Origin of the sequence: Sphingobium limneticum (assembly GCF_008710155.1) — a bacterium.
Classification (GTDB): domain Bacteria; phylum Pseudomonadota; class Alphaproteobacteria; order Sphingomonadales; family Sphingomonadaceae; genus Sphingobium; species Sphingobium limneticum.
The window spans coordinates 170,555-226,245 of sequence record NZ_VYPZ01000007.1; the positions used below are offsets into that span (position 1 = coordinate 170,555).

58 protein-coding genes (2 of these 58 running past the window's edge) are annotated in these 55,691 nt (G+C 64.7%); 26 read left to right on the plus strand and 32 right to left on the minus strand.

What is annotated here, in order from left to right; all coding sequences use genetic code 11:
- Positions 1-718 carry the start of an efflux transporter outer membrane subunit gene (locus F4U94_RS11145; RefSeq protein ID WP_150411907.1) on the minus strand. It extends 797 nt beyond the left edge of the window, so 718 of the gene's 1,515 nt are visible here — the first part of the coding sequence; the start codon lies at positions 716-718; the stop codon falls past the left edge of the window.
- 89 nt (positions 719-807) lie between these two features.
- Between F4U94_RS11145 and F4U94_RS11150 the strand changes: the two genes are divergently transcribed.
- Together F4U94_RS11150 and F4U94_RS11155 are read left to right on the plus strand one after the other, a co-directional pair.
- On the plus strand, positions 808-1,452 hold the full coding sequence (locus tag F4U94_RS11150; protein ID WP_150411908.1) for a TetR/AcrR family transcriptional regulator: 645 nt from the start codon (positions 808-810) through the stop codon (positions 1,450-1,452).
- Between the two features lie 88 nt (positions 1,453-1,540).
- Entirely contained in the window at positions 1,541-2,161 is a 621-nt protein-coding gene (locus F4U94_RS11155) for a response regulator transcription factor (RefSeq protein ID WP_120250845.1), read from the plus strand.
- Here F4U94_RS11155 and F4U94_RS11160 read toward each other — a convergent pair.
- From F4U94_RS11160 to argH, 4 genes are read right to left on the minus strand one after another with little or no spacing between them, the layout of a single operon-like run.
- The gene (locus F4U94_RS11160; RefSeq protein ID WP_120250846.1) at positions 2,158-2,907 is read right to left on the minus strand and encodes a precorrin-2 dehydrogenase/sirohydrochlorin ferrochelatase family protein; all 750 of its coding nucleotides are present in this window, start codon (positions 2,905-2,907) and stop codon (positions 2,158-2,160) included. The two genes, F4U94_RS11155 and F4U94_RS11160, sit on opposite strands and share 4 nt — an antisense overlap.
- Complete coding sequence (gene lysA / locus F4U94_RS11165; RefSeq protein ID WP_120250847.1) at positions 2,907-4,172, minus strand: diaminopimelate decarboxylase; 1,266 nt, start codon at positions 4,170-4,172, stop codon at positions 2,907-2,909. The genes F4U94_RS11160 and lysA overlap by 1 nt, the downstream gene beginning before the upstream one ends.
- 16 nt (positions 4,173-4,188) lie before the next feature.
- Positions 4,189-4,446, minus strand: coding sequence for a hypothetical protein (locus tag F4U94_RS11170; protein ID WP_120250848.1), 258 nt, complete (start codon positions 4,444-4,446; stop codon positions 4,189-4,191).
- On the minus strand, positions 4,443-5,813 hold the full coding sequence (argH, locus tag F4U94_RS11175) for an argininosuccinate lyase (protein ID WP_120250849.1): 1,371 nt from the start codon (positions 5,811-5,813) through the stop codon (positions 4,443-4,445). The genes F4U94_RS11170 and argH overlap by 4 nt, the downstream gene beginning before the upstream one ends.
- Before the next feature lie 43 nt (positions 5,814-5,856).
- Between argH and F4U94_RS11180 the strand changes: the two genes are divergently transcribed.
- The 8 genes from F4U94_RS11180 (at position 5,857) to F4U94_RS11215 (ending at position 14,836) form a co-directional block, all read left to right on the plus strand.
- A complete protein-coding gene (locus tag F4U94_RS11180) occupies positions 5,857-6,450 on the plus strand; it encodes a TlpA family protein disulfide reductase (RefSeq protein WP_150411909.1) in 594 nt (197 codons plus the stop codon).
- 251 nt (positions 6,451-6,701) lie between these two features.
- A complete protein-coding gene (locus F4U94_RS11185; RefSeq protein ID WP_120250850.1) occupies positions 6,702-9,338 on the plus strand; it encodes a TonB-dependent receptor plug domain-containing protein in 2,637 nt (878 codons plus the stop codon).
- A gap of 65 nt (positions 9,339-9,403) precedes the next feature.
- A complete protein-coding gene (locus tag F4U94_RS11190; protein ID WP_120250851.1) occupies positions 9,404-9,901 on the plus strand; it encodes a RidA family protein in 498 nt (165 codons plus the stop codon).
- 117 nt (positions 9,902-10,018) lie between these two features.
- A complete protein-coding gene (locus F4U94_RS11195) occupies positions 10,019-11,605 on the plus strand; it encodes a flavin monoamine oxidase family protein (RefSeq protein ID WP_120250852.1) in 1,587 nt (528 codons plus the stop codon).
- On the plus strand, positions 11,605-12,003 hold the full coding sequence (locus F4U94_RS11200) for a c-type cytochrome (RefSeq protein WP_120250853.1): 399 nt from the start codon (positions 11,605-11,607) through the stop codon (positions 12,001-12,003). The genes F4U94_RS11195 and F4U94_RS11200 overlap by 1 nt, the downstream gene beginning before the upstream one ends.
- The gene (locus F4U94_RS11205; protein ID WP_120250854.1) at positions 12,000-13,130 is read left to right on the plus strand and encodes an aminotransferase class I/II-fold pyridoxal phosphate-dependent enzyme; all 1,131 of its coding nucleotides are present in this window, start codon (positions 12,000-12,002) and stop codon (positions 13,128-13,130) included. The genes F4U94_RS11200 and F4U94_RS11205 overlap by 4 nt, the downstream gene beginning before the upstream one ends.
- On the plus strand, positions 13,127-14,386 hold the full coding sequence (locus tag F4U94_RS11210; RefSeq protein WP_120250855.1) for an aminotransferase class V-fold PLP-dependent enzyme: 1,260 nt from the start codon (positions 13,127-13,129) through the stop codon (positions 14,384-14,386). The genes F4U94_RS11205 and F4U94_RS11210 overlap by 4 nt, the downstream gene beginning before the upstream one ends.
- An 18-nt stretch (positions 14,387-14,404) precedes the next feature.
- Positions 14,405-14,836, plus strand: a complete 432-nt coding sequence (locus tag F4U94_RS11215; RefSeq protein ID WP_120250856.1) for a RidA family protein — start codon at positions 14,405-14,407, stop codon at positions 14,834-14,836.
- Positions 14,837-14,994: 158 nt separating this feature from the next.
- Here the strand turns inward: F4U94_RS11215 and F4U94_RS11220 are convergent, their stop codons facing one another.
- The 8 genes from F4U94_RS11220 to F4U94_RS11255 form a co-directional block, all read right to left on the minus strand.
- Positions 14,995-15,441 carry a hypothetical protein gene (locus F4U94_RS11220; protein ID WP_145986230.1) on the minus strand — a complete coding sequence of 149 codons (447 nt, stop codon included), beginning with the start codon at positions 15,439-15,441 and terminating at the stop codon, positions 14,995-14,997.
- 42 nt (positions 15,442-15,483) lie between these two features.
- Positions 15,484-15,678: a Trm112 family protein gene (locus tag F4U94_RS11225; protein ID WP_120250858.1), complete on the minus strand. Its 195-nt coding sequence runs from the start codon at positions 15,676-15,678 to the stop codon at positions 15,484-15,486.
- Positions 15,675-16,289: an LON peptidase substrate-binding domain-containing protein gene (locus tag F4U94_RS11230; protein WP_120250859.1), complete on the minus strand. Its 615-nt coding sequence runs from the start codon at positions 16,287-16,289 to the stop codon at positions 15,675-15,677. The genes F4U94_RS11225 and F4U94_RS11230 overlap by 4 nt, the downstream gene beginning before the upstream one ends.
- A 5-nt stretch (positions 16,290-16,294) precedes the next feature.
- Positions 16,295-17,206, minus strand: coding sequence for a tetratricopeptide repeat protein (locus F4U94_RS11235; RefSeq protein ID WP_120250860.1), 912 nt, complete (start codon positions 17,204-17,206; stop codon positions 16,295-16,297).
- Between the two features lie 98 nt (positions 17,207-17,304).
- Positions 17,305-18,150, minus strand: coding sequence for a MipA/OmpV family protein (locus tag F4U94_RS11240; protein ID WP_120250861.1), 846 nt, complete (start codon positions 18,148-18,150; stop codon positions 17,305-17,307).
- An 86-nt stretch (positions 18,151-18,236) separates the two neighbouring features.
- On the minus strand, positions 18,237-18,590 hold the full coding sequence (locus F4U94_RS11245; RefSeq protein WP_120252168.1) for a DUF2141 domain-containing protein: 354 nt from the start codon (positions 18,588-18,590) through the stop codon (positions 18,237-18,239).
- Positions 18,591-18,670: 80 nt separating this feature from the next.
- The gene (locus F4U94_RS11250) at positions 18,671-19,399 is read right to left on the minus strand and encodes a sterol desaturase family protein (protein WP_120250862.1); all 729 of its coding nucleotides are present in this window, start codon (positions 19,397-19,399) and stop codon (positions 18,671-18,673) included.
- A gap of 94 nt (positions 19,400-19,493) precedes the next feature.
- The gene (locus tag F4U94_RS11255) at positions 19,494-20,384 is read right to left on the minus strand and encodes a prephenate dehydratase (protein WP_120250863.1); all 891 of its coding nucleotides are present in this window, start codon (positions 20,382-20,384) and stop codon (positions 19,494-19,496) included.
- Positions 20,385-20,557: 173 nt separating this feature from the next.
- Here F4U94_RS11255 and F4U94_RS11260 point away from each other — a divergent pair, with 173 nt between their 5' ends.
- Together F4U94_RS11260 and F4U94_RS11265 are read left to right on the plus strand one after the other, a co-directional pair.
- Entirely contained in the window at positions 20,558-21,184 is a 627-nt protein-coding gene (locus tag F4U94_RS11260; protein WP_120250864.1) for a c-type cytochrome, read from the plus strand.
- 33 nt (positions 21,185-21,217) lie between these two features.
- Positions 21,218-21,796 (plus strand): GNAT family N-acetyltransferase, encoded by a 579-nt coding sequence (locus F4U94_RS11265; RefSeq protein WP_120250865.1) that lies wholly within the window; start codon positions 21,218-21,220, stop codon positions 21,794-21,796.
- A 139-nt stretch (positions 21,797-21,935) separates the two neighbouring features.
- On the opposite strand, the gene F4U94_RS11270 is transcribed toward F4U94_RS11265, so the two are convergent.
- The gene (locus F4U94_RS11270; protein ID WP_120252169.1) at positions 21,936-23,252 is read right to left on the minus strand and encodes a hemolysin family protein; all 1,317 of its coding nucleotides are present in this window, start codon (positions 23,250-23,252) and stop codon (positions 21,936-21,938) included.
- Positions 23,253-23,404: 152 nt separating this feature from the next.
- Here F4U94_RS11270 and F4U94_RS11275 point away from each other — a divergent pair, with 152 nt between their 5' ends.
- Complete coding sequence (locus F4U94_RS11275; RefSeq protein ID WP_120250866.1) at positions 23,405-24,085, plus strand: YiaD family glycine zipper/OmpA-like lipoprotein; 681 nt, start codon at positions 23,405-23,407, stop codon at positions 24,083-24,085.
- 198 nt (positions 24,086-24,283) lie between these two features.
- On the opposite strand, the gene F4U94_RS11280 is transcribed toward F4U94_RS11275, so the two are convergent.
- From F4U94_RS11280 to F4U94_RS11315, 8 genes are all read right to left on the minus strand, one after another.
- Positions 24,284-24,901 carry a MarC family protein gene (locus tag F4U94_RS11280; RefSeq protein ID WP_120250867.1) on the minus strand — a complete coding sequence of 206 codons (618 nt, stop codon included), beginning with the start codon at positions 24,899-24,901 and terminating at the stop codon, positions 24,284-24,286.
- Positions 24,898-25,572 carry a YybH family protein gene (locus F4U94_RS11285; protein ID WP_170271928.1) on the minus strand — a complete coding sequence of 225 codons (675 nt, stop codon included), beginning with the start codon at positions 25,570-25,572 and terminating at the stop codon, positions 24,898-24,900. The genes F4U94_RS11280 and F4U94_RS11285 overlap by 4 nt, the downstream gene beginning before the upstream one ends.
- On the minus strand, positions 25,569-26,462 hold the full coding sequence (gene folD / locus F4U94_RS11290) for a bifunctional methylenetetrahydrofolate dehydrogenase/methenyltetrahydrofolate cyclohydrolase FolD (RefSeq protein WP_120250868.1): 894 nt from the start codon (positions 26,460-26,462) through the stop codon (positions 25,569-25,571). Before folD ends, F4U94_RS11285 begins: the two co-directional genes overlap by 4 nt.
- Complete coding sequence (locus tag F4U94_RS11295) at positions 26,459-26,785, minus strand: DUF167 domain-containing protein (protein WP_120250869.1); 327 nt, start codon at positions 26,783-26,785, stop codon at positions 26,459-26,461. The genes folD and F4U94_RS11295 overlap by 4 nt, the downstream gene beginning before the upstream one ends.
- A 12-nt stretch (positions 26,786-26,797) precedes the next feature.
- Positions 26,798-27,112 (minus strand): YggT family protein, encoded by a 315-nt coding sequence (locus F4U94_RS11300; protein ID WP_120250870.1) that lies wholly within the window; start codon positions 27,110-27,112, stop codon positions 26,798-26,800.
- A 105-nt stretch (positions 27,113-27,217) separates the two neighbouring features.
- Positions 27,218-27,784, minus strand: coding sequence for a DUF1993 domain-containing protein (locus F4U94_RS11305; protein WP_120250871.1), 567 nt, complete (start codon positions 27,782-27,784; stop codon positions 27,218-27,220).
- A 9-nt stretch (positions 27,785-27,793) separates the two neighbouring features.
- Complete coding sequence (gene argB / locus F4U94_RS11310) at positions 27,794-28,711, minus strand: acetylglutamate kinase (protein ID WP_120250872.1); 918 nt, start codon at positions 28,709-28,711, stop codon at positions 27,794-27,796.
- Positions 28,712-28,736: 25 nt separating this feature from the next.
- Entirely contained in the window at positions 28,737-29,369 is a 633-nt protein-coding gene (locus F4U94_RS11315) for a queuosine precursor transporter (protein ID WP_120250873.1), read from the minus strand.
- Between the two features lie 114 nt (positions 29,370-29,483).
- Here F4U94_RS11315 and F4U94_RS11320 point away from each other — a divergent pair, with 114 nt between their 5' ends.
- On the plus strand, positions 29,484-31,613 hold the full coding sequence (locus F4U94_RS11320) for a prolyl oligopeptidase family serine peptidase (RefSeq protein ID WP_120252171.1): 2,130 nt from the start codon (positions 29,484-29,486) through the stop codon (positions 31,611-31,613).
- Between the two features lie 36 nt (positions 31,614-31,649).
- On the opposite strand, the gene F4U94_RS11325 is transcribed toward F4U94_RS11320, so the two are convergent.
- The 4 genes from F4U94_RS11325 to F4U94_RS11340 are packed head-to-tail and all read right to left on the minus strand — an operon-like array spanning position 31,650 to position 37,215.
- Entirely contained in the window at positions 31,650-33,173 is a 1,524-nt protein-coding gene (locus tag F4U94_RS11325) for a Ppx/GppA family phosphatase (RefSeq protein ID WP_120250874.1), read from the minus strand.
- Entirely contained in the window at positions 33,170-35,311 is a 2,142-nt protein-coding gene (locus F4U94_RS11330) for an RNA degradosome polyphosphate kinase (protein WP_120250875.1), read from the minus strand. The genes F4U94_RS11325 and F4U94_RS11330 overlap by 4 nt, the downstream gene beginning before the upstream one ends.
- Before the next feature lie 3 nt (positions 35,312-35,314).
- Entirely contained in the window at positions 35,315-35,953 is a 639-nt protein-coding gene (locus tag F4U94_RS11335) for an HdaA/DnaA family protein (RefSeq protein WP_120250876.1), read from the minus strand.
- A complete protein-coding gene (locus F4U94_RS11340) occupies positions 35,950-37,215 on the minus strand; it encodes a heavy-metal-associated domain-containing protein (RefSeq protein ID WP_120252172.1) in 1,266 nt (421 codons plus the stop codon). Before F4U94_RS11340 ends, F4U94_RS11335 begins: the two co-directional genes overlap by 4 nt.
- A gap of 193 nt (positions 37,216-37,408) precedes the next feature.
- Here F4U94_RS11340 and purM point away from each other — a divergent pair, with 193 nt between their 5' ends.
- Together purM and purN are read left to right on the plus strand one after the other, a co-directional pair.
- The gene (gene purM / locus F4U94_RS11345) at positions 37,409-38,503 is read left to right on the plus strand and encodes a phosphoribosylformylglycinamidine cyclo-ligase (protein ID WP_120250877.1); all 1,095 of its coding nucleotides are present in this window, start codon (positions 37,409-37,411) and stop codon (positions 38,501-38,503) included.
- A gap of 102 nt (positions 38,504-38,605) precedes the next feature.
- Positions 38,606-39,556 (plus strand): phosphoribosylglycinamide formyltransferase, encoded by a 951-nt coding sequence (gene purN, locus F4U94_RS11350; RefSeq protein ID WP_120250878.1) that lies wholly within the window; start codon positions 38,606-38,608, stop codon positions 39,554-39,556.
- A 29-nt stretch (positions 39,557-39,585) separates the two neighbouring features.
- Here the strand turns inward: purN and F4U94_RS11355 are convergent, their stop codons facing one another.
- Entirely contained in the window at positions 39,586-39,789 is a 204-nt protein-coding gene (locus tag F4U94_RS11355; protein WP_145986231.1) for a hypothetical protein, read from the minus strand.
- Between the two features lie 134 nt (positions 39,790-39,923).
- Between F4U94_RS11355 and F4U94_RS11360 the strand changes: the two genes are divergently transcribed.
- The 3 genes from F4U94_RS11360 (at position 39,924) to nadB (ending at position 43,086) form a co-directional block, all read left to right on the plus strand.
- On the plus strand, positions 39,924-40,214 hold the full coding sequence (locus F4U94_RS11360) for a terminase small subunit (RefSeq protein WP_120250879.1): 291 nt from the start codon (positions 39,924-39,926) through the stop codon (positions 40,212-40,214).
- Positions 40,215-40,448: 234 nt separating this feature from the next.
- On the plus strand, positions 40,449-41,378 hold the full coding sequence (locus tag F4U94_RS11365) for an ABC transporter ATP-binding protein (protein ID WP_120250880.1): 930 nt from the start codon (positions 40,449-40,451) through the stop codon (positions 41,376-41,378).
- A 103-nt stretch (positions 41,379-41,481) separates the two neighbouring features.
- Positions 41,482-43,086 carry an L-aspartate oxidase gene (gene nadB / locus F4U94_RS11370; protein WP_120250881.1) on the plus strand — a complete coding sequence of 535 codons (1,605 nt, stop codon included), beginning with the start codon at positions 41,482-41,484 and terminating at the stop codon, positions 43,084-43,086.
- 116 nt (positions 43,087-43,202) lie between these two features.
- On the opposite strand, the gene F4U94_RS11375 is transcribed toward nadB, so the two are convergent.
- Positions 43,203-44,045 (minus strand): alpha/beta fold hydrolase, encoded by an 843-nt coding sequence (locus tag F4U94_RS11375; RefSeq protein WP_120252173.1) that lies wholly within the window; start codon positions 44,043-44,045, stop codon positions 43,203-43,205.
- A gap of 191 nt (positions 44,046-44,236) precedes the next feature.
- Between F4U94_RS11375 and F4U94_RS11380 the strand changes: the two genes are divergently transcribed.
- Positions 44,237-45,388 carry a serine hydrolase gene (locus F4U94_RS11380; protein WP_120250882.1) on the plus strand — a complete coding sequence of 384 codons (1,152 nt, stop codon included), beginning with the start codon at positions 44,237-44,239 and terminating at the stop codon, positions 45,386-45,388.
- Between the two features lies 1 nt (position 45,389).
- On the opposite strand, the gene F4U94_RS11385 is transcribed toward F4U94_RS11380, so the two are convergent.
- The gene (locus F4U94_RS11385; RefSeq protein WP_150411910.1) at positions 45,390-46,190 is read right to left on the minus strand and encodes a transporter; all 801 of its coding nucleotides are present in this window, start codon (positions 46,188-46,190) and stop codon (positions 45,390-45,392) included.
- A gap of 137 nt (positions 46,191-46,327) precedes the next feature.
- On the opposite strand from F4U94_RS11385, the gene F4U94_RS11390 reads away from it, so the two are divergent.
- The 4 genes from F4U94_RS11390 to polA are packed head-to-tail and all read left to right on the plus strand — an operon-like array spanning position 46,328 to position 51,662.
- Positions 46,328-47,593 (plus strand): glycosyltransferase family 4 protein, encoded by a 1,266-nt coding sequence (locus F4U94_RS11390; protein WP_232015730.1) that lies wholly within the window; start codon positions 46,328-46,330, stop codon positions 47,591-47,593.
- 7 nt (positions 47,594-47,600) lie between these two features.
- The gene (locus tag F4U94_RS11395) at positions 47,601-48,122 is read left to right on the plus strand and encodes a sigma-70 family RNA polymerase sigma factor (RefSeq protein WP_120250884.1); all 522 of its coding nucleotides are present in this window, start codon (positions 47,601-47,603) and stop codon (positions 48,120-48,122) included.
- Positions 48,109-48,837, plus strand: a complete 729-nt coding sequence (locus tag F4U94_RS11400) for an anti-sigma factor family protein (protein WP_232015731.1) — start codon at positions 48,109-48,111, stop codon at positions 48,835-48,837. The genes F4U94_RS11395 and F4U94_RS11400 overlap by 14 nt, the downstream gene beginning before the upstream one ends.
- Positions 48,838-48,878: 41 nt before the next feature.
- Positions 48,879-51,662: a DNA polymerase I gene (polA, locus tag F4U94_RS11405; protein WP_120250885.1), complete on the plus strand. Its 2,784-nt coding sequence runs from the start codon at positions 48,879-48,881 to the stop codon at positions 51,660-51,662.
- Between the two features lie 144 nt (positions 51,663-51,806).
- On the opposite strand, the gene F4U94_RS11410 is transcribed toward polA, so the two are convergent.
- From F4U94_RS11410 to F4U94_RS11420, 3 genes are all read right to left on the minus strand, one after another.
- Positions 51,807-52,100 carry a TFIIB-type zinc ribbon-containing protein gene (locus tag F4U94_RS11410; RefSeq protein ID WP_120250886.1) on the minus strand — a complete coding sequence of 98 codons (294 nt, stop codon included), beginning with the start codon at positions 52,098-52,100 and terminating at the stop codon, positions 51,807-51,809.
- Positions 52,100-52,810: a Bax inhibitor-1/YccA family protein gene (locus F4U94_RS11415; protein WP_150411911.1), complete on the minus strand. Its 711-nt coding sequence runs from the start codon at positions 52,808-52,810 to the stop codon at positions 52,100-52,102. Before F4U94_RS11415 ends, F4U94_RS11410 begins: the two co-directional genes overlap by 1 nt.
- 255 nt (positions 52,811-53,065) lie before the next feature.
- On the minus strand, positions 53,066-53,830 hold the full coding sequence (locus F4U94_RS11420) for a MerR family transcriptional regulator (RefSeq protein ID WP_120250888.1): 765 nt from the start codon (positions 53,828-53,830) through the stop codon (positions 53,066-53,068).
- A 99-nt stretch (positions 53,831-53,929) separates the two neighbouring features.
- Between F4U94_RS11420 and cysS the strand changes: the two genes are divergently transcribed.
- Entirely contained in the window at positions 53,930-55,432 is a 1,503-nt protein-coding gene (gene cysS, locus F4U94_RS11425; protein WP_120250889.1) for a cysteine--tRNA ligase, read from the plus strand.
- Positions 55,433-55,452: 20 nt separating this feature from the next.
- A protein-coding gene (locus F4U94_RS11430) for a CHAT domain-containing protein (RefSeq protein ID WP_150411912.1) crosses the window boundary here: on the plus strand, positions 55,453-55,691 show its beginning. It continues 2,491 nt past the right edge of the window; the window shows 239 of its 2,730 coding nt (coding positions 1-239); it begins with the start codon at positions 55,453-55,455; its stop codon lies off the right edge, out of view.

The window sequence follows — 55,691 nt, forward strand, 5'->3', positions numbered from 1 at the left end:
GGGCCGACGACACGGTGGCGTCTGCCTGGCGCACGCTGCCGCGCGTATCCAGCCCGTTGCGCTGCCGGTCGGCGGCCAGCTTCTGGCTCGCCATGCGGATGTCCAGCGTCTGCTGCGCGATATCCGCCTCGTCATGCAGCCGCGCCAGATCGGCATAGGCGTCGGCAATGCCGGTGGTCAGCGCCAGCCGCGCCTGCTGCGCATCGATCTGCGCCGCGCGCGTTTCCGACGTGGCGGCGGCCAGTGCCGCCTTGTTCCTGCCCCACAGATCGAGGTCGAAGCCCAGGTCCAGCGCGGCGCGCCCGGTGCCCAGCCAACCTTGCGGCACGAACGCCTTGGGCATGCCCATATTATAGCTTTGCTTGGTCGCGGCGCCACTCGCCTCCAGATCGACCGACGGCAACAGCGCGGCGCCCGCCTGCTGCGCCATGCCGGCCGCCTTGCGGAACCGCGCGCTGGCCGCCGCGACGTCCGGCGACGATCGCAATCCTTCTGCCATCAGCTGATCCAGCTGCGGATCGCCATAGGCCGTCCACCAGCCATCGCCCGGCCAGGCGACCGGCGCGGCCGCCAGGCTGCGCTCCGCCGCCACGCTGGCGGGTGCGCGCAGTTCGGGCTTGGCACCCAGATCGGGGACTGCGGCGCAGGCGGCCAGCAGCATAAGGGAAGAGGCCATACCGCCGACGCGGGCGACTTTGGCAATGCGACTCACGGGCATATCTAACCGTACCATCCAGTATGAATATCGCCATTGCGCCTCGCGCTTGGCCTTGTCAACATAAATAGCGTACTCTATGGTACGATTTGATGACACAGCCTGCCTGCCCTCTTACACCCAGCAAAAGGGAAATCCGCCGCATGGATCGCCGCGACGCGATCCTGACCGTGGCGCAGGGCTATTTCCTCAAACATGGCTTTGCCGGCACCACCATGTCGGGCATCGCTGCCGAGCTTGGCGGGTCGAAGGGCACGTTGTGGAACCACTTCCCGTCGAAGGAAGAATTGTTCGCCGCCGTACTCGACCGGGTGGCCCGCGCCTATCGCGCGCGCTTGTCGCAATTGCTCGATCCGGAAGGGCCGCTGGAGGAGACGCTCAGGACCGTCTGTTTCAGCCTGATCCAGAAGGTAACGTCGACGGAGGCCGGCGCGCTGCATCGGCTCATCATATCGGAAAGCCGCCGTTTTCCCGAACTCGGCCAGATATTCTACGATCTGGCGCCGCAAAATACTCGCCTGCTGCTGGCGGACTTCCTGCAAGGCGCAATGGAGCGGGGCCAGATTCGCAAGGGCGACCCGATCGACGCCGCCCGCGCATTGCTGTCTCTTTCTCTGTCCGGATGCCACCAGCAGATGCTGATCGGCCGGATCGAATATCCCGCACCCAACGAGATCGCTGCCGACGCGGCCTTCGCCGTCGACATCTTCCTGCGCGCCTACGCCGTCCCGGCCTGATCGCCGCTGCGTTAACCATTTCTTCGGGCGCGCTTCCTATCCTGCACCACCATGGCCGGTGCGTATCGGCTGGCGAAAGTGGGACGACATGGCACTCTTCAAGCGCAACCGCATCCGTCACGCAGAACTGGACAGGCTCAACGAGTCGCGCCCGCAACGCCGGCTGCGCCTACTGCTGGTCGATGAAAATCCGACCGCGCGCGCCGTCGCCGCCCGCCGCCTGTCGCACCTCAACTATGATGTGGTGCTGGCCGAAAACGGCTTCATCGCCCTCAACCTGCTCGTCACCCGCCCGGTCGACATCATCCTGATCGACACCAGCCTGACGATGCTGCCCGCCGTCGCCCTGATGCAGAAGATCCGCGCCGCCAATCTGGCCGGCAATGCCTGTTTCGTGATGATCGCCGGTCGCCTCGACAGCCAGTCCATCGTCGAGGCGCTGGATGCCGGCGCCGACGATCATGTCGTAAAGCCTTTCGACTTCGATGTGCTGGATGCGCGCCTGCGCCATTTGTGCCAGCGCGCCGAGCAGGTCGGGGCGCTCGCCCGCCACAATGCCGAGCTGGACGCCCGCATCGCCCGGCGCGCGGTGGAACTGGGCGAAACCCGCGAAGCGCTGCGCGAAATGCAGATCGACCGCGCCCGCCTCGTCTCCTCGATTCAGGCGCTACATGACGAGGTCGAACGGCTACAGGCGGCGCAGGGTTAAATCCCGACCCAGACGGTCAGCCCTTCGCCTTTTTCCGTCGGAAGCCCCTCCGCCACGATCCGCACCGCATCCGCCCGCGCCCGGTCCAGGATCGCCACCGGCACATCCGCCGCATGATAGACCCGATCCGCCTGCGCCAGCATTCGCGCGTCGCGCAGCGTCAGGTCATCCGGATCGTCCGTCCGTAGCCGCAGGACATAAAGTTCGCCGACCATCGCGTCCGGCGCTTCCGACAACCAGAAGTCCACATCAGGATCAAACCCCAGCGGGTCGATCGCCCCGCCCGGCGCCAGCCCCTTGCCGATGGCCTGCCGCCGCTGCGCCGAATCGGGCCATAGCCGCCGCAATGCGCCCCGCGCCGCAAACAGCGCGCGCGCCAGATCGCCCAGATGGGCCGGCAACAACGCTTCCAGCCGCTGCCGCAGTGCCGCCGCCAGCCCGGCCGACGCCCCGCCCGTACCGATGGCGATCAGCACCGGATCGCGATCCACGATCGCCGGCAGGGTGAAGTCGCACAGCGCCGGCCGGTCAGTCGCATTGACCAGTAGGCCGCGCGCCTTCAACCGCGCCACGGTCGCCTCGTCGCCATCCGCCACGATCGCGATCCGGGCATCCGCATCCTCTTCGCCCACGACGATCGCGCCGGCCCGCTCCAGCAGGCGGCGCTTGGCCTCGGCCGCCTCGCCCTCGCCGGTCAGGATGACCGGCCGGCCCGTCAACGCCAGGAAGACGGGCAGGCTCTGCATCAGTTACCGACCCAGTCGGGAATGATATCCGCCGCGATCAGCGCTTCAAGTGGCGGCCGCTCGCGCACCACCGCCCATTTGTCGCCCGACACCAGCACTTCGGGCGTCAGCGGCCGGCTGTTATAGGTGCCCGCCATGGTCGCGCCATAGGCGCCCGCCGTCATGAAGGCGACCAGATCGCCGGCCTGCACCACATCCATGTCGCGGTGCATGGCGAAGGTATCGCCCGTCTCGCACACCGGCCCCACGACATTGGCGGTTTCGCGCACACCGGTCGGCTTTACCGCCCGGATATCATGCCATGCGTCATACAGGCTGGGACGCATCAGGTCGTTCATCGCCGCATCGACGATCACGAAGGGCGCCTGCGCGCCTTGCTTCACCCGCACCACGCGCGACAGCAGCGCGCCCGCATTGCCCACGATCACCCGGCCCGGCTCGAACATCAGGCGCACCGGCCAGCCCTGCGTCACCCGGCACACCATCGCGCCATAGTCGGCAGGGCTGGGCGGCAAAGGCTGGGACGGGTCATAAGGCACGCCCAGGCCACCGCCCAGATCGGCGGTGCGAATGTCATGCCCCGCCGCGCGCAACGCCTCGACCAGCACGCCGACCTTGGTGAACGCCGCCTCCAGCGGAGCCAGATCGGTGAGCTGGCTGCCGATATGCACGGCCACGCCCTGCACATCCAGGCCTGGCAGATCGCGCGCCGCCGCGTAGCTTTCCAGCGCCCGGTCATAGGGAATGCCGAACTTGTTTTCCGACTTGCCGGTCGAAATCTTGGCATGGGTGCCGGCGTCCACATCGGGGTTGATGCGATAGGCGACCGGCGCGCGCTTGCCCATGGACAGCGCGACCTGCGACAGCATTTCCGCTTCCGGCTCGCTTTCCAGATTGAACTGGTAAATGCCCTCGTCCAGCGCCAGCCGCATTTCCTCGGCCGTCTTGCCGACGCCGGAAAAGACGATGCGATCAGCCGGGATGCCCGCCGCGATCGCGCGCAGCAATTCGCCGCCCGACACCACATCCGCGCCCAGCCCCAGCTTCGCCAACGTCGCCAGCACCGCGCCATTGGGATTGGCCTTCACCGCAAAGGCGATCAGCGGATTGTCGAGCGCACTCAGCCCTTCGCGGAACACGCTGACATGGCGCTCCAGCGTCGCGGTCGAATAGACATAGACGGGCGTACCGACCGCATCGGCGATAGCGTCCAGCGGCACCTGCTCCACCTGCATGGCGCCGTTCACATAATCAAAATGGTCCAAAGTCGCTATTCCTGGCTTATTGCGGCTGCTTTTCAGGCGGCAGGTCGAACGGATCGTCGCCGCGCTTGCGGGACTGGGTCAGCAATTCCACGTTGCGCTCCGGCCGTGCCTGAATGGACGGCTGCATCAGTTGCGCAGCGGTCGGCGCGGTCGCGGCGCCCACCGGCACGGCGGGCAGGCTCTGGCCCTTGACCGGTTTTAATGGCTGACGCCCGCCACAGGCGGTCAGCGCCACCGCCATCAATCCCAGCCCGACCAGCGCCTGCGTCTTCATGATCCCAATTCCTTCTTCGCGTCGGCGATCCGCGCCCGCACCTGAGCAGGCGCCGTACCGCCATGGCTTTGCCGGCTGGCGACCGAAGCGTCCACCGTCAACACCGCATAGATGCGATCGTCGATCCGCGCGTCGATGTCCTTCAGCGTCTCCAGCGGCAACTGGTCCAGCGGCACCGCCGCCGCTTCCGCCGCCGCCACCGCGCGCCCGGTGATATGATGCGCCTCGCGGAACGGAATGCCGCCCTCGCGCACCAGCCAGTCGGCCAGGTCCGTCGCGGTCGCAAAGCCGCTTTCGGCCAGCCCGCGCATCCGGTCGGTGCGGAACGTCACCGTCTCGATCATGCCGGTCATCGCCGCGATCGACAGGCCCAGCAGGTCGTGCGCCTCGAACACCGGCGGCTTGTCGTCCTGCATATCCTTGGAATAAGCGAGCGGCAGGCCCTTCATCGTCACGCACAAAGCGGTCATGCAGCCCATGATCCGCCCGGCATGGCCGCGCACCAGTTCGGCAGCATCGGGATTGCGCTTCTGCGGCATGATCGAGCTGCCGGTCGAATAGGCGTCGGGCAATTTGACGAAACCGAAGGGCTGGCTCGCCCAGATGATGAACTCTTCCGCCAGCCGCGACAGGTGCAGCGACGCCTGCGTCGCCGCCATCAGATAATCGAGCGCGAAGTCGCGGTCGCTGACGCTGTCCAGGCTGTTGTCGGTCGGCTTGGCAAAGCCCAGAGCCGCCGCCGTCATATGGCGATCGGTCGGAAATCCGGTCCCGGCCAGCGCGGCCGCGCCCAGCGGGCATTCGTCCGCCCGCGCCCGCGCGTCGGCAAAGCGGCTGCGGTCGCGCCGCACCATTTCATAATAGGCCATCAGATGATGGCCCAGCGTCACCGGCTGCGCGGACTGGAGATGGGTAAAGCCCGGCATCACCGCATCGGCATTGTCTTCCGCCCGCGCCACCAGCGCGCGCTGAAGGCCGAGCAGCCCGGCCTCGACCTCGTCGATGGCATCGCGCACCCACAGGCGGAAATCGGTCGCCACCTGATCGTTGCGGCTGCGCGCGGTGTGCAGGCGCCCGGCCGCCGGGCCGATCAGCTCGGCCAGCCGCGACTCGGTGACCATGTGGATGTCTTCCAGGTCCAGATCGACCGGCACGCCATGGGCTTCATATTCGGCCGCGATCGTGTCGAGTCCCGCGGAAATCGCATCGGCATCCTGCTGCGAAACGATGCCCTGCTTGGCCAGCATCGCGACATGCGCCTTGGACCCTGCGATATCCTGTTTCCACAATCGCTTGTCGAAGGGGATGGAGGCATTTATCTCACGCATTATAGAAGCCGGGCCGGCGGCGAACCGGCCGCCCCACATGCTGTTGGAGCCCTTCCCAGTGATCTCTTCTTCACGCGCGCTAATGATACTGCTCCTGCCTGCCGCTCTGGCGGCCTGCGATAGGCAATCGCCGCCAAAGGAGCAAGCCAATGCAGCCATCAGTGGCGAGGTTGCGACCTCATCGGAAGAAGTGAAGGGCATAGGGTCGAAGGACGGCACGTTCGACTACCGGCTCGACCGCAGCAAGGCGGGCACCCCTGCCCCCGATTTCGCCTTTCTCGACCCCGATGGCGGCAAAAAGACGCTGAAGGATTTCGCCGGCAAGCCGCTGATCGTCAATCTCTGGGCGACCTGGTGCGCGCCCTGCATCGCGGAAATGCCGACGCTGGACAGGATTGCCGCGACCTATGGTCCCAAGGGGCTGACCGTCCTTACCATCTCGCAGGATAATCAGGGGCTAAAGGCCGCCAAGCCCTTCTTCGAAAAACATCCGCTGCCCCATCTCAAGGGCTGGGCCGATCCGGAAAACCATCTGGGCTTCCATTATGCCACCGGCCTCCTCCCCACCACCGTCATCTATGACGCGCAGGGCAAGGAAATGGTGCGCGTGATCGGCGCGATGGATTGGGAAGGCGCTGAGGCGAAGGCGCTGATCGACGCCGCGATAAAATCCTGAATGGCAAAGAGACAGTAAGACGAACGAAGATCAAAAACCCGCCATGCCAGGCGATTGCAAAATGGCATGGCGCGTAAATATAATCATCAGTTGCACCATTTGGTACACAACCAATATGCTGATCGGCTATTTATAGGAAACAATAGAGAAATATTGCGTTTTTAATTCATTTTTTTGCGGTGCAGTAGAGGATTTCACCAACCCGTCCGTCGTCCCCCTTGTCATCTATAATGCATAAACAGGGGGCATGAATGACACGACTGTCCGCACTCAAGCTTTCACTTATCCTCGCATCGTCCTGGTCCGCCTGTGCGCTTGCACAAGAAGCGTCGCAGGAACCGCAGGCCGATCAGGGTGGCGACATCATCGTCACGGGCACGCGCGCCGTTGGCATTTCCGCTGCCGAGTCCGCCGCACCGGTCCAGGTGCTGGGCGAAGAAGCCATCAGCCATGTCGGCCAGCCGAACCTCAACCAGGTTCTCACGCAAATGGTGCCGGGCTTCACCGCCCAGACGCAGGGTACCGATCTTTCCAGCTTCTCGCTGTCGGCCCGTCTTCGCGGCCTCAGCCCCAACCACACGCTGGTCCTGGTCAATGGCAAGCGCCGCCACGGCAACGCCATTCTTCAGGTGATTTCCGGCGCGTTCCAGGGTTCGGCCGCACCCAGCATCGACGTCATCCCGCCCGACGCCATCTCGCGCGTCGAAGTGCTGCAGGAAGGCGCAGCGGCCGTCTACGGCACGGATGCGATCGCGGGCGTCCTCAACTTCATCCTCAAGGATAATAATGAAGGCGGGTCGTTCAAGGTTACCGGCGGTCAATATTATGACAGCGAAGGCGAACTTTTCTCCGCTTCGGGCAATGTCGGCTTCAAACTGGGCGAGGACGGCTATTTCAACCTGACCCTGTTCCATCGCCGCCAGGATTATACCACCGTCGGCAAGGGCCAGGTGCTCGTCACCAAGCAGGACGGCACGCTTCAGCCCAACGCACCGGCCCAATGGTCCAACCTCGCCGGCGACGCGCTGTCGGGCATCAACGGTGGCCAGCCCAAGACCAACCTCAACGTCGCTTTCTACAATATGGGCTATGATTTCGGCGGCGTCGAACTCTACAGCTTCGGCGACTATAGCCGCCGCGAAGGCTGGGCCAAGCAGGGCTACCGCCATCCCAAGCGTATCTGCTACGAAGCCGGCAACACCGGCGGCAACGTAACGGCCGCAGCTTACAACCCCAACATCTGTTACGGCAATACCGGCGTGGTCGGCATGGTGCCGCTGCAGCATGTGATCGAAAATGAATATAGCGTCACCGTCGGCGCCAAGGGCGAATTCGGCGGCGGCTGGAACTACGACGTTAGCGGCACCTATGGCTCGCAAAAGGACGACATCTGGACCGAAGCCTCGGCCCATCGCGAAATCTGGCAGGAAAGCTACCAGAACCAGCTGCGCGGCGTCGGCGTCGCCAACACGCCCAGCAGCGCCTATGACGGCGGGTTCAAGCTGGCCCAGACCACGCTGACCACCGACATCCGCAAGGAATTCGAAGCGGGTCTGGCCAGCCCGATCACGCTCGCCTTCGGTGGCGAATATCGCAAGGACGAATATGAAATCATCGCCGGTGATTCCATCTCGACCTACAAGACCGGCGTTCAGTCCTTCCCCGGTTACAAGGCGAGCGACGCAGGCAAGTTCGATCGCAGTTCCAAGGCAGGCTATATCAACCTGATCGCCAAGCCGACCGACGGCTGGAGCGTCGACCTTGCGGGCCGGTACGAAGATTATACCGATTTCGGCGATACGCTGATCGGCAAGATCACCACCCGCTACGACTTCTCGGATGCCTTCGCCATCCGTGGCACCGCCAGCACGGGCTTCCGTGCGCCCACGCTGCAGGAACAGAAATATTCGACCATCAACGTCGGCCCGACCAGCGCCGTCGCACAGCTGCCCGCCGGCACCCCTGCCGCCGCGTTGCTGGGCTTCGGTCCGCTCGGACCGGAAAAGTCGAAGAATTTCTCGGCCGGCTTCGTGGTTCGCCCGGTCAACAAGCTGGCGATCACGGTCGATGGCTATCTGATCAAGATCAAGGATCGCATCACCGGCACCGCCGCACGCAACGCCGTCCTCAACGGCGTAGCACAGCCCGGCGGCGCAGATATCCTGAACGCCCTGAGCGCTGCGGGCATCGTGCTGGACAGCGCGCTGTTCACCAGCGGCACCATCGGCGTGCAGAGCTTCACCAACGGCGTCGACACCCGCACCTGGGGTATCGACTTCTCGGCCAGCTATCCGGTCGCGCTGGACTTCGGTTCCTTGAACCTGTCGCTGACCGCCAACTATAACAAGACGAAGATCACCAACAACAAGCTGGGCTATCCGCTGTTCAACGCAGCATCGGAAAGCAATATCGAACGTGCCAACCCGGACTATAAGGTCGTCGCCAACGCGCTGTTCAAGAGCGGTCGTTTCGGCCTCAACCTGCGCGAAACCTTCTATGGCAAGACCAGCGTGCTGGTGCGTCCGGCCTTCACCTCCTCCGCTGCCGGGTCGGTCATCATCCCGGACGGCGGTTTCCTGATCGCCGACGGTGCGGTGGTCAACGGCGTGAACGCCAACCAGCTCTACTTCAACGGCGTGGCCAAGGCAGCGGCGATCACCGACCTGGAGGTGAATTACGACTTCACCGACAATGTCACCTTCTCGCTGGGCGCCAACAATCTGTTCAACAAGAAGCCGGAAATCCCCAAGCTGCTCAAGGGCGTAGTCGTTCCGACCGGCGTATCGCCCTACGAAAACGGCTCCGGCTCCTACAGCGCCTCCTATGGCCACAGCGCCTACAGCACCTCGGGCGGCTATTATTACGCTCGTATCGACTTCAAATTCTGATCGAAGTCACAGGCAAGGGCCGGTCCGGCAAGGACCGGCCCTTCGCACTTACAGAGGGGATTGTCATGAAAGCAGCGATTACCGCTTTTCTTCTGGCCGCCATGGCCACCGGATCGGCCGTGGGATCGGCTTCGGCCGCCACCGTCGAACATAAGCAGGCGCCCCGCGCCATGATCGCCAGCGCTGCGATCGTACCGCCCGGCAGCACCTTCTACTATCTCTCCGGCGCCACCGCCGCGCCGATCAATCCCGCCGACACCGACAGCGCGGACGCCTATGGCGATACCGAAGCGCAGGCCCTGTCCATCTTCACCAAGATGAAGGCGCAACTGGCCGAAATGGGCCTGACCATGAGCGACATGGTGAAGCTCACCGTCTTCCTCGTCGGTGATCCCAAAAATGGCGGCAAGATGGACCGCGACGGCCTGACCCGCGCCTATAAGAAATTCTTCGGTACCGCCGACCAACCCAACCTGCCGACCCGCTCCGCCTTCCAGATCACAGCGCTCGCACGGCCGCAGCAATTGATCGAGATAGAGGGCATCGCGGCCAAGGCGCCCTGAGCCGTTCGGGTCGCACCACGGACAAGAGATTCGACATAAGGCAGGGGATATAACGGCAGGGAATTGGGGGCGAGACCCCTGCCGCACCACACTCGCCCGTCCAGACGGGAAGCCAGCATGACAGATTCTACAGCACCCAGCCGCCGTGACCTTTTGACCATGATCGGCAAGGTCGGTGGCGCCGCGGCCATGTATCAGGCGATGACCGCGCTGGGTCACGCCGCCGAAACCCAGTTCAGCGGGCCTCCGGTGCTGAGCGGCGCGAAGCCGGGTGCCTCGGTCGTCATCCTGGGCGCGGGCCTTGCCGGCATGGCAGCCGCCTTTGAGCTGCAAAAGGCGGGCTATGCGGTCAAGATCCTGGAATTTCAAGATCGCCCCGGCGGCCGCAACTATTCGCTGCGCGGTGGCGATACATTCACCGAAAGCGACGGCACGGTGCAGAAGGTGCAGTTCGCGGCCGGCAACTACATCAATCCCGGTCCCTGGCGCATCCCGCACCATCACAAGGCGCTGCTCCATTATTGCCGTCAGTTCGGCGTCGCGCTGGAGCCCTTCATCCAGCTCAACCATAATGGCTTCATCCATTCGACCGAGGCCTTCGGCGGCAAGCCGATGCGCTACAAGGAGGTCGCGACCGACTTTAAGGGCCACACGTCCGAACTGCTGGCCAAGGCGATCAGTGCCAAGGCGCTGGACGACAAGCTGACCGCGCAAGATCAGGAAAAGCTGATGGAGGCGCTGCGCGGCTGGGGCGTGCTGGACAAGAATCTGGCCTATACCAGCAGCCTCAAAGTATCCGCCCAACGCGGCTATGATCAGGCGCCCGGTGGTGGCCGCAACGGCGCACCCACCCCCTCGCAGATCGCCAAGCTGCAGGATGTGCTCGACCCGCAGGTCTGGACCGCCATGTCCTTCTATTTCAGCTATGTCATGCAAACGACCATGTTCCAGCCGGTCGGCGGCATGGACATGATCGGCAAGGCCTTCGCCAGGAAGATCGGCAAGATCGTCACCTATAACGCCAAGGCCACGAAGGTCGCCCAATCGGACAAGGGCGTGACCGTCAGCTACAAGGATGTCGCCACCGGCCAGATGCACGATGTCAGCGCCGACTGGTGCGTCTGCACCATCCCGCTGTCGATCATCAGCCAGGTCGATATGCAGGTATCCCCGGCACTGAAAGCCGCGATGAAGGCCGTGCCCTATGGCGGCCATGTAAAGATCGGCATGGAATTCAAGCGTCGCTTCTGGGAAGAAGACGACAATATCTACGGCGGTCACAGCTTCACCGACCAGACCATTACCCAGCTATCCTACCCCAATGACAAGATGTTCGGGCAAGGGCCAGCCGTGCTGCTGGGTGCCTTCGCCCGCGACCTGGCCGGCTTCCAGCTGGCCAGCATGACGCCGCAACAGCGTATCGAAACCGCATTGAAACAGGGCGAAGTCTTCCATCCCCAATATCGCAAGGAATATCTGAACGGCGTGTCCGTGCCCTGGAGCCGCGTGCCCTGGATCCTGGGCTGCACCTCCGCCTGGAGCGATGAGAACCGCAAGGCGCATTATAAAAATCTCGTCACGCTCGATAACCGGGTGGTTCTGGCCGGCGAACATGCCAGCTATTATGGCGGCTGGATGGAAGGGTCGATCCTGTCGGGTATCGACGCCATCACCCAGATTCACGAACGAGCGCAGGCCGCCTGATGCGTGGCCCCCTGCTGCGCCTGGCCGCGCTCACTGCGCTGGCCGCCGCGCCCGCCATGGCGGATTCGCCCGGCGGCCGCCCGGTCAAGATCGCCCTGCCGGATGGCGAGCAGGTCTATAATCAGATCTGCGCCGCCTGCCATCTGGACAAGGCGCAGGGTTCGCCCGACGGCACCGTTCCGGCGCTGGCCCATAATGCCAAGCTGGCCGACGCCAATTATCCGATCACCGTGGTCATGAAGGGCCAGGGCGGCATGCCCTGGTTCTCCGAAATGCTCACCCCGGCGCAGGTCGCATCGGTCGTCGGCTATGTCCGCACCCATTTCGACAACAGCTATCCCGAACCCGTCAGCGAAATCGATGTGAAGCGCATCGCCGCACAGGGAAGCGAAGAATGACCGGCGCCAGCCTTTCCCGCCGCATGCTCATGCGTGGCGCGATCGCCGCTGCTGGTGCGGCCAGCGCCGCCCCCGCCCTTGCCCAGCGCGGGCGAAAGGTCGCCCTGCCCGACGATCCAGCCGCCATGGTGGCGACGCTGACCGACGCGGTCTATATCAACAGCAACGAAAATCCGCTCGGCCCCTGCTCCGCCGCATTGGAAGCATTGAGCGGCCTCGACAGGCTGTCCGGCCGCTATGGCATGGCCTTCGCCGCGCAGCTGGAACGGCTGCTCGCCCGGCAGAATGGCCTGAAGCCGGAGGAGGTGCAGGTCCATCCCGGCTCCTTCATGACGCTGCGTTCAGTGGCCCTGACCTATTCGTCGCAGGACCGGCCGATCGCCTTTTTCGAACCGACGTTCGACAGCGGATTCGTGGGCAAGGGGAACAAGGTCGTCACCGGCGCCGTCCCAATCCCATTGTCGGGCGATTTCCGCGGCGACCTGCGCCAGATGCTCGCCGCCGCGCCCAATGCCGGCGTCTATTATATCTGCAATCCCAACAATCCGACCGGCCTCGTCACGCCCCGCGCCGACATCGAATGGCTGCTCGCCAACAAACCTGCCGGATCGGTGCTGCTGATCGACGAAGCCTATATCCATTTCAGCGACGCACCATCCTGCCTCGATCTGGTGGCGAAGGGCGCGGACGTGCTGGTCGCGCGGACCTTCTCGAAAATCTATGGGCTGGCCGGCCTGCGCTGCGGCCTCATCGCCGGACGGCAGGATCTGCTCGACGGCATGGCCGATTATGGCGTCAACATCACGCCCATGCCCGCCGTCGTCGCGGCCGAAGCCAGCCTGCTCGACCCCAAATTGCTGCCGGATCGCAAGGCCTATAACAAGGCGGTGCGCGACGATCTCTTCGCCTGGGTCGACCGGCGCGGCATCCGTTATCTGCCGAGCGAAGGCAGTTTCGCGATGATCCATGTCGGTCGCCCCGGCGCGGCGGTGACGGCGGCGCTCGCCGCGCAGAAAATCTTCATCGGCGGCCCGCGCAAACATATGGACGACTGGGTCCGCGTCTCCTTCGGCACCCCGGCGGAAATGCAGGCGTTCAAGATCGCCTTCGCCAAGGTCATGGCATGACCCTGTCTCGCCGTCAGGCGCTGGGCGCGGCGATCGCCGTCCCGCTGGCGGCGCAGGCCGCCCGCGCGGCCAGCACCGCGCCCAGCCTGCCGGACAAGAGCAGTTTTGCGCCCACCCCCATCGCCTATCTCGACAATGCCTCCACCCACCCGATCAGCCTGGGCGCGCGCGCGGCGATGGACGCCTATGTCGCCGCCCGCACGCTCGATCCTCTTGCCGCCGCGCGCAAACCGGTCGATCGCGCCGCCACCCTCGCCAAATTCGCCCGACTGGTGAATGCCGATCCGGACGAAGTCACCTGGGTCCAATCCACCACCATGGGCGAACAGGCGATCCTGCGCGCACTCGGCTTTCCGCACGCAAAAGGCCGCGTCGTCACCGACACGCTGCATTTCTACGCCGGCTTCCCCATGTATCAGGAACTGGCGAAACAGGGCATGGACGTGGCTTGGGTGCAGGCCCGCGACGGCCGCATCCACATGGAGGATATGGCCAAGGCCATCACGCCGGGCACGAAACTGGTCAGCCTCTCGCTCGTCTCGACCTATAATGGCTTCCATCACGATCTGAAGGCCGTGTGCGATCTGGCCCATGCCGCCGGTGCGCTGGTCTATGCCGACATCATCCATGCCGCCGGCGCCGTGCCCGTAGACCTCCATGGCAGCACCGTCGATTTCGCCGCCTGCGCCACCTATAAATGGCTGATGGGCGATTTCGGGCTGGGCTTCCTCTACGCCCGGCGCGGCTTGCTCGATGCCTTGCCGTTAGCGGACTTCGGCTATTATGGTTTCGCCGCGCCCGGCGCGCCGCCCGGTATCGGCCTGTCGCCGCCGGAAACCCATATCTATCCCATGGATCCGCCGGGCAACGCACCGGTCAGCTACAGCGTCCGCCCCGGAACGCTTGGCCATTTCGGTACCGGCACCTATGCGCAATCGGTTATCCCGGCGATCGACCATGGCCTCGACTATATCGGCGCGATCGGCGTCCCGGCGATCCAGTCTCACGCCCAAAGCCTGATTGCCCCGTTATGCGACGGCATAAAGGCCAAGGGCTACACCATCATCACCCCGCCCGGCACGAAGACGCCGATCCTGACTGCCCTGCACCCCCAGGCCAAGGCCCGTCTGAGCGAGCCTATGGCGAAGGCGCAGGTCCGCATTTCACTCCACGACCATCATTTCCGCATCGCCCCTTCGGTCTTCAACGATATGGCTGATGTGGACCGCCTGCTCGCCGCGCTCCCGCGCGCCTGATCCTGTACGGAGAGACTTATGAAGCGCCTTCTCGCCACCGCCCTGTTGCTGGCCGCCACACCAGCCTTCGCCCAGCCCGCTGCGGCGCCCCAACCCTTGCCCGCCAAGCTGCCCTTCTCCCCTTCGATACGCGTGGGCGATATCCTGTTCATGTCCGGCCAGATCGGCCAGGTGCCAGAGGGGATGGACAAGCATAAGGAAGGGTTCGACGCCGCTGTCAAAGGCGCGATGGATTCTATCGGCAAGATCCTGAAGGACAATGGCCTCGACTATGGCCATGTCGTCAAATGCACGGTGATGCTGGACGACATGACCGACTGGCCGCGCTTCAACGCCGCCTATCTCCCCTATTTCGAAGGCAAGCGCCTCCCCACCCGCAGCGCTTTCGGTGCGGACGGCCTGGCGCTCGGCGCCCCGCTCGAAGTGGAATGTATCGCTGCCTTCAAATAGACGCTGCGCTTTACACAGTCGTCACCCCGGACTTGATCCGGGGTTCCGCTGCCTTGGCTTCAGTCCGGTCCAAGCAAACAGAAGCCAGATCAAGCCTGTTCCGAGCCTGCCGAAGGGCAACGGCATGACGATAGGCTGCGGCAGCCGGAAATATTCGTCTATATCTGCCGCTTGGCGTTGAAGGGCGGAACGATCTTGCAACGATAGGACCGCGTTTCGTCGATCAGGCCGGCATGCAATTGCGTCGACAGGATCAGGGTCGTCCGGTCCAGCCGCTCGACCCGGCGCGTATCGCTCAATATGCCGCTGATCATCCCGCCGCCCTGCTTGACCAGCGTGATGGTCGCATCGTCCTGCGCTGCAATCTTGTTCCAGTCGCCACCGGCATCGCGCCAGCGCCCACCGGTAAAGTCGATGACGATCTCCCGCACCGACCGGTCATCGGCAGTACAGGACAGGCCCCTGCTGTCCGACACGGTTGGGGCGATAGCGGGCGGCGCAACAACAGGCGGCGCGACAGGAGCCGGCACGGCCGGCGGCGTCGCGGCCATCACAACCGGCGCAGCCAGGAACATCAACATCGACAAGGCCAGTCTCTCAACCATGGCCCGATGATATCAGACCTGCACGCCAAGCGATAGCACCGGTCAAATCGGCAGCGCCTCTCGCACCACCAGCACCGGCACGCCATCGCGCACCGGAAAGGCCAGCCCCGCCGCGCCGGACAACAACGCTCCCCGCGCCGCGTCCCAGCGCAGCGGCGTGCGTGTCACCGGGCAGACCAGCTTGTTCAGCAGCCAAGGGTCGATGGGCGCGCCTTCGTTCACGGCAACATCGCTCATTGCATCGTCGCGCTACCATCGCGCTCTATCCGGCCGACGATCTGCATCAACTGGATGATCCGGTCCGCCCGCTCGGACAGGCTATCGGCCTCCAGCAATGTCTGCTTGGCCGCCGGATCGAACGGCACGATCTGGGCGATGCCGTTGACCAGCGCCGTATCGTCCAGCCGCGACACCGCCGTCCAATCCACCACATAGCCCAGCGTGTCGGCAAAGCGGCGCGATTCCTGTTCCAGCGCCGCCCGCTCGACCGCGCGCAGCACCTCGTCTTCCTGCGGCGCCTGCTCGACATGCGCCTCGATCTGGCGGAACTGGGTGGATACCGTCAATTCCCGCACCACGCGGAACCGGGCAAGGCCCGTCAGCACGATGTTGAACCGCCCGTCGTCCAACGCCTCGATCTGGCTGACATGGCCCAGGCATCCGACATCGAACAAGGTCGGCACCGGGCCGACCCCGCGCGGCTGGATCATCCCGATCCGCCGGTCACGCGCCATGACGTCATGGATCAAAGCCCGATATCGCGGCTCGAAAATATGCAGCGGCAGGTCCATGCCCGGCAACAGCAGTGCGCCGGACAGAGGAAAGATGGAGACGCGGGCGACGGGCATGCGCGTTACGAAAACAGGATCTGCGACAGCTTGCGCCGCTGCGCCGACACCCACGGATCTTCCAGACCCACCGCGTCGAATATGGTCAGCAATTGCGCCCGCGCCGCACCGTCATTCCACGCCCGGTCGCGCCGCACGATCTCCAGCAGCGCTTCGGCCGCGCCGTCGCGATCGCCATTGGCCATCAAGCCGCCGGCCAGCTCGAACCGCGCCTCATGATCGTCGCCATCGGCATCCACTCGCGCCTGCACGCCCGACAGGTCGGCCACCGGCTTGACGTCCCGCGCCAGGGCGATCGCGGCACGCGCCTGGTCGATCGCGACATTCTTCGCGACATCGGCGGGCAGCGCGGCCAGCACCGCTTCCGCCTCGTCCAGCTGCCCCAGCGCCACCAGCGCCCGCGCCAGACCGGACGCCACCTCGACATTGTCGGGCACCATCTCGGCCAGCTGGCCGAACACCGACAGGGCGCGTTCGGCATCGCCAGCCGCCAGCACTTCCTCACCCATGGCGATCAGCGGCGCGATTTCCTGCAGCTGCGCCTTTTCGTCGGATTCGATCGGCAATTGCGACAGCAGCTGATCCAGATATTGCTTCAGCTGCCCTTCGGTCCGCGCTTGGCTCAGGTCGGCGACCGGCTGGCCCTGGAACACGGCATAGACGGTCGGGATCGACTGCACCCGGAACTGGCTGGCGATAAAGCCATTTTCGTCGACATTGACCTTGACCAGCTTCACGCCCTTGGGCGCATATTCCGCGCACACCTTCTCGATCACCGGGGTCAGCTGCTTGCACGGGCCGCACCATTCGGCCCAGAAATCGACGATCACCAGGCTCGTGCGCGAAGGCTCGACCACATCCTGGCGAAACGCCTCCACGGCCGCCTTGTCAGCCTCGCTCAATCCCAGGGTCGCCACGCTTATAATCTCCTGCCAATGCGGTCATTCACCGCCGTCATACCGCGCCTTATGTGGGGCGTCACCCCTTGCGGACAAGACGAAAGGGCAGGAAAGCGTCAGAAGGTGTAGCCGATACCCAGTGCGCCGACGAACTGGTTGCGCGATCCGGCGTCCGCGACGATCGGCGAATCCGCATATTTGCCCAGAACGCGGGAATAGCCGGCCACGCCGAATATCGCCCAGCCCTTGCGCAGGTCGCCCGACAGCGACTTGCCGGCCGAAAGGTTGACGTTCAGCCGCTTGAAGCCCGATCCGCCAGCCCGGTTGTAGACGTCCAGCCCGCTGGCCAGGCTCTCCTGCGGCGTGATGTCGAAATAATAGCGGCCATATTTCTTGCCGACATATTCCGCCGACACCGAAGCGCCCACGAACGTCGTCAGCGACAAGGGCGTGAAATATTCGATCGTGGGCGTCACGACATAGCTGCCATGCGCGCCCGCCACATCCTTGGTCACCGCCACGCGCGCCGACAGATTGTCATAATCGCTGGTGATCACCCCGGTCTTGCCGACGCCGACGAAGCCGCCGACCTCCACCGCCACGTCGCGCTTGCCCAGCGCACGCACGGCATCGTCGCGGATCGCCTTGCGGCTCGTGCGGTCCAGCCGGACATTGACCACCGGCCCCAGTTCGAAATCGACGCCCGTACCGGTCGGATCGGGGATGGCATCGACATAGAGCGCCGTGCCGCGCGTCCAGAAGGCGAAATCATGCACCTTGCCGCGTGCCTGCACCAACGGCATCACGCGATAATCGTCGGACCCTTCATAGCTGGGGATGGCCGCGATCCCGGCGCCGATGGTCAGCGTGCTATGCTGCTCCTCTTCCTGCGCCATGGCGGGCGCGACAAGCAGTTGGGCCACGACGAATGTCGCGGCCAGTCGGCAGCGGAAATGATCCATGATAGCCCTGTTTATGAAGATGCGTTCAGGGCCTAGAATGTTTCGAGGGGCTTAGCGGTTCCCCCGCCCCACAAGACGGCGGTGCATCACAGGAAATATTTCAGCGTGATCGCCTGCTCCACCGGCGCGCCCACGACCGGAAAACTGGCCGATTTGAAGCTGGGCGCGCCAAAGCGCAGCACCGGATTGCGGGAGAAACCCACGCCCTCGCGCGGAATGCCGGCAAAGGTGTCCAGCTTCCCATTGCCATTTTCGTCATGGATGATCGCGATGGCATAGTCGCCCGGCACCAGCGCGCCGAGCGGGATCGGCCCGTTTTTCACCGGCACGGCGAAATGGCGCTTCTCCGGATCCTTGGTGCAGTCGGGGAAGAAGGCCGCCGTGCGGGTCACGCACACCAATATCTGCCCCTTGGCCGATCGCAGCCCGTCCAGCGTCATGCCGATCGGCTGCGACTGCCCCGCCGGCGCCGCCGCCGTCAGTCCTGCCAGCGCCACTATCGGCACCCAAAATCCAGCCTTCACCCGCGCCCCTTCCTGAAATCGCCCAGACCTTTATCGGTGCCGCACAGCCGGTCCCAGACGCGGAAATAAAGCCCGTAATTGCAATTATACTGATCATGATGCCGCTGATGATGGGTCGCGGTGATCAGCCATCCGCCCAGCGGCCCGCGCACCATCCAGCGCGGGAACATCTCCCACCCCATATGATTGCTCACCCCCATGACGGTCATGATCGTCAGCACAGCGCCCAGCACGCCGACATGGATCGGGATCAGCAGCACCAGCACAGGAATCACGAAAGCCCCGGTCAGCGCTTCCCACGGATGGAAACTCATCGCCGCCCACGCCGTCGGCGGCCGGCTGGCATGATGCACCGCATGGGCGACACGAAACAGGCGCGGCCGGTGCATCCAGCGATGCGTCCAGTAGAACCAGGTGTCATGCAGCGCGAGATAGAGCAGCAGCGACACCGGCAACCACCAGAGCGGATAATCGCCGACCTGCTCATAGATGCGCGTCCATCCCCGCGCCTGCCAGCCCCAGGCGACCACGCCCGCCGGCACGCCATAGATCAGCGCGGACAGCAGCGACCAGCCGATCTCCCGCCCCATCTGCTTTTCCAGCCCGCGATACAGGCCCGGCTGCCTGATCCGCGTCGCCAGCGCAAAACCGCCGCTCGCCAACAGGTATCGCCCGCCGACAATGGCGCTCATCGCAAGAGCGGACAGGATGATGGCTGCGACCATGGCAGGGGCTATAGGCGCGGTTACGCGCGGGCGAAAGAAGAAGCAGCCCGCAAATCACACTCTGGACCCCGACCTTCGCCGGGGAACAGACATATCAGGTCCGCGGTCGCGCCTGCCGATAACTACCCAGCTGCCGCACCCATTTCGTATGGAATTCCAGCTCCGCCAGCGCGCGGTCGACCGCCGGGTCGCCCGGCATCCCCTCGATATCGCAGAAGAATTCGGTCGCGGCAAAACTCGCCCCGCGCTGATAGCTTTCCAGCTTGGTCATGTTGACCCCGTTGGTCGCAAAGCCGCCCATCGCCTTGTAGAGCGCGGCCGGGATATTCTTCACCTCGAACAGGAATGTCGTCATGACCGGCCCGACATTGGCGGTCGGCAGCTTGGGATCGCGCGCCAGCACCAGGAAGCGCGTCATATTGTCGTCGCTATCCTCGATATTCTCCGCGATCAGGCGCAGACCGTACAATTCCGCCGCCAGATAGGGCGCGATCGCCCCTTCGCCGGGCGTGCGCGTTTCCGCCACCAGCGCCGCCGCGCCCGCCGTATCGGCATAGGCGACCGGCTGAATGCCCCGTTCGCGCAGATAATGGCGGCATTGGCCCAGCGCCTGCGGATGGCTGATCGCGCTCTTCACCGGGCTGTTGTCCGGCGCCATCAGGCAATGGCGGATGCGCAGAAAATATTCGTCGATGATCGACAGGCCCGATTCGGGCAGCAGGAAATGCATGTCCGCCACGCGCCCGTGCAGGCTGTTTTCGATCGGGATGATCGCCCGCGCCGCCAGGCCGCTGCGCACCGCGTCGATCGCGTCCTCGAACGCGAAACAGGGCAGCGGCACGCAATCGGGGGCGTAGCCGAGCGCCGCCAGATGCGAATTGGCGCCGGGCGCGCCCTGATAGGCGACGGCGCGGGTCGGATCGATCGCGGCCTTGGCGGCAAGGTCGGCGACGATCGCGCGGGCGGGGGCGGGATAATTTTCCATGGATGCCCGCGCGCTTAGGATTTCCCCCGTCCCCGCGCAAGTATCGGCACGCCCTTCCATGACAATAGGGATGAACCCGGCTTGCGCCTGCGCGTATCCCCCATTATGGCAACCCACAAGAGGGGGCGCGGAAGACAGCCGCCATAACAATAAGGCAAGGGAAGTCTGGCGAGATGAGCGATCGTTTCAATACCGCAGCGGGTTGGGCGTTGTTTGCAGGGATCGTAGCGCTAGGCGGCGCGATCGTAAGCTCCAAGATTTTCCACGAAGAACGGCCCGAAAAGATGGGCTATGCCATCGAAGGCGTCGAAGCAGAGGGTGAAGCCGGCGCGGCCAGCGGCCCCGGCCTCAACACCCTGCTCGCCAGCGCGGACGTCGCCGCCGGTGAAAAGGTCTTCGCCAAATGCGCCGCCTGCCACACCGTCAACCAGGGCGGCGCCAACGGCATCGGCCCCAATCTCTACGCTACGGTCGGTGAGGAAATCGGCCATGGCAAGGCCGGCTTCGCCTTCTCCGAAGCACTCAAGGGCAAGGGCGGCAGCTGGACCTTCGAAGCGCTGGATCACTGGCTGAAAAGCCCGCGCGAATTTGCCCCCGGCACCAAGATGACCTTCGCCGGCCTCGGCAATCCGGCCGATCGCGCCAACCTCATCGCCTGGCTGAACACGCAGGGGTCCAACCTGCCGCTGCCGGCCGCCGACGCGGCCCCGGCCGCTGCGGAAGGCGCGAATGCCGCCGAAGCCGGCAACGCAGCCAATGCTGCCGCCCCGGCCGAAAACGCCGCCAACGCCAGCGAGTAAGCGGCAATCGCCGGCAACATTGATATACGCGATCTGACGGGCGCGGCACTGGTTGCCGCGCTCGATTCATTGGCGCAGCTGCGCATCGCCGTCTTCCGCGACTATCCCTATCTCTACGAAGGCAGCGGCGGTTATGAACGCGGCTATCTGACCGCCTATGCGCAAAGTCCGGGCGCGCTGATCGCTGGCGCTTTCGCACAGGTGGACGGGCGCGAACAGCTGGTCGGTGCCGCCACCGCCGCCCCCATGGCCGATCACGCCGCCGCCTTCGCCGAACCCTTCCGCGCACGCGGCATGGATATCGGCAATATCTATTATTTCGGGGAATCGGTGCTGCTGCCGCAATGGCGCGGCCATGGCGTCGGCCACGCCTTTTTCGACCGCCGCGAAGCCAAGGCCCGCGAACTGGGCTTTGCCATGGCCAGCTTCTGCGCCGTGATCCGCCCCACCGACCACCCGGCCCGCCCGGCGGACTACAGCCCGCTCGACCCCTTTTGGCATAAACGCGGCTATGCGCCCGTCGATGGCCTGATCGGCCATTTCAACTGGAAGGAACCGGGCGAAGAGGCCGCCAGCGACCACGCCATGCAATTCTGGGTGAAGACGCTTTAGAATCTTCGAAAGGCCCCACGGCCTTCACGCTAGACTTTTTTGGCGGCATGGAATCGGCTCAGAGCGGCGTCACTCCCGCCAAGCCTTACACAAACGCGCCTTGGCTTTTCCGTTCCCCGGCGCAGGCCGGGGCCCACTATTACCGCTCCGCCACCAGCAGCTTGTCGATCTTGCGCCCGTCCATGTCGACGATTTCGAATCGCCATCCCTGATCGTCGATATAGTCGCCGACCTCCGGCAGTCGCCGCATCAGCCACAGCGCATGGCCCGCCACGGTCGCATAGTCGCGGTCCTCCGACAGGTCGATGCCGATCCGCTCGGCCAGCTGGTCGATCGGCATCTGCCCCGACACCAGCAGGCTGCCATCCTCCCGCTCGACCATGTCCGGCTCGTCATAGGCGTCGCGGTCGGACGCGAAATGGCCGGCGATCGCCGACAGCAGATCCGCCGGGGTCACGATCCCTTCGAAATGGCCATATTCGTCATGCACCATCACCATCGGCACGTCGGACCGGCGCAGCACTTCCAGCGCATCCATCGCATCGACCTGATCGGGCACGACCTCCGCCCGGCGCATCAGGCTTTCCAGATTGAGCGCCTCGCCCCGGAACAGCGCGGTCATGATGTCGCGCGCCTGGACGATACCGATAATATCCTCCACCGACCCGCGCCCCACCGGCAGGCGGGTGTGCGGCGTTTCCAGCAAGCGGCTGCGGATGGTGGCTTCGTCGGCGGCGATATCGATCCAGTCGACATCCATGCGCTGCGTCATCACCTCGCGCACCGGTCGGTCGGCCAGCCGCACGACGCCCGAAATGATCGCCCGCTCGCTTTCCTCGATCACGCCGGACTTGCTCGCCTCGGCGACGATCAGGTGCAGCTCCTCGGCGGTGACATGGCTTTCCGATTCGCGATCCAGTCGCAACAGCTTGAAGATCAGGCTGCTCGACCCGTCCAATATCCACACGATCGGGGCGGTCAGCTTCGCCAGCCATTGCATCGGCACGGCGACCAGCACCGCGATCGGCTCCGGCGCCCGCAGCGCGAACTGCTTGGGCACCAATTCGCCCACGATTAGCGACGCATAGGTGGTCAGGCCGATCACCAGCGCGAAACCGGCATTTTCCGCCAGATTGGGCGCCAGGCCCAGCATCTGCATGCGTTCGCCCACCGGCCCGCCCAGGCTGGCACCCGAATAGGCGCCCGTGCCGATGCCGATCAGGGTGATGCCGATCTGCACCGTGGACAGGAACCGCCCCGGATCGGCCGCCAGCGCCAGCGCAGCCTTCGCCCCGCTGCGCCCCGCCTTCTCCATCGCCTGCAAGCGCGGCTTGCGCGCCGATACGATGGCCAGTTCGGACATGGCAAAGACACCATTGAGCGCAACAAGCGCCAGGATGATGACAAGGTCTGCCCAGGGGAAGGGCGTCGGATTGAGGGGGGGGATCGTGGCCATGGTGGTCAACTACCTCCTATAACCGCTATTCTTTCAATTTCACAACATCGCCATCATCATCGGTTCAGTTCGCATGTGGAACAAACGCTTTCGTTCGGCCATTAAGGGTTAGATTCGGCCCCGAACGGACGAAAAGACAAGGGAACAGGACCATGAGGATTTCTCACCGCATCATCGGCGCCGCAGGCCTTGCCGCCATGCTCGCCACCACCGCCTGCACCACCGACCCCGAAACCGGTCAGCGCAGCATATCGAAGGCGGCGATCGGCGGCATCGGCGGCGCGCTGGGCGGCTATCTGCTGGGCGATCTGGTCGGCGGTCGCAACGACCGTACGGAGAAGATTCTGGGCGCGGGCATCGGCGCGGTCGCTGGCGCCGGCATCGGCGCCTATATGGACGCCCAGGAACGCAAGCTGCGCGAAGAAACTGCCGGCAGCGGCGTGGACGTGATTCGCGACGGCGACAATCTGCTGCTGCGCATGCCCTCGGGCATCACCTTCGCCTACAACAAGTCGGATGTTCAGCCGCAATTCCAGCCGACGCTGAACGACGTCGCCTCGGTCCTGTCGCAATATCCCAAAACCTATATCGACGTGTACGGCCATACCGACAGCGATGGCGCGGACGCCTATAACCAGACCCTGTCCGAACGCCGCGCCCAGTCGGTCGCCACCTATCTTGTGAGCAAGGGCGTCCAGTCCGCCCGCATCGGCACCCGCGGCTTTGGCGAGACGCAGCCGATCGCATCCAACGCGACCGAAGAAGGCAAGGCCGCCAACCGCCGCGTCGAAATCAAGATCGCCCCGGTAACGGAAGCCGATGTGAAGGGGTAATGCTCAGCTGTCATCTCGACAAAGAGCGGGATGACAGCTTCACCCGATATCAGTCTAATAAATTATCCGTTCGTCCTGAGTAGCCATTGAGCAAAGTCGAAATGGCGTATCGAAGGGTCATGCCCAGCGCGTGATGCTTCGATACGAGGCTTCGACAAGCTCAGCCCCTACTCAGCACGAACGGTGTAAGATCCAGCTTCAAAAACTCGCCTTCAACCCGTCGATCACGAACTGCGCCGCCAGCGCCGCCAGCAGCACGCCCAGCAGCCGGGTAATCACCGCCTCGATCTTGCGCCCCAGCAGCGCCATCAGCGGTCCCGCCGCCAGCAGCGACCCCAGCATCAGCAACAACGTCACCAGCATCGCGCCCAGCACCACCATGCGCTGCGCCATGCCATCGGCGCGCGACATCAGCAGCATGACCGTCGCGATGGACCCCGGCCCGGCAATCATCGGCATCGCCATCGGGAACACGGAGACATCCTCCACCTCCGGCGTTTCGGCGATCTTCTGCGCCCGGTCCTCGCGCCGTTCGGTCCGCTTCTCGAACACCATGTCCATCGCGATCAGGAACAGCATGATGCCGCCCGCGATGCGGAAACTGTCGAGCGCGATGCCCAGCGTGCCGAGCAGCTGCTTGCCCCACAGGGCGAACACGAACAGGATCGCGGCGGCGATGCAGACGGCCCGGATCGCCATCGCCCGCCGCTGCACCGCATTGGCGCCCGTGGTCAGGCTGGCATAGATGGGCGCGCAGCCCGGCGGATCGATCACCACGAACAGCGTGATGAACGCGGAAATGAACAATTCGATCATGATCCGGCCTTCACTCTATCGTCGATCACGGTTTGATAATCATTGCCCGTCCACATCCGCACGCTGACATGGCGGCTGCCGTCGGTCGCCACATCGGCGCTCCAGACCAGGCTCTCGTCGGGCGGCGGTGGAGGCGCATCGCCCTTCTTGGGTTTGCCAGCGGGCGGCGACGCTATCGGCGCGCTCTCCGACCGCTTGCAGGTCGCGACTTTGCCGGTCAGAAATTCCGGCGCCTCCCGCGCCACGCTCAGCGTGTCGCCATGGTCCATGATCCATTGCCAGCGCCCCTTCTTGTCGCGCCGCCAGATGGTCGTGAAATAGCCGACCGATCCGTCCGGCCGCTTCCAGTTGCCGGTGCTGGCGGCCAGATCGCCACCGCACGACACATAGACGATGGATGGCGCCCAGCTGACCGATGCCGCCGGATTGGCCTGCTTCCTCAGCCAATCCTTCGCCACCACCTTCTGCGGCACGAACATCACGGCGTCGTCTGCGGCGGTCTGGGCGAAGGCGGTCCATTGCCCCTTGTCCTGCGCCAGCCGGTTGAAGGCGATCTCCGCCGCGATCACGCTGCTGGGATCGGGCTGGAAGCGCAGTGGCGGGCGCGCGGAAACGGGCGCGGCGACCAACATCGCCGCACCGAAAATCAGCAGCGTCCGCCGCGCCTTCACAGGTCCGCCGGCTTGGCCAGGCCAGCGCGCGCATGCGCCGCGACCAGCGTGTTGCGCAGCAGCACGGCGATGGTCATCGGCCCGACGCCGCCCGGCACCGGGGTGATGGCGCGGACATGGGCCAGCGCTTCGGCCGTCGCCACGTCGCCCACGATCCGGCTCTTGCCATCCTCGCCATCGGCGATGCGGTTGATGCCGACATCGATCACGGTCGCGCCCGGCTTGATCCATTCGCCCTTGACCATCTCGGCCCGACCCACGGCAGCGACGACGATGTCGGCGCGATGCACGACGCTGGCCAGGTCGCGGGTCCGGCTATGCGCGATCGTCACCGTCGCGCTTTCGGCCAGCAACAGCTGCGCCATCGGCTTGCCGACGATGTTCGACCGGCCCACCACCACGGCTTCCAGCCCCGACAGGTCGCCCAGTTCATCCTTCAACAGCATGATGCAGCCCAGCGGCGTGCAGGGCACCAGCGCCTCCTGCCCCGTCGCCAACAGCCCCGAATTGACGACATGGAAGCCATCGACATCCTTGGCCGGGTCGATCGCCCCGATCACGGCGGCTTCATCGATATGTTTGGGCAGCGGCAGCTGAACCAAGATGCCGTCGACCCGCTCGTCCTGATTCAACTCCTCGATCAGGTCGAGCAGATCCTCTTCGCCGATGCTGTCGGGCCGCTTGAATTCGAAGCTTTCCATGCCGGCCGCGACCGTCATCTTGCCCTTGGACCGGACATAGACGCTGCTTGCCGGATCTTCACCCACCAACACCACCGCCAGCCCCGGCTTGCGACCCGTCGCCTCGACGAAGCCGGCGACGCCGTCGGCCACCTTGTCGCGCAGGGTTGCGGCAAAGGCCTTGCCGTCGATGATCTTGCCGATGGTCATGTCTGTTCTACCCATGTTGCAATAAGGGCGGTCAGGCGCGCCTGTGCCCCGCCGCCGCCGATAATCCGCAACCGCTTTAGCCGGTTGGTATCGCCCGATTCCAGCAAAATCGCGCTGCGCGGCCAATCCAGCCGTTTCGCCAGCAACGCGATCAGCGCATCATTGGCCCGGCCCTTTTCGGGCACGGCCCGTACGCGAGCGGACAGCCACCGCGCGCCCTGCGCATCGGTCCAGTCGCCGCCAATCGCCTCTTTCGCCGATCCCGGCGTCAACCGGACGCTCAGCAGCAGGTCGTCACCACCCGCACTCCAGACAGCGTTCAGGCCAGACAGCGCTCAGGCCACCGCCCGCATCAGCGCCGCGAACAGATTCTCACGCACCGGCCCTTGCAGGATGATGATTGCCAGCAGCACCACCATCGGCGCCAGATCCAGCGCGCCCAGATCCGGCATGAACTTGCGCACCGGGCGGTAAAGCGGCTCGGTCATCCGATCGAGCGCATAGAGGCCGTTGCGGACATATTCGTTGGAGGTGTTGATCACGTTGAACACGATCAGCCAGCTCAGCACCGCCTGTACGATGATGATCCACCAGATCGCTTCCAGCACGATATAGACGATGCCGTTCAAGGCGTTGAGAAATTCGAACAAGCTACCGGCCTTCCATGCTGCGCTGCCGCGAATGTGACGCTGTATCTAGCGGTGGGGCGCCGCCGGGACAAGCATCCGACGCACGCTTATTCTAGCAACGACAGGTCAGCCCGTCGGCATCGTACCGGGACGGATATGGCCGAACATGTGCGCCACATAGTCCGCCTTGCCCAGCGACACACCCTGCGCGCGCAGGATCGCATAAGCGGTCATGACATGGAAATAGAATTGGGACAGCGTCCAGTCCCGCGCATATTCTTCCGCGGTCAGGTCCAGGATGATGCCGTTGGGCAGCGCATGCGCGATCGCCGTACCGGCAGCCCCGTCCAGCGCATCGCCCGACAGGCTTTGCAGCAAGGCGACGGCCTCATCGATCCGCGCCTTCGCCGTCGCGATCGATCCAGGCTGCTCCCCCGCATCGCGCCCTTCGTTCAATAGCGCGTCCAGATAGGCGGGAAACGCCTTGCCCTGCAACCGATGCACCGCCTCATGCGCCTGCACGCAGGCGAAGCGGATTTGCGTCGCCAGCGGATACATGTCGGGCGCCAGCCGCGCCGACAGCAACGCCTCGGCGTCGGCGGCGGGCAATTGCCCCTGCGCCTTGTCCAGCCAGCCCGACAGCGAACCCAGCATCTGGATATAGGTCGGAACGATCAGCGCGGTCAGCGTCATATGTAGCCCTTATTTCCGCACCAGCGTACCGGCACCCTGATCGGTAAAGATTTCCAGCAGCATCGCATGGGGCACCCGGCCGTCCAGGATGACGGCGGCGTCCACCCCGCCTTCGACCGCGCGGACGCAGGTTTCCAGCTTGGGGATCATGCCGCCGCTGATCGTGCCGTCATTCTGCAATATCTCGATCGCGGCCGGGTCCAGGTCGCTCAGCAACTGGCCCTGCTTGTCCAGCACGCCCGCCACATCGGTCAGCAGGAAGAAGCGCGACGCCTTCAGCTCCGCCGCGATCGCACCCGCCATCGTGTCCGCATTCACATTATAGGTATGGCCGTCGATGCCGATCCCCACCGGCGCGACCACCGGAATGATGCCGGCCTGCGCCAGCGTGTCCAGAATGCGGCGATCGACCGCCACCGGATCGCCGACGAAGCCCAGGTCGACATTGCGCTCGATCCCCGAATTGGGGTCCGCCTCGCGCTTACCCGCGACCTTCTCGCACAGGACCAGGCCCCCGTCCTTGCCCGAAATGCCGACAGCACGGCCACCCGCACCAGCGATCCAGGCAACGATTTCCTTGTTGATGGACCCGGCCAGCACCATTTCGGCGATCTTGGCGGTTTCGGCGTCGGTCACGCGCAGACCGCCGATAAACTGCGATTCGACGCCCAGCTTCTTGAGCATCGCGCCGATCTGCGGCCCGCCGCCATGGACGACGACGACATTGATGCCCACCGCCTTCATCAGCACGACATCCTCGGCGAAATCGCGCGCCGCTTCGGGGTCGCCCATCGCATGGCCGCCATATTTGACGACGAAGGTCTTGCCGGCATATCGCTGCATATAGGGCAGCGCCTCGACAAGGGTTTCTGCCTTCGCGAGGAGCGCGGGATCGGGAGCGTGCTTGCTGTTCATGCGCGCGCGCATACGGCCTTATGGCCGCCGCCGCAAGTTAACGGTCGAGCTTGCGCCCCAACGATACCGCCAGCGCGATGAGCGGCGGCACCAAAATGATCGACAGGATCACCTTGGCAATCATCTGCCCGACCATCAGGTCCATGATCGGCCGTTCGCCCAGGAAAGAAATGGTGATGAACAGCAGCGTATCGACGATCTGCGATACGACGCTGGCGATCATGCCGCGCAGCCACACCAGCTTGCCCTCGCCCCGCGCCAGCTTGGAGAAGATGAAGACGTTCAGCGTCTGGGACGTGCCATAGGAAATGAGGCCCGCCAGCATCATCCGCGATCCCTGCCCCACCACGATCGGGAAGGCGTCGACCGCAGGCGGATACATGCCCGGATCATGGGGCAGCGCGATGACGATATGGATCAGCGCCGCCGATACCAGCAGCGGCACGAAACCCAACCGCACCAGCGCCGTCGCCGTCTTTTGCCCGTGAAGCTCCGACACCGCGCTCGACAGGATCACCAGCAACAGGAAGGCGAAGATCCCCGCCTCCACCGCCAATGGCCCGAGCGCCACCTGCTTCACCCCCAACACACCGGCCATGCAGACCATGCCGCCATAGAGGATGGAGAAGACGAAGAGCGAACGGCTGATGGGCGCGGGCGAAGCAGTCATCGGCTGCCCTTACCGACATTTATGCGGCGGGGGAAGATGGCGGACGGCACGATGAAGCGGCTGGTCCGATTTGCCCTTGGCGGCCGCCTGACGCTTGGCCTATCCCTCCACCCCATGAAAAAATCGCTGACGCTTCGCTCCGCCCTCATGGCCATCGCCATCGCTTCCACCCCCGCCCTCATCGCTGCCGCGCCGGCCACTACCGACGATCCCTTCCTCTGGCTGGAGGATATCGAAGGGGCCAAGGCGATCGCCCAGGTCGAACAGTGGAATGGGCAGACCGACCGGCTGCTGCGCGCCGCGCCGACCTTCGAACGGGATCGCGCCCGCGCCCGCGCCATCCTGGACGATGAAAGCCAGATCGCCCTGCCCGACCGGGTGATGGGCGACCGCGTCACCAACCTGTGGCGCGACGCCAAAAATCCGCGCGGCCTCTGGCGCTCCAGCGACCTCGCCTCCTATCTTGCGGGCAAGCCGAACTGGAAGACGATCATCGACGTCGATGCGCTGGGCAAGGCGGAGGGCAAGAGCTGGGTCTGGCACAATGCCGACTGCCTTGCCCCCGATTATAGCCGCTGCCTCGTCTCGCTCAGCCCCGGCGGCACCGACGCCGATGTCGTGCGCGAATTCGACCTGACCACCGGCCAGTTCGTGAAGGACGGCTTCGCCCTGCCCGAAGCCAAGAGCAATGTCGCCTGGGCGGATCGGGACACGCTGCTGGTCGCGACCGATTATGGCGCCGGCACGCTCACCGATTCGGGCTATCCCCGTCAGGTCAAGCGCTGGAAGCGCGGCACGCCGCTATCGGCCGCCACGCTGGTCAAGGAAGGCGTCGCCGCCGACATTTCCGTCCGTCCCCGCGCGGAGCAGGATGGCGACCGCCGCTGGACCTTCATCGACCGGGGCCTCAGCTTCTATGCCAGCGAGCTTTATGTAGAGGGCACAGGTGGCAAGCTGGTCCGCACGCCCCTTCCCGAAACTGCCGATTTCCGCGGTCTGTTCGACGGCCAGATGATCGTGCTGCTGAACGATCCGCTGGGCGACATCCCCGCCGGATCGCTCGTCTCCTGGCCCATCGCGGACGTCGCGGCGGGCAAGGCCGGCGCCCCGCAACTCGTGCTCAAACCCACCGCGACGACCGTGGTGGAGGAAGTGCGCGCCACCGACCATATCCTCTGGGTCAAGCAGTTGGACAATGTATCGGGCGCACTGCTCGCCATGACCCGCGACGCTGCGACCGGCCGCTGGACCAGCCGCCCGGTCCCGCTCGCCGACAAGGCGACGGTCCATCTGGTCGGCACGGCCGACAGTCAGGACATGGTATTCGCCTCGTTCGAAGGGATGTTGACCCCGCCCAGCCTGATGGCGGCCGGCGCATCCGGCCCGGCCCGCACCGTGCAGCAATTGCCCGCCCGCTTCGACGCCAGCCAGTTCACCGTCGAACAGCGTTTCGCCACGTCGAAAGACGGCACCCGCATCCCCTATTTCCTCGCCCGCAAGAAGGGGGTGAAGGGCCCGGTCCCCGCCTTCATCCATGCCTATGGCGGCTTCCGCGCGGCGCAGACGCCCGCCTATCTCACCACCGAACCCTATCGCGCCGGGCCGCTCGGCCTGTTCTGGGTGGAGGATGGCAATGCCTATGTCCTCGCCAACATCCGGGGTGGCGGCGAATATGGCCCGACCTGGCATCAGGCCGCGCTGCGCGAAAAGCGCCAGAACGCCTTCGACGATCTTGCCGCCGTGGCGGAGGATCTGGTGAAGACCGGCGTGTCGATGAAGGGGCGTATCGGCATTTCCGGCCGGTCCAATGGCGGCGTATTGGTCGGCGCGGCGATGACGCAGCGCCCGGACCTTTATGGCGCCGTCATCGCCGGATCGCCGCTGGAGGATATGAAACGCTATTCGCACCTCTCGGCCGGCGCCTCCTGGGTCGCGGAGTTCGGTGATCCGGACAAACCTTCCGACTGGGCCTTTCTCTCCAAATGGTCGCCCTATCAGAATGTGAAGACCGGCGTGCATTATCCGCCCGCCTTCTTCTACCTGTCGACCAAGGACGACCGGGTCCATCCCGGCCACGCCCGCAAGATGGCGGCAAAACTGATGGGCACCGGCAGCACCGTCTATTATCATGAATATCGGGAAGGCGGCCATTCGGTCGGCGCCGACCATGCCGAAGACGCCGTGCGCGCCGCCCTGCTCCACGCCTTCCTGACGAAGGAACTGGTGGACGCAAAAAAGAAGTGACCGGAAACGGGGCGGCCTGCGGGTCGCCCCGGCCTTTTACGCCTGCGCGCTCAACAGCTGATATTTCAGTCCCATCGCCTGCGCCAGATTGCGCAACCGCCGCTCGACCGCTTCACCATAGAGATCGGCATCGCCATCGCGCAGATGCAGGTCGATCCGTTCACCCTTCAGTTCCAGATGCGACACGGCGAGCGGCCCTTCGACTCCACCCGACAATCGCTGCGCCAATCGGATCGCCAGCCCCCACAGCGCCCCGCGTCGCAGGACATCGGGCGTGGCGACATGGTCCAGCCCTGCCGGCGGAGCCACCCCGCCGCCGAAATGGCTGTGCAATGCCTGCCCCAGCATCACCCGCTCGGTCGCGGTGATGCCCACCCAATTGCTGTGCAGCGCAATCTCCACGCCCCGCTCCGCCCGAAAATCCGGGTTGGCGCGCCAACTGACGTCAGCCAGCAGACAGGCGGCGCGGCGGATACGCCGGGCAACGGCATCGTCGTCGGGAAACAGCGGCGCGATCCAGCGGTCGATCCGGTCGCCATGGCCGCGAAAGCGCGCCTGCGCCTCCCCTTCCGCCTCGGCCGCGACCAGCAGCGGATCATGCGCGCGGATATCCTCCGGCAACGCCTCGTACAGCAGCCCTTCGCGCAGGCCATAGGCCGACACGATCATCCGGCTCGACTTCAACTGCCGCACCACGATGGACAGCAGCGCCGTCGCATCCGGCAATGTCGGCACGCGCGATCCGGTCATCGCCGGTATCTGTTTCAACCGGGTGCGGTCGACATGGCTGACGATCCGGGTCAGCTGCTCGGCCCGCGCCGCGCTCATCTCATATTGATGGACGACCGGCAGGGGAAAGCTGGTCAGCTGCATGTCGAACCGCGCCAGCGCGCGCCACGACCCCCCGACCAGATAGAAAGGCAGGTCCGGCTCCACGGCCCAGCCTGCCTTCTCCAGCATCTTGGCGACCGTCCGCTCCAGCGCGCGTGGCCCCTTGGCGCGAATCTGCGGCAGGCGCAGCACGCCCAGCGGCAGCGATATGGTCTGCTCGACCGCGCCATTTCGTACCCGCGCCAGTTCCAGACTGCCGCCACCCAGATCCCCGACGATGCCGTCCGCGCCGGGAATGCCGGACAATACGCCCATCGCCGCGCCGATCGCTTCTTGCGCGCCGGTCAGCAATTCGACGGTCAGGCCCATCTCCTTGGCGCGGGCGATAAATTCCCCGCCATTGGTCGCATCCCGCACCGCCGCCGTGGCGACGCAGCGTATTTCCGTGACCTTCATCGCCCGGCACAGATGGGCGAAACGCCCCACGGCGCGCAGTCCGCGATCCATCGCTTCCGGTTCGATCGCGCCGGTCTTGGCAAGCGACGCGCCCAGCCCCGCCATCACCTTTTCATTGAACAGGATGAAGGGGATGCGGCGCGGCCCGTCGTAAACCACCAGACGCACGCTGTTCGACCCGATGTCGATGATGGCGGTGCGGGCATGGGCCGGCTCGGGCGATGTCGCCATGCTCTCGGCGACGGCGCGCACGCGGCTCAGCATCGAATTCATGCAGTCAGGCCCCGCAGGCGCAGCGTCGGCACCGATTCCGTATCGAACGCCGCCCCGCGCCCGGACAGCGACGGGTTGGTCATGAAATATCGGTGCAGGTTGAACGGCTTGTCGCCCGGCTCCAGCCGCGTGTAATGGCCATCGCTATCCAGCGACCAGCTTTGTTCGGTGTCGATCAGATTGGCGACCATCACCTGGTCCAAAATCTGGTCATGCACTGTGGAGTTTTCGATCGGCGCCATGAATTCGACCCGCCGGTCGAAATTGCGCTGCATCCAGTCGGCCGAACTGATGAAGACCTTCGCGCCATTATTGGGCAGCGTCTTGCCGTTGCCGAACACCGCGATGCGGCTATGCTCCAGAAAACGGCCGACGATCGATTTCACGCGGATATTCTCAGACATGCCCGGCACGCCCGGCCGCAGGCAGCATATGCCCCGGATGATGAGGTCGACCTGCACCCCCGCATTGCTCGCCGCATAGAGTTTCTCGATCATCGCCGGATCGACCAGGCTATTCATCTTGGCCCAGATCGTCCCCGGTCGCCCGGCCCGCGCATGCTCGATTTCCGCATCGATCAGGCCGCTCAGCGTATTGCGCAGGTCGCGCGGGCTCATCACCAGCTTTTCCAGCGTCTTGGGCTCGACATAGCCGGTGATGTAATTGAACAGCGCGGCCGCATCGCGGCTATAGGCCGGATCGGCGGTGAAGAAGCTCAGATCGGTATAGATGCGCGCCGTGATCGGGTGATAATTGCCCGTGCCGAAATGGCAGTAGCTGCGAAACTGCTCGCCCTCGCGCCGGATAACCATCGAAATCTTCGCATGGGTCTTCCAGTCGATAAAGCCATAGACCACCTGCACGCCCGCCCGCTCCAGCGCGTCGGCCCACATCAGATTCTGCTCTTCGTCGAACCGCGCCTTCAACTCGACCACGGCGGTCACGGACTTGCCCGCCTCCGCCGCGTCGATCAGCGCGCGGATGATCGCCGACTGCTTGCCCGCGCGATACAGAGTCTGCTTGATCGCCACCACATCGGGGTCCGACGCTGCCTGTTTCAGGAAGGATACGACGACGTCGAACGCCTCATAGGGGTGATGGACGACGATATCCTTCGCCCGGATCGCGGCGAAACAGTCGCTGCCATATTCGGCGATCCGCTCGGGAAAGCGCGGCACATAAGGCTCGAACTTCAGGTCGGGCCGGTCGGCGTCCACGATCCCGTTGAGGTCGCCGATGCCGACGAAACCTTCCACCTCGACCACCACGGCCTCATGGCCCTGGAGCATGTCCTGCAACATCTCCTCGACCGGCTCGGGGATGCGCTCCTCTATTTCCATGCGGATCACCCGGCCGCGCCGGCGCCGTTTGATCGCGCTGCGGAAATGGCGGACCAGATCCTCGGCCTCTTCCTCGATCTCGATGTCGCTGTCGCGGATGATGCGGAACACGCCGCTGTTGCGCACGCGATAGCCGGGGAACAGATCAGCCGAGAAGCGACGGATCACCGCTTCTAATGCCATGTAGCGCGCGGGATCGCCCGGAATGCGCACGAACCGCGCCAGCGACGGCGGGATCATCACCAGCTCGCGAATCGGCTGCTTGTCCGACAGTCGTTCCAGGTCGAAGATGATCGACAGCCCCTGATTGGGGATGAAGGGGAAGGGATGGGCCGGGTCCAGCGCCTGCGGCGTCAGGATCGGGAAGATCTGCGTCAGGAAATGTTCGCGCAGCCATTGGGCGCAACCCACGTCCATCTCGCTCGACGGGCCGATGACCTCGATCCCCACCTGCGCCAGCTCGTCATGCACCGCGCCCCACACCTTCTGCTGCGCGATCATCAGCCGCGTGCTTTCCTCGGTGAGCGCCGCCAGCTGCTGCGCGGGGGTCAGGCCGTCAGCGGAGCGCAGATCGACATTCTGCAACTGCTGCCCCTTCAGGCCCGCAACCCGGACGGAGAAGAACTCGTCCATATTGGCGCCGGAAATGGACAGGAACCGCAACCGCTCCAGCAGCGGATGGGCGCGGTTCATCGCCTCCTCCAACACCCTCTGGTTGAACGCCAGCCAGGACAGCTCACGGTTGAAATAACGGTCGCTGGGCAGCGCCATGCTGGCGGAGGGATCGGCTTCGGCCACGGATTACTCGCGTTGCGGAGGGGGAGGATCGGACGGGACTATAGGCAGAAAGCCTGCGGATTGCAGAGCCTCTTTCGCCATTGCGACAGAAATCTTGCGTCCAGATGACAATGCGGCGCGATCGAGCAGCCCCGTCACCTGCGCGATCGCATCATAACGGCGCTCGATCCGGCGCAGCAGCCAGTCGGCCACATCGGGCGCATAGCTCGCCCCCGCCAGATCGAAGGCTCGGCAAATGAGCGCACGGGCCAGCAACTCGTCCGGCGCCTCGATCGCGACATGCGGCGCGGCCGCCAGCCGCGATCGCAGGTCGGGCAACATCACATCCCAATTGGACGGCGGCGCATCGCCGATCATCAGCAACGGCCGGTGCGCGGTCTGCGCCTCGTTCCAGGCATGAAAGAGAAAATGGTCGTCGCGCGCTTGCGCGTCGTCGATCACCTCGCCCCCGCTCATCTGCGCGAAATGGCGGGCCAATATGGTTCGGCCGGATTGCGACGGCCCGGTCAGCACGCTGATCGACAGCGGCCATTCGCGCCACCGTTCCAGATGGGCGACGGCGATGCGATTGGCATCGCTGACCAGGAAATCATTTTCGCTTGATCCCCCATGCCGTTCGAAGGGCAGGCTGATCTGGGTCATTGCGGCGGCGGGGATGCCTGGCGCCGCGTGATCCGCAACGTGTTGCCGGACGCCGCGACGCTGAAGCCGCGCGCCTGCAACCCTGCCCGCAGCATGTCGGCCGTGCCGTCGAAGCTGACCTGCATCACCGACGTGCCCCCCAGCGCCAGGCTGCTCGTATTGGCCAGCCTTACGCCGGGGATCGACCGTACAGTCGATTCGCCCGATCCGACCGACGCGACATCGGGCGTATCGAACTGGATGATGAAGCTGGCGCCAGCGGTCGAAACGGTGGGCAGGTCGAGCGCCTCGACCGGCGCCTCGATCGCATTCTCGATCTCCAGCGCGGCGGGATCGACCGGCTCCTCGATCACCAGCGACGGGTCGGGCCGCAGGCGACCGTCATTGAGCGCACGGATGTACAGCTCGTCGATCCGGCGCGCGCCCTCGTCCATCATCTGCGGAATGCCGCTGTCATTGGACGCGCGCAGCGTGACGCTGCCGATCAGACTGTCGTCAGGACCATAGCGCGCGGTGAAGGTACCGGTGACGGGGCCACCGGGATAGGCCCGGTCCAGCCGCGCGATCGGCACGACCACGTCGGCCGCGCCATATTGGTCCAGCAGCACGCGCCACCACAAGCGCCCGCGACGCCCGGTCTGCCCGGCGTTCAGCAGGATCGGGTCGGCGATGGAGCCGGCGACGCGCACATAATCGATCGCGCTGTCCCCGGTGCGATAGCGCGCCCAGGCCTTCTGCCACTCATTGGTCCGCTCATAGGATACGGCGGAACCGCCATCCCACAGCACCGGAATCACCAGCAAGGGCGGCGACCGCATCACATTGCCCGATACGCCCAGCAACGCGCCGGTCCGCGCCCGATCGAACAGGATTCCCAGCGTCGCGACATAGCGGTTGGGGCCGTTCTGCTCATATTCGACCTCGATGCCCGACACCATCGCCTCGATCTGCGAATCGGACAGGGCCGGCGCGCCCGCGCCGCCATGGGTGCGGCTCCACAACATCCGCCATGCCTGCCGCTGCGCCATGCGCCACCCGGCATAGCGCGCCGTGTCGGCATCCTTGGCCTGCACGTCGACCTTGACGCCGCGCACTTCGAAATCGCCGCCGCTGGCGATCGGCGGCACGCCGCGCTCGCCTTCCATCTGCGCGAACAGGGCGGCCGCGGCCAGGCCGATCAGAATCGCGATGATGATCTGGACGGGCCGCGAAAGCAGCCGCACATAGGCTGCCGGGCGGGAAAGGGTCTGGCTCAGGCTCACGGGCGCCCTTTTGGCGAACATTGCCCGCCCTGCCAAGCGCGAAGGCGCGACTTATCCCCACCTTTCGCCGCAGCACAGCTATAGAAAATTTTACTCCCCCCGCCCCTTCCCCGTTCGGATCGCAGGCGTCAGGACAGATGCCAGCAACATCGAAGGTTCCGTTTTCCGCCCCTTTGCTCTAGGGGCCGGAAATATGAGCGACAACGAATCCTACAGCTACGCCAAGGCTGGCGTCGATATCGCCGCGGGCAACGCCCTCGTCCGTGCCATCGCCCCGTTGGCCAAGGCCACCCGCCGTCCCGGCGCCGATGCAGAACTGGGCGGCTTTGGCGGCTTCTTCGACCTGAAGGCCGCCGGCTATGACGATCCCTTGCTGGTCGCGGCCAATGACGGCGTGGGCACCAAGCTGAAGCTGGCGATCGATCATGATCGCCATGACGGCGTGGGCATCGACCTGGTCGCCATGTGCGCCAACGACCTCATCGTCCAGGGCGCCGAGCCGCTCTTCTTCCTCGACTATTATGCCACCGGCAAGCTGGAGAGCGGCGTCGCCGAGCGCGTCATCGCCGGCATCGCAGAGGGCTGCCGCATGGCCGGCTGCGCGCTGATCGGTGGCGAAACCGCCGAAATGCCGGGCATGTATGGTCCGGGCGACTATGATCTGGCCGGCTTCTGCGTCGGCGCGGTGGAACGGTCCAAGGCGCTGACCGGCAACCGGGTAAAGACCGGCGACGTGCTGATAGGCCTCGCCTCCTCGGGCGTGCATTCGAACGGCTTCTCGCTGGTCCGCCGCCTGGCCGCCGACAAGGGCTGGAAACTCGACCGCCCGGCCATCTTCGACAATGAAGTGCTGCTGATCGACGCGCTGATGGCGCCCACGAAGATTTACGTGAAGAGCCTGCTGCCCCTCGTCCGCGCCGGCATGATCAATGCGCTGGCCCACATCACCGGCGGCGGCCTGCTGGAAAATATCCCGCGCGTCCTGCCCGAGGGCGCCCACGCCACGGTCGATGCCGACGCTTGGGAACAGCCGCGCCTGATGGCCTTCCTTCAGGCGCAGGGCCATATCGAGCCGGAAGAAATGGCGCGCACCTTCAACTGCGGCATCGGCATGGTGCTGGCCGTGGACGAAGCCCATGTCGCCGCCGTGACGAAATCGCTGGAGGATGCGGGCGAAACCGTCTTCCGCATCGGCGCGATCGGCGAAGGCGACAAGGGCTGCACCGTCAAGGGCAGCACCGAAACCTGGAGCGCCAAGGCCGACTGGTCCGCCACGCATCTGGGCTGACAATTACACAACCTCCGTTCGGTTCGAGCTTGTCGAGAACGGCGCGCAAGGGCTCTCGCCCCTGGACAAGCTCAGGATTCTCGAACCGAACGGAGTTTTGAAATGGCCAAAGCAAAAGTCGGCGTCCTGATTTCCGGCCGCGGCTCCAACATGGCGGCCCTGCTCTACGCAGCGAAGGCTGCCGATTGCCCCTATGAGATCGTGCTGGTCGCCGCCAACGATCCTGAAGCCCCCGGCCTCACCCTCGCCGCCGCAGAGGGCATCGCAACCTTCGGCCAGAGCCACAAAGGCCTCAAACGCGCCGAATTCGACCGGATCATCGACGCACAGTTGCGGCAAGCCGGCGCCCATTATGTCGCGCTCGCCGGCTATATGCGCCTGCTCTCGCCCGAATTCGTTGCCGGCTGGGACAATCGGATGCTCAACATCCACCCCAGCCTGCTGCCCAAATATAAGGGCCTAGACACGCATCAGCGCGCGATCGACGCGGGCGACAGCCATGCCGGCTGCTCGGTCCATATCGTCACCGCCGATCTGGACGACGGCCCGGTCCTGGCCCAGACCCCGGTGGCGATCCAGCCGGGCGACACGCCCGACAGCCTCGCCGCCCGCATCCTCATCGCCGAGCATCAGCTCTATTCGCGCACGCTCTCCGATTTCGTCACCCGCGAGCGGCAACCCGACTGGCTGCTGAACAAGGTGCGCGAGGCCGCCCTCGCCCTGCCGCAGGCGGACGAGATCGTCTCGCACGGCATGCCCTGCTTCGGCATCGTGAAGGGCAAGAAATTCGCCTATTTCACCCGCGACCATCATGGCGACGGCATCATCGCCATTCTCGTCAAGACCACCGCCCCGGAAGAACAGGCGACCCTGATGGAGGCCGATCCGGAACGCTATTATCGCCCGGCCTATTTCGGCACCGACTGGGTCGGCATCCGCCTGGACCTGGGCGACACGGACTGGGACCATATCGCCGACCGCCTGCGCGCCAGCTGGCGCCAGATCGCGCCCAAGAAACTGCTCGGCCTGATGGACATCGCGGACGAATTTTAATCCATATTCACCTAGCCTAGCCCGCAACGTTACAGGGCCAAGCTGTAAGTGAACGGATCAGTTGCGCCCCCCCTTCCGCTTCGTTTGAGGCGTCCTTCTTTGATCATACGCCTGCATGTTGAGTTAACGCGCTGCTGATAACCGGCGGATCCAAATAACGCTTCAGCCAGCATTGCCTCAGTCATGTCGGTTCGCCGACCCACAATATCTTCAATTTGATCAGCTAGGGTCATTCATGCCTCCTGTTGTGAAACTGAATATGACGCACACCATTTGAAAAAATAGGTATATCTGACTGGTTTTGAATGTGGCCACCGGCTACCCAATCCCCTTTCCTACTCGCGGCTTTTCTGATCCATCCTGTCGGATGGACCAGACCCTTCATCCCCATCCGCCCGTCCCTGCCCGCCGCGCCCCGCGCGCTCGCTGGACACCCACGAAACAGCGGCTCTTCCTCGCCGCGCTGCTCGAATATGGCAGCGTCCACCGCGCCGCGCAGGTGGCGGGCATGTCCCGCTCCAGCGCGCATCGGCTGCGCGCGCGCCTCTCCGGCAGTGCGTTCGATCGCAGCTGGGCCAATGCCATGGCGCTGCACGCCGCGCGCATGGCCGATCCCTTCGCCCCGGAACCGGCCCGCCGCCCGACACCCCGCCGTTGACCATGTCGCCCCCCGGCCGCGATCCGGTCGCCTGCCTGTCGCGTCGGCGGCGCAGAACAGGCGCGCGAATGTCGCGTCACCGTCGCGCGGATGTCGCCTTGCCGTCGCCCACCCGTCGCAATTGCCCCAAAACGCCTTCTTGCACCCCCTGCAACGGTGTGAACTTCGCTTGTCGCGTCGCTCTGCGCCAATCCGCCCCTTCCCTTCCCCGCTGCCGATCCCCATAGAGCAAGCATGACCGACAGCCCCGCCCCCGCCGCGATCGAGATCCGCAACCTCACCAAAGTCTATAAGGGCGGCAAGCGCGCGCTCGACGGGATCAACCTGTCCATCCCGCGCGGCCAGATATACGGTCTGCTCGGCCCCAATGGCGCGGGCAAATCGACCACGATCAACATCCTGGCCGGCATGGTGAACAAGAGCGAGGGCGACGTCAGCATCTGGGGCTTCGACATCGACGCGCACCCCCGCAACGCCAAGAACTCGATCGGCATCGTGCCGCAGGAAATCGTCTTCGACCCCTTCTTCACGCCGTTCGAAACGCTGGAGAATCAGGCGGGCTTCTACGGCGTGGCCAAGGATCGCCGTCGCACGATGGAATTGCTGCGCGCCGTCCATCTGGACGACAAGGCCCATGCCTATGCCCGCACGCTATCGGGCGGCATGAAGCGCCGCCTGCTGGTGGCCAAGGCGATGGTGCATAGCCCGCCGATCCTGGTGCTGGACGAACCCACGGCCGGCGTCGACGTGCAGCTGCGCCAGCAACTCTGGGCCTATGTCCGCGAATTGAACGCGCTGGGCGTCACCATCGTGCTGACGACCCATTATCTGGAGGAAGCCGAAGAATTGTGCGACCGCATCGGCATCATCAACCATGGCAAGGTCATCACCGACAAGCCGACCCGCGAACTCCTGGCCATGGCGCAGGAAAAGGTCGTGCAGGTGACGGTGGACCGCGACCTGACGGTGGCTCCCGACGCGCCTTGCTTTGAAAAAGTCGAACTGTCCGGCGACCGCACGCTGACCATCACCTATATGAAAGACCGCGCCAATGCCGGCCAGGTGCTGAGCGCGGTACAGGCCAGCGGCCTCGCCATCGTCGACGTCGTGACGCGCGACCCCGACCTGGAGGATGTCTTCCTCAACCTGACTGCAGCGGCCTAACCACCTCCGTTCGGTTCGAGCTTGTCGAGAACCCTGGCGCCAGAGTTCTCGACAAGCTCGAACCGAACGGGATAGGGAACAGACCCGGATAATCGAGAAGCCTATGCCCACCATCACCCATGACGTCATCATCATCGGTTCCGGCGCGGCGGGGCTGACGGCCGCCATCAACCTGGCGCAGGATCGCAAGGTGCTGGTGCTGGCCAAGGGCGCGCTGGACGGTGGCTCCACCAACTGGGCGCAGGGCGGCATTGCCGCCGTACTCGACGCGGGTGACAGTTTCGAGGCACATGTCGAAGATACGATGGTCGCAGGCGCCGGCCTCAACGATCGGGAAACGGTCCAGTTCGTCGTCTCCGAAGCCCCCGCCGCGATCGAGCGGCTCGCCGACCTCGGCGTGCCCTTCAATGGCGGCGAAGCCTTCGGCAAGCGTTGGGATCTGACTCGCGAAGGCGGCCACAGCCACCGTCGCATCGTCCATGTCGACGACGCCACAGGCCATGCGGTGCAGGTCGCGCTGCTCAAGGCCGCCCGCGCCAACCCCAACATCACCCTGATGGAGGATATGGTCGCCATCGACCTCATCACCTCCCGCCATGGGGAACGCTATTCGGGCGACGGCCATGTCTGGGGCGTCTATGCCTTCAACCGCCGCACCGGCCATGTCGACGCGCTGCTGGGCCGCGCGACGATCCTCTGCACCGGCGGCGCGGGCCGCACCTATCTCTTTTCTACCGCCCCGCGCGGCGCGACTGGCGACGGCATCGCCATGGCCTGGCGCGCAGGCTGCCGCGTGTCGAACATGGAAATGAACCAGTTTCACCCGACCTGCCTCTACAATCTGGAGATCAAGAATTTCCTGATTACAGAAGCGGTGCGCGGCGAAGGCGGCCATCTGAAGCTTCCCCCCGGCGTGCCGGGCGGCGGCGAGCGGTTCATGCCCCGCTTCGACCCGCGAGAGGAACTGGCCCCGCGCGATATCGTGGCCCGCGCAATCGACCATGAAATCAAGCGGCTGGGCCTCGACTATGTCCATCTGGACATCAGCCACAAAGACCCCGCCTTCGTGCGGCATCATTTCCCGACCATCTACGCCCGGCTGCTGGACCTGGACATCGACATCACGAAGGAGCCGATCCCGGTCGTCCCGGCGCAACATTATACCTGCGGCGGCGTGGTGATCGATCTGGACGGCCGCACTGACCTGCCCGGCCTCTATGCCGCCGGCGAAGTCAGCGAAAGTGGCCTGCACGGCGCCAATCGCCTGGCTTCCAATTCTCTGCTCGAATGTTTCGTCTTCGGCGAGGCTGCGGCCAAGCATATCCGCGCCAACTGGGACGACCTCCCCGCCCCGCCGCCGATCCGGCCATGGGACGAAAGCCGCGTCACCAATGGCGACGAAGAAGTCATCGTCCAGCACAACTGGAAGGAAATCCGTCGCTTCATGTGGGACTATGTCGGCATCGTCCGCACCACCAAGCGGCTGGAACGCGCCCAGCACCGCATCGACCTGCTCTCTAAGGAAGTCGATGAATATTACGGCAATTTCCGCGTCACGCCCGACCTCATCGAACTGCGCAACCTGCTGGAAGTCGCGCGTCTGGTGGTCCGCTCCGCCCTCCACCGCAAGGAAAGCCGGGGACTCCATTACACGCTAGACTATCCCGACACGTTGCCGGACGCGGTCGACACGGTGTTGGCGCCATAAAAAATGGCGCGTCCGTCCGGGGGGACGCCGCGCCATGAGGTTGGGGAGGGACGCGCTGGAAGCGCTTGCGGAAATGCTTTCCTACTCGCCCTCTCGCCGCCATGGTTTGATCCGTGTCAAACCGTCAGAAAATCCTTGAGCAGCGCGTTGAAGCGGGCGGGCTGATCGGCCATCACCATATGGCCGCTCGGCCCCAGCGGCTTCAGCAAAGCGCTCTTCTTGCCCGCATAGGCGCTCTGGAAACTGCGTGTGATCGACGCCGCCTGCTGCGCATCGCTGCCCACCGCATAGACCACCTCCAGCGGTGCGGTCAGCCGCGACAGTTGCGGTCCAAGATCGGTATTGGCCAGGTCGCGCAGCGCATTGGCGATGACATCGGGGTCGCTGCCCTTGGCCCCCGGCGCCTGCGCGACGATCTGCGCCAGATAGCGGCGCCCCGCCTGCGTCCCGGTAAAATAACCGCTCAACTGATCGGCCAGATAGCCCATGCCGCTGGCCGTTCCGCCGACCATCGCCGCGCCGGCCGGCAGCATGTCCACCACCATCACCCGGCTCGCCAACCCTTTCAGGCCCAGCAACATGGCCAGCGTACCGCCCATGCTGTGCCCGACGATCGCCGGGCGCTTGAGGCCGGCGGCGGTGACATAGCGGGCGATCTCGTCCGCTATCGGCTGAAGCAGCGCACCGCTCGCATTGCCCTCCGGCGCCAGCCCGGCAAAGCCGCGCACATGCACCAGATGATAGCGATAGCCCGGCACCCCGCCCAGCACCCCGTTCCAGATGCCGGGGCCACTGGCGAGGCCGGAAATCAGGATCACGTCACGCCCCGCGCCACGCACATTCATGGCGATGCGCCGCGAAACGAAGGGCGCCGCCCATGCCGTGCCGCCCTGCGCCACCATGCCCGCCGCCATGGCGCCCAGCAGCAGCGCCCGCCTATCCAGTCCGTTCGTCGTCATATGCCCGCTATTGCCCGCCCGCCCCTGAACCGCAACAGAATGACGCCGCAACGGAATGATCTTGCTCCACATCAGACGGTTGCATCGTTCATCCTCCTTACATCGCATTTGTGGAATCATTCGTCGCATGGGTCTTGCCGGACGATCGGCGGACCGCCCCTATTGTGCATTGAGAGAGTGCGGGGACGCTAATGAGATCGAATGAAAACCGGGCGGCTTCGGCGCGTCTGGTCCTGTTGGTTGCGGCATTGTCCGCCTGTGTAAGCGCACCCGAGCCGCCCCGTGCGCAGGCGGCGGCCGCCATACCGCAAAAGCCGATCCCCGGCCGGCCACAGCCGACCACCAATACATGGCCGATCCGCCCCGTCGCCAATCCGCCTTTGCCCTATCGCGACATCGACCAGAATGAGACACCGCCCCCCGCGCTGGTCAGCGTCGTGCGCAACCTTGGTCAGAGTTTCCGGGGCAAGGTCGGCATCGCCGTCCGCCGCATCGGTGCGGACTGGACCGTGGCATGGAACGGCACCTCGCTTTTCCCGCAGCAGAGCGTGTCGAAACTCTGGGTGTCGATGACCTTCCTCGACGCGGTGGATCGCGGCAAGCTGCGCATCACCGACACGACCACCATCACCCGCAACGACCTGACCCTGTTTCACCAGCCGACCGCTGCGCTGGTGGCGCAAAATGGCGGCTGGACGACCAGCTATTCCGACCTGATGCGCCGCGCGATGACGCAGAGCGACAATACCGCCAACGATACGCTACTGCGCGCCGTGGGCGGACCGGAGGCTGTGCGCGGTTTCCTGGCGCGACGGATGATCAAGGATATCCGCTTCGGTCCGGGCGAACGGCTGCTGCAATCGGCCACCGCAGGCCTGGACTGGCGACAGGATTATGCGATCGGTCGCAATTTCTACGCCGCCCGCGCGAAACTGCCGATGGCGGTGCGACAAAAGGCGCTCGACAATTATCTCGCCAGCCCGCCCGACGGCGCGGCGCCCTCCTCGATCGTGCAGGCCTTGGCGAAGTTGAAGCAGAATGACATGCTGTCGCCCGCCTCCTCGCGCCTGCTCCTCTCGATCATGTCGGAAGCCAAGACCGGGCCGCAACGGATCAAGGGCGGCGTCCCGCCGGGCTGGTCCTATCTGCACAAGACCGGCACCGGTCAGGATCTGCCGCCCCGCTCCACCGGCTTCAACGATATCGGTATCATGACCGCGCCGGACGGCACCAGCTATGCCGTGGCGGTCATGATCGGATCGACCACGGTCGGCATCCCCGAACGCTGGGCGCTGATGCAGGCCGTGGCCAAGGCGGTCGTGGCCAACCACGAACCGCGCTAAATCAGAAGCGGCGCACGACGCCGAAATAGACTTCCCCGTCCGGGCTGTCCGCATTCAGCCCGGCATTGACGCCAATGTCGAACTGCATGTCGTCGCTGGGTTGCCAGCCGAAGGACAGGCCGGCCAATGCCTCGGTAGCATGGCCGGCCGGATCGTCGTCCCGCATCAGCGAGGCTTCGATCGTGCCGGAAAGCTTGTCGCTCAGGTCGAAGCCCAGTCCGGCGACGCTGCCATAGGCGACATGCCGCCCGGACCGGTCCTCATCGACCGCCGCGTCGATCTCCGGCACCAGCTCCAGCGACAGGCCATGCCCGATGTCGACACTCACCGGCAGCAACAGCCCAGCCCCCCAATCGCCATCGCCGATGGCCGATCCCCCCGCCGGCAAGGACGCATAAGGCATCACCGCCACCGAAAAGCCCGACCTATCCGGGTTGCTCAGGTTCCGACGCAGCGCCACCCGCACATCCCCGACGCCGCTATCGCTGTCCACCGCTCCACTCATCCTGTCGCGCGTGCGCACATGGCCAAAGGCGGTCCATCCGACCTGCGCCTCCAGATGATCGGCCAGACCCAGCCGCACCAGCATGTCGCCGGTCTGAAGCGTGTCGGTGCGACTTTGCCCATCCTGCTCCCGCGTCCAGTCGCCCAGCCCCACTTCGACCACGACCCGCCCCTTGTCGACCGTACAGGCCGGCGTGCCCAGCCCCGGCCGGTCAGTGCACAGGTCGCGCGGCTCTTCCGCCTGCGCCATCGCCGCTACCGGCATCAGCGCGATCAGCAGCATCCACATCCGCTTCATCCCATTCCCCCTCTTGTTGCCGATGACATAGCAGGAAACCGACCGGACATAATCGCGTTCCCGCGCGCCGTCGTAAGAAGAGGCTGTCACAACCATATCTGATGGAATAATCACCGGCCGGCAGGCGTATGCCGGGCATGAATGCCATCTTCCCTGCCCCGACCCGTTCCACCGTCGTGCCCATCCGCCCGGATGCGCACCGCACCCGTCCCATCCGCATCGCGCTTTTTTCCGGCAATTATGACTGTGTGCGCGATGGCGCGAACCGCGCGCTCAATCGGTTGGTCGATCATCTGTTGCACCGGATCGGCGCGCAGGTCCGGATTTACTCGCCCACCGCCCCGCAACCCGCCTTTGCCTCGGTGGGTGAGGTCCGTTCGGTACCCTCGCTCAGCCTGCCCGGCCGCCCCGAATATCGCCTGGCCATCGGCCTGACGCGCGGGGTACGTCGCGATCTTGACGCTTTTGCGCCAGACATCGTCCACCTCTCCGCCCCCGACCTGCTCGGCCGACAGGCGCAGAAACATGCGCGGGCGTGCGGCATCCCGGTCGTCGCCAGCCTGCACACCCGCTTCGAAACCTATCTTGATTATTATCGCCTCGGCTTCCTTCGCGGCACGATGGAACGTTATCTCGACCGTTTCTACGGCGACGCCGACTGCATTTTGGCGCCCACCCCACCCATCCGGGACGAGATGGCAGCACGCCATGGTACCGCGCGGGTTTCCGTCTGGGGACGTGGCATAGACCCGACCCAGTTCGCACCAACACTGCGCGACCCTGCCCTACGCGCCGCGCTCGGCTATACGGATCAGGATGTGGTGCCGCTTTTCTTCGGCCGGCTGGTGCTGGAAAAGGGGCTGGGGGTTTTTGCCGACAGCATCGCGGCGATCCGCGCACGCGGGCATGACGTGCGCCCACTCATCGTCGGCGAAGGCCCGGCCCGCTCCTGGTTGGCCCAGCGCCTGCCCAACGCCAATTTCATGGGTCATCTGAGCGGCGCCGACCTTGGCCGCGCGGTGGCGAGTGCAGACCTGCTCATCAACCCCAGCGTCACCGAAGCGTTTGGCAACGTCAATCTGGAAGCCATGGCGTCTGGCCTAGCCGTACTGTCCGCCGATGTGCCCAGCGCCGCCAGCCTGATCGATGCAGGCCGCACAGGGCTGTTGCTGCCGGCTACCGACGCGGACGCCTATGCCGATGCTGCGACGATGCTGATCGGCGCTCCGGCTCGGCTGGCGACTATGCGCCAGGCGGCAGCGGACGCCGCCAGCCGGCACCGCTGGGACGATGTATTGCAATCGGTCGTGCGCGCTTATGCCGGCCTGCTCGGCATCCCCGTTCCGGTCGATCGGCAGGCGCCCATGATCGCCGCTTGCTCCGCCCGCGCGGGCACTGGATAAGCCGCCGATGGACGATGCGCACGACATGGAGGCCGATCTGCTGGCGATGCGCCGCTATGCCCGTTCGCTCGCCCGTGACGATGTGGATGCCGACGACGTCGTGCAGGACGCGCTGCTCCGCGCGATCGAGCGCAAGGCGACCTATCAGCCGGAACGCAGCCGCACCCGCTGGCTGCTGGCGATCGTCCACAATGTCTTCGTCTCGGACAAGCGACGTCAGGCCGCCGAAACGCGGCGCAACGACCGATTTGCAGAAACCCTGTTGTCCAGCGTCGATCCTCAACAGGAAGAGCATGTGCGGCTAGCGGAAATCGCACAGGGTTTCGCCGCCCTGCCCGACGCCCAACGCGCGGCGCTGCACCTGACCGCGATCGAGGGGATGAGCTATCAGCAGGCGGCAGACATATTGGGCGTACCGATCGGCACGGTGATGTCGCGGCTATCGCGCGCACGCGCCGCACTGCGCGAAGGGCAAATGGGGAAAGTCCATCCGCATCTGCGGCTGGTGGGAGGACATGATGACCAATAACGTGAACGCGGTGGAGATCGACGCCTATGTCGACGACCAGTTGGACCTGCCCCGCCGTTTCGTGGTGGAAACGCACCTGTCGCGCCACCCCGATCAGGCCGCGCAGGTCATGGCCGACCTGTCCACCCGCAGCGCGCTAAGGCTGATGGCGCCCCGTCCCAGCACCGCGCCGCAAGCCGTGCGTGACGCTGCCGCCCGGTTGCAGGCCACCCCGGCCAAGCCACGCTGGCGCCGTACCCTGCCTCTGGTGGCCCCGCTGGCGGCAGCGGCCGGGCTGGCACTGGTTTTCCTGCGCCCCTCCGGCCCGCCCGACTATGTCGACTATGCCGTCAACTCCCACCGCATCGCCATGATGCGCGCGGCCATGGTGTCGCAGGTCGAAACACCCAAATATGATGCCCGCGAAATCGCGTCCAATACGCGCATCGCCATGCCGCATCTCCCGGACGACTGGCGCGTGACCGACGTTCAGCTTTTTCCCACCGAGCGCGGTCCGGCGCTGGTGATCGCGGTCAAGACAGAGGGCGGGCAGAATTTCTCGCTCTTTGCGCTGCGCGATCGCAGCCGCGCGCCCGAACGCCCCGACGCGGTGCAGGAAGGCGCGGAATCGGTCGCCTATTGGCGGCGCGGCGACATGTCCTACGCGCTGACCGGCAGCGGGGAGCCGCGCCTGATGGACGCCACGGCGGAGGCATTGACGCGCGACTGGTCCTGAAGGCTGGAGGGGGCGCTCTTTACCCGCTATCCCCTCCCCCCATGACCCAGAATCACCTCTATCTCGTCGATGGCAGCGGCTATATCTTCCGCGCCTATCACCAGCTTCCTCCGCTCACCAACCAGCATGGCCAGCCCGTAGGCGCGGTCTATGGCTATACGACGATGCTGTGGAAACTGGCAGAGGAACTGGGCAAAACCGAAGGCCCGACGCATCTTGCCGTGGTGCTGGACAAGGGTTCGCACACCTTCCGCAACGATATGTACGACCAGTATAAGGCGAACCGCCCGCCCGCGCCGGAAGACCTGATCCCGCAATTTCCGATGATCCGCGACGCGACCCGCGCCTTCTCCCTCCCCTGCATCGAGGAAGCCGGATTCGAAGCCGACGACATCATCGCGAGCTACACCCAGGCGGCCGTGCGCGCGGGATGGCATGTCACCATCGTCAGCTCCGACAAGGATCTGATGCAGTTGATCCAGCCCGGCGTCGATATGTACGACACGATGAAGAATGAACGGCGCGGCGCCGACTATGTCGTCGGCAAGTTCGGCGTGCAGCCCGAACAGCTGGGCGACGTCCTCGCGCTGATGGGCGACAGCGTCGATAACGTCCCCGGCATTCCCGGCATCGGCCCTAAGACGGCGGCGAAGCTGATCAGCGAATATGGGTCACTGGAAGCCGCATTGGACGCAGCGCCTTCGATGAAGAAGTCGAAGATGCAGGAAAATCTGATCGCTCATGCCGACATGGCCCGGCTGTCCCGCAGGCTGGTGGCATTGCATGACAGCATGGACCTGCCCGAGCCGCTGGACGACCTGACGCTCAAGGGCATTCCCAAGGAACCCTTGCAGGAATTTCTATCGCACCATGGCTTCAAGACGCTGCTCAACCGCCTCGGCGCGCCAGCCGCTGCTGTTGTGGTGGCTGCGACCAGCGCCGTCGGCGTAGAGGACGCCCCCGCTGCCCCGGCGCCGGTAGAAGAACCGGCGATCGACCGCAGCCTTTACGAAACGGTGGTGACGCAGGAAGCGCTCGATCGCTGGATCGCCGCCGCCTATGCCGAGGGGCTGGTCGCTGTCGATACGGAAACCGACATGCTCGATTGCGTGTCCTGCCAGCTGGTCGGCATCAGCCTCGCCACAGGTCCGAACAAGGCCTGCTACATTCCCGTCGGCCATGGCGGCACGGATATGTTCGCGGAACGGCCCGAACAGCTGGACAAGGCGCTGGTCATCGCGAAGCTGAAGCCGCTGCTGGAGAACGACGCCGTTCTCAAGATCGGCCAGAATCTGAAATATGACCTGACCGTGTTGCGCCGTCACGGGATCGAGATCGCGCCTTATGACGACACCATCGTCATGAGCTTCGACCTGGACGCCGGGCAAAGCCTTGCCGGCCACGGCATGGACGAAGCGGCAAAAACGCACCTCAATCATATCTGCATCAGCTTCAAGGAGGTAGTCGGCACCGGCAAGAGCCAGATCGGATTCGCCGAAGTCCCCCTGCCCCGCGCCACCGAATATGCGGCCGAAGATGCGGACGTGACACTGCGCCTGTGGAAGCGGTTCAAAGGCCGGATCGCCAATGAAGGCGCGAACCGCGTCTATGAACTGGTGGACCGCCCGCTGGTCGGCGTGATCGCCCAGATGGAGCATCGCGGGATCAAGGTCGACCGCGAGCATCTGTCGCGCCTTTCGGCCGAATTCACCGCTGGCATCGCCGCGCTGGAAACGGAAATCCACGAGATTGCCGGCCAGCCTTTCGCGATCGGTTCGACCCAACAGCTGGGCGCGATCCTGTTCGACAAGATGGGATATAAGGGCGGCAAGAAGGGCAAGTCGGGCGCCTATTCCACCGACGTCACCATCCTGGAGCAGCTGGCCGCTCAAGGCGCGCCGATTGCCGGCAAGGTGCTGGAATGGCGGCAACTCTCGAAGCTCAAATCCACCTACACCGACGCGCTTCAGGCGCAGATCAACAAGGATACGGGCCGCGTCCATACCAGTTACTCGCTGACCGGCGCGCAGACCGGCCGGCTGTCCTCGACCGATCCGAACCTCCAGAATATCCCGATCCGCACCGAAGTCGGCCGCCAGATCCGCCATGCCTTCGTCGCGGAACCGGGCAATGTCATCCTGGCTGCGGACTATAGCCAGATCGAACTGCGGCTGGCGGCGCATATGGCCGATGTGCCGGCGCTCAAGGAGGCTTTCGAGGCGGGTGAGGACATCCACAACCGCACCGCGCAGGAATTGTTCGGGGAGATCAATCGCGACACGCGCGGGCGGGCGAAGACGATCAACTTCGCCATCCTCTACGGCATTTCGCGCTGGGGGCTGGCCGGGCGGCTGGAGATCAGCGCGGACGAAGCGCAGGACATGATCAGCCGCTATTATGAGCGCTTCCCCGGCATCAGCATCTATATCAACGAGACGATCGAGAAGGCGCGGGAACGCGGCTATACCGAGACGATGTTCGGCCGGAAGACCTGGTTTCCGCGCATCAAGGCAGCGGTCCAGCATGAACGGCAGGGTGCCGAACGCGCGGCAATCAATGCGCCCATTCAGGGCACCAGCGCGGACATCATCAAGCGGGCCATGGTCCGCATGGGACCGGCGCTGGAGGCGGCGGGCCTGCCTAGCGTGAAGATGCTGCTTCAGGTGCATGACGAACTGGTGTTCGAATTGCCCGAAGGTGACGTGGAAGCGGCGAGCGCGGTCATTCGGCAGGTGATGGAAAGCGCGGCCGAACCGATCGTAAAGCTGAGCGTCCCGCTGGGCGTGGAGATCGGCACCGGCTCAAGCTGGGGCGCGGCGCATTGATGGAGTGAATAAGAAGAAGAGAGAGATGCCAGCCTTCGCTGGCATGACGAGGTTGGTCACATATCCCTTATCTACGCCGTCATCCCAGCGAACGCTGGGATCTCCCTTTTTCGCCAACAGAAAAGGCTCTGGACCGGCCTTTTCTCAATCGAACAGCTCTTCCAGAAAGCTCTTCTTGCGCTTTTTCTGGTAACCGCGTTCGTCGTCGCGATAGTCGCGGTCCGGTCGGTAGCTCTGCTGCGCAAATGGTGCGGACTGCGGCGTGGGTGCCTTCACCTGCCCCGATCGCTCGATGATCTTGTCCAGTTCGCCCCGGTCCAGCCAGACGCCCCGGCATTGCGGGCAATAGTCGATTTCCACCCCCTGCCGATCCGTCATCGCCAATCCGACATGACAGACCGGGCAGAGCATCGCGGACACTTGTGCGGGATCGCGCATTATTCGCGTTCACCCGTCAGGCTGAGCAGCATCTGGAACAGGTTGACGAAGTTGAGGTAGAGCGACAGCGCACCCATGACCTGCATCTTCCCGGCAACCTCATGGCCGGCATAATAGAAATATTCCGACTTGATGCGCTGCACGTCCCAGGCGGTGAGGCCGGTGAAGACCACCACGCCGATGATCGAGATGACCATCGCCATCGCCGAGGAGCCGATGAAGATGTTGATCAGGCTGGCGACGATGATGCCGATCAGGCCCATCATCAGGAAGCTGCCCATCTTCGTCAGGTCACGCTGGGTGGTATAGCCCCAGAGCGCCATGGCGAGGAACATGACGGCGGCCGAGAAGAAGGCCTGCGCGATGCTGCCGCCGGTGAAGACCAGGAATACGCTGCCCAGCGACACGCCCATGACGGCGGCGAAGGCATAGAAAGCGGTGCGCGCGCCCGATGTCGTCATCTTTTCCATTCGGAAGCTGAAGAAGAAGACGAAAGCCAGCGGCGCGAAGATCGCCACCCATTTGAGCGGCGTGCCATAGATGGCGGCAGCCAGCGCGGGCGTATTGCCGACCAGAGCGGCGACCAGCCCGGTAATGACCAGGCCGATACCCATATTGCGAAAGACGCCCAGCATGTGCGCGCGCAGGCCGGCATCGGTCTGCGCCGTCTGGCTGGCACCATAGCCCGGCATGCGAACGGGATTATTCATCGGAAACACTCACTCCATCAAAATGTGGTTCGAGTGGCCCGGTGCGGTCTCCTGCGGCAACGAGAGGGGGCAAATCGCCGCAAAAACCAGCACCGGGCACACCCGATGCGGTCCGACATCGCGACAGGGATCAGGGGGAAATCCATGTCGCCAGAGGGGCCCGGCCCGCATCAACAATATCGGATGCCCAATGCCTGGCTGCAAGGGATCGGTCCTCGTGCAACAATTTATTACAAACGCCCGATCCCCATATGGTCAGCGTGCCTTGCAGACTTTCCCCATTGCCGTGATGAAGGCCCAGACATCGGCAGAGAAAGGCGGGGCCTGATCCGCTTCCCATTCGCCGATATTGTCATAGAGACGCGTAACCCCCTGTGTCATCGCCGGCGTCGCGACGGCCATGAACGGGGCAAGCAATCTTTGCCATTCGTCATATAATGCCCGCGCTTGGGCGGACGCTGGATCGAGCGGCAACGCTGCGGCAATACGCGTGGTCAGTTCCGACCATTGCGCGCCATAGGCAGCCTGATCGAAATCGGCGGGCAATGCAGTCTGCGCATCGGCAAAGTCGGCTTCCGCCTGTGTGCTTATATAGAGGTCGGTCACGCTCTTCCATTTTTCCTGATCCATCATTGTCTCTCCGGTTCGGATCAGCGAGCAAAGGGTCGCAGCATCGAGCGGCTCGCCACGGTCGATGCGAGACAAGGCTGTGGCGAGATGGGCGCGCGCTTGCGCCAGCCCCTCCGCTTGTTCATCGAGCGCGGCGATCTGCGCGCGCAGAAGCGGCGCCAGATCAATCGAGCGATCGTTCAACAGTTTTTCGATCTGGGCCAGACTGAAGCCCGCACGTTTCAGCGTGACGATCCGGTGCAGCCGCAGAAGATCGCTCCGCCCGAACATGCGCCGACCCGACGCCGTGCGTAATGGCGCGACGAGGCCGCGCCCTTCATAGAAGCGTAGCGCCCGGCTGGTGAGTCCGGTGGCGCGGACGACGGCGGCGATATCCATCAGATCGGTCATGCAACCGGGATAGCGGTTGACGCTGGGTCAAGTTCAAGCGCTTTTTTGCGTGCCCTGCCCCGTTGACGCCCGCCCCGCTTCGCGACATGGCTTGCCACTATGTCCGACGACCAGCATATCGCCGCGCCGCTGCGCCTGTTCAACAGCCTGACCCGCACGATCGAGCCGTTTGCGCCGATCGAGGAGAACCATGCGCGCGTCTATAGCTGCGGCCCGACCGTCTATAATTATGCCCATATCGGCAATCTGCGGGCCTATGTCTTCACCGACACGCTGCGCCGGACGTTGTTGTGGAAGGGGCTGGCCGTGACCCACATCATCAACATCACCGATGTCGGCCACCTGACCAGCGACGCCGACGCAGGCGACGACAAGATGGAGGCCGCTGCCCGGGCCAGCGCCAAGAGCATCTGGGACATCGCGGCCCATTATACGCAAGCGTTCAAGTCCAACATCGCGGACCTCAACATCATCGCGCCCAGCGAATGGACGGTCGCGACCGACTATGTGCCGCAGATGATCGCCTTTGCCGAAAAGATTGCGCCGGATCATTGCTACGAACTGGACAGCGGCCTCTATTTCGACAGCAGCAGCGTGCCCGATTATGGCGCGCTGGCCGGCGGTCGAGATGACGCCGCGCACGCGCGGATCGATCCGGTCGCGGGCAAGCGCAACGCATCCGACTTCGCGATCTGGCGCAAGTCCCCGCCCGGCGAACAGCGCCAGATGGAATGGGACAGCCCATGGGGCAAGGGTGCGCCGGGCTGGCATCTGGAATGCTCGGTCATGTCGCAGGCCCGCCTTGGCCAGCCATTCGATATCCATACCGGTGGCATCGACCATCGCGAGATTCATCATCCGAACGAAATCGCCCAGAATCAGGCCTATTGCGGTTGCACCGATGCGCAGCCCGGCTTCACCGGGTCGCGCTGGTGGATGCACAATAATTTCCTGGTGGATCGCCAGGGCAAGATGTCGAAGTCGAAGGGCGGCTTCACCACGCTCTTCTCTCTGATCGACGCGGGCGTGCATCCGATCGCCTATCGCCTGCTGTGCCTGGGCGCCCATTACCGGTCGGAACTGGAATTCAGCGCCGACAATCTGGCAGCAGCCCTCACCCGTCTCAAGCGACTTGTGATGGGCGTCGAGGGTTTGAAGGCGCGCGCCGAGGGTGTGACGTGGCAATCGCCGCGCATCGACTATCTGCGGGCCAATCTGCACCCCAAGCTGGCGCCGTTGCTGGAGCAATTCGACGCCGCGATCGCTGACGACCTGATGACGCCGCGCGCCCTACCTCTGCTGGAGGAAGCCATTGGCATGAAGAAGGTGCCGGTGGACGAGAAACTCTGCCTGATCGCCGCTTTCGACCAGGCGCTAGGCCTCAACCTGCTGACGCTCAGCCGCGCAGACCTGCGTGTCCAGCCGAAGGAGGCGACGATCACGCCGGATGAGATCGAGGCAGAACTGGAACGCCGTACCGCCGCCCGTGCCGACAAGGATTTTGCCCTGTCGGACGACATTCGTGACGCCCTGCTGGCGCGTGGGGTCGAGGTGATGGACGGCGATCCGCTGCGCTGGGACTGGCGGCTGACGCTGGCCTGAGTGGTCATGGTGGGGGCAAGATGAGACTTTCCACTGTTGTTTCGGCGGCCTTTCTGACGCTGGCTCTGCCTGCGCCAACAGCTTTTGCCGCGACGCCCGCCGGTTTTTCGACGACCGATCCCCGCCATGCCCGGCTCTACGTGCTGGAGCACCAAGCGTTCGACCTGTTCAACAGCGACGATTATGCCCTGTCCATGTCGCAAAAGACCCGCGACGCCTGGAACCGCCTCCACGCTGCCGCCATCCGGACCAAGGTGGA

What these genes read in the sequence shown, in the direction of transcription:
- F4U94_RS11150 (WP_150411908.1), top strand. Translation starts at nt 808, where the DNA reads ATGACACAGCCTGCCTGCCCTCTTACACCCAGCAAAAGGGAAATCCGC.
- F4U94_RS11155 (WP_120250845.1), top strand. Translation starts at nt 1,541, where the DNA reads ATGGCACTCTTCAAGCGCAACCGCATCCGTCACGCAGAACTGGACAGG.
- F4U94_RS11160 (WP_120250846.1), bottom strand. Translation starts at nt 2,907, where the DNA reads ATGCAGAGCCTGCCCGTCTTCCTGGCGTTGACGGGCCGGCCGGTCATC.
- F4U94_RS11170 (WP_120250848.1), bottom strand. Translation starts at nt 4,446, where the DNA reads ATGAAGACGCAGGCGCTGGTCGGGCTGGGATTGATGGCGGTGGCGCTG.
- argH (WP_120250849.1), bottom strand. Translation starts at nt 5,813, where the DNA reads ATGTGGGGCGGCCGGTTCGCCGCCGGCCCGGCTTCTATAATGCGTGAG.
- F4U94_RS11180 (WP_150411909.1), top strand. Translation starts at nt 5,857, where the DNA reads ATGATACTGCTCCTGCCTGCCGCTCTGGCGGCCTGCGATAGGCAATCG.
- F4U94_RS11185 (WP_120250850.1), top strand. Translation starts at nt 6,702, where the DNA reads ATGACACGACTGTCCGCACTCAAGCTTTCACTTATCCTCGCATCGTCC.
- F4U94_RS11190 (WP_120250851.1), top strand. Translation starts at nt 9,404, where the DNA reads ATGAAAGCAGCGATTACCGCTTTTCTTCTGGCCGCCATGGCCACCGGA.
- F4U94_RS11195 (WP_120250852.1), top strand. Translation starts at nt 10,019, where the DNA reads ATGACAGATTCTACAGCACCCAGCCGCCGTGACCTTTTGACCATGATC.
- F4U94_RS11200 (WP_120250853.1), top strand. Translation starts at nt 11,605, where the DNA reads ATGCGTGGCCCCCTGCTGCGCCTGGCCGCGCTCACTGCGCTGGCCGCC.
- F4U94_RS11205 (WP_120250854.1), top strand. Translation starts at nt 12,000, where the DNA reads ATGACCGGCGCCAGCCTTTCCCGCCGCATGCTCATGCGTGGCGCGATC.
- F4U94_RS11210 (WP_120250855.1), top strand. Translation starts at nt 13,127, where the DNA reads ATGACCCTGTCTCGCCGTCAGGCGCTGGGCGCGGCGATCGCCGTCCCG.
- F4U94_RS11215 (WP_120250856.1), top strand. Translation starts at nt 14,405, where the DNA reads ATGAAGCGCCTTCTCGCCACCGCCCTGTTGCTGGCCGCCACACCAGCC.
- F4U94_RS11220 (WP_145986230.1), bottom strand. Translation starts at nt 15,441, where the DNA reads ATGGTTGAGAGACTGGCCTTGTCGATGTTGATGTTCCTGGCTGCGCCG.
- F4U94_RS11225 (WP_120250858.1), bottom strand. Translation starts at nt 15,678, where the DNA reads ATGAGCGATGTTGCCGTGAACGAAGGCGCGCCCATCGACCCTTGGCTG.
- F4U94_RS11230 (WP_120250859.1), bottom strand. Translation starts at nt 16,289, where the DNA reads ATGCCCGTCGCCCGCGTCTCCATCTTTCCTCTGTCCGGCGCACTGCTG.
- F4U94_RS11240 (WP_120250861.1), bottom strand. Translation starts at nt 18,150, where the DNA reads ATGGATCATTTCCGCTGCCGACTGGCCGCGACATTCGTCGTGGCCCAA.
- F4U94_RS11245 (WP_120252168.1), bottom strand. Translation starts at nt 18,590, where the DNA reads ATGACGCTGGACGGGCTGCGATCGGCCAAGGGGCAGATATTGGTGTGC.
- F4U94_RS11250 (WP_120250862.1), bottom strand. Translation starts at nt 19,399, where the DNA reads ATGGTCGCAGCCATCATCCTGTCCGCTCTTGCGATGAGCGCCATTGTC.
- F4U94_RS11255 (WP_120250863.1), bottom strand. Translation starts at nt 20,384, where the DNA reads ATGGAAAATTATCCCGCCCCCGCCCGCGCGATCGTCGCCGACCTTGCC.
- F4U94_RS11260 (WP_120250864.1), top strand. Translation starts at nt 20,558, where the DNA reads ATGAGCGATCGTTTCAATACCGCAGCGGGTTGGGCGTTGTTTGCAGGG.
- F4U94_RS11270 (WP_120252169.1), bottom strand. Translation starts at nt 23,252, where the DNA reads ATGGCCACGATCCCCCCCCTCAATCCGACGCCCTTCCCCTGGGCAGAC.
- F4U94_RS11275 (WP_120250866.1), top strand. Translation starts at nt 23,405, where the DNA reads ATGAGGATTTCTCACCGCATCATCGGCGCCGCAGGCCTTGCCGCCATG.
- F4U94_RS11280 (WP_120250867.1), bottom strand. Translation starts at nt 24,901, where the DNA reads ATGATCGAATTGTTCATTTCCGCGTTCATCACGCTGTTCGTGGTGATC.
- folD (WP_120250868.1), bottom strand. Translation starts at nt 26,462, where the DNA reads ATGACCATCGGCAAGATCATCGACGGCAAGGCCTTTGCCGCAACCCTG.
- F4U94_RS11305 (WP_120250871.1), bottom strand. Translation starts at nt 27,784, where the DNA reads ATGACGCTGACCGCGCTGATCGTTCCGACCTATATCCAGATGCTGGGT.
- argB (WP_120250872.1), bottom strand. Translation starts at nt 28,711, where the DNA reads ATGCGCGCGCGCATGAACAGCAAGCACGCTCCCGATCCCGCGCTCCTC.
- F4U94_RS11315 (WP_120250873.1), bottom strand. Translation starts at nt 29,369, where the DNA reads ATGACTGCTTCGCCCGCGCCCATCAGCCGTTCGCTCTTCGTCTTCTCC.
- F4U94_RS11320 (WP_120252171.1), top strand. Translation starts at nt 29,484, where the DNA reads ATGAAAAAATCGCTGACGCTTCGCTCCGCCCTCATGGCCATCGCCATC.
- F4U94_RS11325 (WP_120250874.1), bottom strand. Translation starts at nt 33,173, where the DNA reads ATGAATTCGATGCTGAGCCGCGTGCGCGCCGTCGCCGAGAGCATGGCG.
- F4U94_RS11335 (WP_120250876.1), bottom strand. Translation starts at nt 35,953, where the DNA reads ATGACCCAGATCAGCCTGCCCTTCGAACGGCATGGGGGATCAAGCGAA.
- purM (WP_120250877.1), top strand. Translation starts at nt 37,409, where the DNA reads ATGAGCGACAACGAATCCTACAGCTACGCCAAGGCTGGCGTCGATATC.
- purN (WP_120250878.1), top strand. Translation starts at nt 38,606, where the DNA reads ATGGCCAAAGCAAAAGTCGGCGTCCTGATTTCCGGCCGCGGCTCCAAC.
- F4U94_RS11355 (WP_145986231.1), bottom strand. Translation starts at nt 39,789, where the DNA reads ATGACCCTAGCTGATCAAATTGAAGATATTGTGGGTCGGCGAACCGAC.
- F4U94_RS11360 (WP_120250879.1), top strand. Translation starts at nt 39,924, where the DNA reads ATGGACCAGACCCTTCATCCCCATCCGCCCGTCCCTGCCCGCCGCGCC.
- F4U94_RS11365 (WP_120250880.1), top strand. Translation starts at nt 40,449, where the DNA reads ATGACCGACAGCCCCGCCCCCGCCGCGATCGAGATCCGCAACCTCACC.
- nadB (WP_120250881.1), top strand. Translation starts at nt 41,482, where the DNA reads ATGCCCACCATCACCCATGACGTCATCATCATCGGTTCCGGCGCGGCG.
- F4U94_RS11375 (WP_120252173.1), bottom strand. Translation starts at nt 44,045, where the DNA reads ATGACGACGAACGGACTGGATAGGCGGGCGCTGCTGCTGGGCGCCATG.
- F4U94_RS11380 (WP_120250882.1), top strand. Translation starts at nt 44,237, where the DNA reads ATGAGATCGAATGAAAACCGGGCGGCTTCGGCGCGTCTGGTCCTGTTG.
- F4U94_RS11385 (WP_150411910.1), bottom strand. Translation starts at nt 46,190, where the DNA reads ATGAAGCGGATGTGGATGCTGCTGATCGCGCTGATGCCGGTAGCGGCG.
- F4U94_RS11390 (WP_232015730.1), top strand. Translation starts at nt 46,328, where the DNA reads ATGAATGCCATCTTCCCTGCCCCGACCCGTTCCACCGTCGTGCCCATC.
- F4U94_RS11395 (WP_120250884.1), top strand. Translation starts at nt 47,601, where the DNA reads ATGGACGATGCGCACGACATGGAGGCCGATCTGCTGGCGATGCGCCGC.
- F4U94_RS11400 (WP_232015731.1), top strand. Translation starts at nt 48,109, where the DNA reads ATGATGACCAATAACGTGAACGCGGTGGAGATCGACGCCTATGTCGAC.
- polA (WP_120250885.1), top strand. Translation starts at nt 48,879, where the DNA reads ATGACCCAGAATCACCTCTATCTCGTCGATGGCAGCGGCTATATCTTC.
- F4U94_RS11410 (WP_120250886.1), bottom strand. Translation starts at nt 52,100, where the DNA reads ATGCGCGATCCCGCACAAGTGTCCGCGATGCTCTGCCCGGTCTGTCAT.
- F4U94_RS11415 (WP_150411911.1), bottom strand. Translation starts at nt 52,810, where the DNA reads ATGAATAATCCCGTTCGCATGCCGGGCTATGGTGCCAGCCAGACGGCG.
- F4U94_RS11420 (WP_120250888.1), bottom strand. Translation starts at nt 53,830, where the DNA reads ATGACCGATCTGATGGATATCGCCGCCGTCGTCCGCGCCACCGGACTC.
- cysS (WP_120250889.1), top strand. Translation starts at nt 53,930, where the DNA reads ATGTCCGACGACCAGCATATCGCCGCGCCGCTGCGCCTGTTCAACAGC.